Genomic DNA, 56405 nt, shown 5'->3' on the forward strand with positions numbered 1-56405 from the left:
GCATCCCGATCATCAAGGCGCTGCGCGAAGGCCTGACCGCGAACCGCATCCAGTACATCGCGGGCATCATCAACGGCACGACGAACTACATCCTGTCGGAAATGCGCGACCGCGGCCTCGACTTCGCGACCGCGCTGAAGGCCGCGCAGGAGCTCGGCTACGCGGAAGCCGACCCGACCTTCGACATCGAAGGCGTCGACGCCGCGCACAAGGCGACGATCATGAGCGCGATCGCGTTCGGCGTGCCGGTCCAGTTCGACCGCGCGTACGTCGAAGGCATCAGCAAGCTCGACGCGACCGACATCCGCTACGCGGAAGAGCTCGGCTACCGGATCAAGCTACTCGGCATCGCGCGCCGCGCCGAACACGGCATCGAGCTGCGCGTGCACCCGACGCTGATCCCCGAGAAGCGCCTGCTCGCGAACGTCGAGGGCGCGATGAACGCGGTCGTCGTGCACGGCGACGCGGTCGGCACGACGCTGTACTACGGCAAGGGCGCGGGCGCGGAACCGACCGCATCGGCGGTCGTCGCGGATCTCGTCGACGTCACGCGCCTGCACACGGCCGACCCCGAGCATCGCGTGCCGCACCTCGCGTTCCAGCCGGACAGCCTGTCGAACACGCCGATCCTGCCGATCGACGAAGTGACGAGCGGCTACTACCTGCGCCTGCGCGTGGCGGACCAGACGGGCGTGCTCGCCGATATCACGCGCATCCTCGCGGCGGCGGGCATCTCGATCGACGCGCTGCTGCAGAAGGAATCGGAACAGGTCGACGACGCCAACGGCGAAACCGACATCATCCTGATCACGCACGAAACGATCGAGAAGCACGTCAATGCGGCGATCGCGCAGATCGAAAGCCTCGCGACGGTCGTCTCGAAGGTGACGAAGCTGCGCATGGAAGCGCTGAACTGAGGACCAGGAACGACATGAACTACATCTCCACGCGCGGCGCCGGCATCGGCGAGCGCCATACGTTCTCCGACATCCTGCTCGGCGGTCTCGCGAAGGACGGCGGGCTCTACCTGCCGTCCGAGTACCCGCAGGTTTCCGCCGACGAGCTCGCGCGCTGGCGCGCGCTGTCGTACGCGGATCTCGCGTTCGAGATCCTGTCGAAGTTCTGCGACGACGTGCCGGCCGACGACCTGCGTGCGATCACGCGCCGCACGTACACGGCGGCCGTGTACAGCAACACGCGCCATGGCGAGAATGCGTCCGACATCACGCCGCTGAAGACGCTCGGCACCGAGCACGGCGCGACGCTGTCGCTGCTCGAACTGTCGAACGGCCCGACGCTCGCGTTCAAGGACATGGCGATGCAGCTGCTCGGCAACCTGTTCGAGTACACGCTCGCGAAGCACGGCGAAGCGCTGAACATTCTCGGCGCGACGTCGGGCGACACGGGCAGCGCGGCCGAGTACGCGATGCGCGGCAAGGCCGGCGTGCGCGTGTTCATGCTGTCGCCGCACAAGAAGATGAGCGCCTTCCAGACGGCCCAGATGTTCAGCCTGCAGGATCCGAACATCTTCAACCTCGCGGTCGAAGGCGTGTTCGACGACTGCCAGGACATCGTGAAGGCGGTGTCGAACGATCACGCGTTCAAGGCGCAGCAGAAGATCGGCACGGTCAACTCGATCAACTGGGCGCGCGTCGTCGCGCAGGTCGTGTACTACTTCAAGGGCTATTTCGCGGCGACGCAGTCCAACGACGAGCGCGTGTCGTTCACGGTGCCGTCGGGCAACTTCGGCAACGTGTGCGCGGGCCACATCGCGCGGATGATGGGGCTGCCGATCGCGAAGCTCGTGGTCGCGACCAACGAGAACGACGTGCTCGACGAGTTCTTCCGCACCGGTGCGTATCGCGTGCGCAGTGCCGAGAACACGTATCACACGAGCAGCCCGAGCATGGACATCTCGAAGGCGTCGAACTTCGAGCGCTTCGTGTTCGACCTGCTCGGCCGCGATCCGGCACGCGTGATGCAGCTGTTCCGCGACGTCGAGGAGAAGGGCGGCTTCGATCTGGCCGCGAGCGGCGATTTCTCGCGCGTGGCCGAATTCGGTTTCGTGTCGGGCCGCAGCAGCCATACGGACCGCATCGCGACGATCCGCGACGTGTTCTCGCGCTACGACACGATGATCGATACGCACACCGCCGACGGCGTGAAGGTCGCGCGCGAGCATCTCGACGCGGGCGTGCCGATGGTCGTGCTCGAGACGGCGCAGCCGATCAAGTTCGGCGAGACGATCCGCGAAGCGCTCGATCGCGAAGCCGAGCGGCCGGCCGCATTCGACGGGCTCGAGGCGCTGCCGCAGCGTTTCGAGGTCGTGAAGGCCGACGCGCAGCAGGTGAAGGACTTCATCGTCGCCCATACGGGCGCATGAGGTGCCGCCGGGCGCGAGCCCGGCGTGCAGGCAGGACGGCCGGAATGCCGATTCGTCGAACGGATCGGGGTTCCGGCCGTTTTGCTTGGTGGCGCGGCGGCCGCCCGGCGCGCCATGAAACAAGGATCAGCGCCGCACATTCGCGCCGATCACAGTTTTCGCATGTCGGCCATATTGCGCGTGCGCGCGACGGCGTCGCTACAATGACGTATTGACTCCAACGATCCCCGATTCCATCGATGTCAAACCCGAATTCCGTGGCGCCCCGCGCGCCGATGCTGTCGACCGCCGAAGCGCTCGCCGCACTGCTCGATGCCGCGAAACCGCTGCCCGGCGCCGAAACCGTCGCGACGCTCGACGCGCTCGGCCGCGTGCTGGCGGCAGACGTGAGCTCGCCGCTCGACGTGCCGCCGATGCATACGAGCGCGATGGACGGCTACGCGGTGCGCGTCGCCGATCTGTTGCACGGCGACCGGCGTCTGCCGGTGTCGCAGCGGATTCCGGCCGGCCATCCGGCCGCGCCGCTCGACGCGGGCACGGCCGCGCGGATCTTCACCGGCGCGACGGTGCCGCCGGGCGCCGACGCCGTCGTGATGCAGGAGCAGACATCGGCCGACGGCGACGCGGTCGAGATCCTGCACACGCCGAAAGCCGGTGAATGGATCACCGCGCAAGGCGCGGACATCCGCCTGGGTTCGGTGATCCTGCCGGCCGGCACGCGCCTCACGCCGCAGGCGCTCGGCCTGGCCGCATCGGTCGGCTGCGCGCAGCTGTCGGTCGCGCGGCGGATCCGCGTCGCGGTGTTCTTCACCGGCGACGAACTGACGATGCCCGGCGAGCCGCTGAAGCCCGGTGCGATCTACAACTCGAACCGCTTCACGCTGCGCGGGCTGCTGGAGCGGCTCGGCTGCTACGTGACCGACTACGGGATCGTGCCCGATTCGCTCGCGGCGACGCGCGACACGCTGCGCGAGGCCGCGCGCGATCACGACGTGATCCTGACGAGCGGCGGCGTGTCGGTCGGCGACGAGGATCACGTGAAGCCGGCCGTCGAGGCCGAAGGGCGGCTCGCGCTGTGGCAGATCGCGATGAAGCCCGGCAAGCCGCTCGCGTTCGGCGCGGTGCGCCGCGGCGACGAGCGGCCCGATGCGCACTTCGTCGGGCTGCCCGGCAATCCGGTGTCGAGCTTCGTCACGTTCCTGCTGTTCGTGCGGCCGTTCCTGCTGCGCCTGTCCGGCGTGCGCGACGTCGCGCCGCGCGCGCTGTCGCTGCGCGCGGACTTCTCGCAGAGCAAGGGCGACCGGCGCAACGAATTCCTGCGCGCGCGCGTCAATGCGGCCGGCGGCCTCGATCTGTTCCCGAACCAGAGCTCGGCGGTGTTGACGTCGACGGTCTGGGGCGACGGCCTGATCGACAATCCGCCGCAGCACGCGATCAGCGCCGGCGAGACCGTGCGTTTCATTCCGTTTTCCGAACTGCTGTCGTAACGCGACGGCCTCCCGATCCATGAAGATTCAACTGAAATTCTTTGCAAGCGTGCGCGAGGCGCTGGGCGTGTCCGACGAACAGGCCGACGTGCCGGACGGCGTGACGACCGTCGGCGACGTGCGCGCATGGCTGCGCCTGCGCGGCGGCGCTTGGGCCGAGACGCTCGCCGAAGGGCGCGCGTTGCGCATGGCGTGCAACCACGAGATGACCGACCCCGACACGCGCCTCACCGACGGCTGCGAGGTCGCGTTCTTTCCGCCGGTGACGGGCGGCTGAGGGGCTTGCGATGGCTACGGTACGAGTCCAGACCGACGATTTCGACCTGAACGCCGAAGTGGCGGCGCTGCGGGCGCGCAACCCGAAGATCGGCGCGGTCGCATGCTTCGTCGGCACGGTGCGCGACCTGAACGAAGGCGACTCGGTCGCCGCGATGGAGCTCGAGCACTATCCGGGGATGACCGAGAAGGCACTCGAGAAGATCGCCGCCGAGGCTGGCCGGCGCTGGCCCGGCATCGACGTCGCGATCGTGCACCGGGTTGGCCGGCTGTTGCCGCTCGACCAGATCGTGATGGTCGCGACGGTCGCGTCGCATCGCGGCGATGCGTTCGCGTCGTGCGAGTTCGTGATGGACTATCTGAAGACCGAGGCGCCGTTCTGGAAGAAGGAAACGACGCCGGATGGCGAGCGCTGGGTCGATGCCCGCACGACCGACGACGCCGCGCTGGCGCGCTGGGGCGTCGAATCGGGCAACACGCCGCCGCGTTGAGCGCGCGGCGCCCTCGTTGCGGCGATGTGCCGCAGGCGCCGGATGGCTGCGTTACGCGTCCGGATCGGTGCTGCGCCCGATGATCTTCGTCGGAAACGGCTCGCCGCGGGCGCGTGACGGCAGAGCATGCGCGTCGTCGTCGCCGTCGCGGCGGCGCGGCGCGATCGCATCGAGCAGCGCCTGCTGCTCGGGCGGAATCTGATAGTCCCAGCCGAAGCGGCTCAACTGCAGGCTTTGCGCGATCCTCAGCGCGGGTTCCATGAAGCGGATCGCCGCAGGCGGCGTGTAGCGCGCCTCGACGGTCTTCAGGAACAGCGACAGCCAGCGGCTGAAGTGCGCGGGCTCGATCCCGTCGAGCGGCTGGTGCGCCTGCTGCACGTTGCCGCGATAGCCCTTGGTGCCGAGCACGAGGCTCGACCAGAAGCTGACCATCTTCGGCAGATGATCGTCCCAGCGGCCGTTCAGCTTCGCGTCGAATACGGGCCCGAGCAGCGGGTCGACGCGGACGCGGTCGTAGAACGCGTAGACGAGGTCGTGGATGTTGTCTTCGGTCGGTTCCGCGTCGCGGGGGCGGGCCGGTGCGGTATCGGGCGAGGCGGGCAGGGCAGTCATGACAGGAAAGGCCGGGAATATCGGGGTATTGGCGGGCCTGGGTGGGCATCGGCGACGCGTCGGCATGACGCAGGTGCGGCCGATGCGCAGGACGCCGACAGGATTTTGACGCAAAATAGCGTCCACCAAGGCCTGAAAAATGTGCATATTCCATACATCTTATTGCGCGCGGGCCATCCGGGCAACCCGGGCTCGTCAGGTGGCCGTCAAAAGCCCACCCGGCGCACGTTCCCGGTGACCCGGGCCGCATAATCGGGGCACGATCGACAATTTTCCGTATTCGCTCATGAGACTCACCGACTACACCGACTATTCGCTGCGCGTGATGCTGTACCTTGCCGTGCGCGACGAGGGGCTCGCGACGATCCAGGAGATCTCGGACGCCTACGGCATCTCGAAGAACCATCTGATGAAAGTCGTGCAGCAGCTCGGCGAGCTCGGCTGGGTCGACACGGTTCGCGGCCGCAACGGCGGGCTGCGGCTCTTCCCCGAATCGCTGGCGCTGACGGTCGGCCAGGTCGTGCGTGCGACCGAGAGCGATTTCGCGCTGGTCGGCTGCTTTTCTGCCGACGAGGGCGAGTCGCGCGGCTGCGTGATCGAACCGCAGTGCCGGCTGAAGGGCGTGCTGGCGGCCGCGCGCGATGCGTTCTTCGCCGAACTCGACCGTCATACGCTCGGCGAGCTGTCGGCACCCGCGTCGCCGCTCGCCGCGTTGCTCGGTATTCGGCCGATCGCGCTCGTGCGTGCCGAGTCATCGGAATCCGACGCGCCTGCGTCCGCCGGGTCGCCGTCGAAAGCAGGCTGACGCGCGCGCTGCGCACCATCATCCGGCCGGCAGGCTGCTGCACCTCCGCCCTTCGTTTTTTGCGCTGAATCAACCCGAATTTCGCTTGAAACCCGCATAACCATCCTCATCTTGGTGTTAATCGAAAATTGGAGGTCTCGACCAAATGAGAATCGACAAGCTCACCACCAAGTTCCAGGAAGCACTCGCGGACGCGCAAAGCCTTGCGGCAGGCCGCGACAATCAATACATCGAACCCGTTCACGTGCTGGCGGCACTCGTCGCGCAGCAGGACGGCTCGGCCCGCTCGCTGATGTCGCGCGCGGGTGTTCACGTGCAGGCGCTGCAAGGCGCGCTGAACGAGGCGATTTCGCGCCTGCCGCAAGTCACGGGCACGGGCGGTGACATCCAGATCGGCCGTGAGTTGGCCGGACTGCTGAACCAGGCCGACAAGGAAGCGCAGAAGCTCAACGACACGTTCATCGCGAGCGAGATGTTCCTGCTCGCCGCGTCCGACGACAAGGGCGAAGCCGGCAAGCTGGCGCGCCAGCACGGCCTCACGCGCAAGGCGCTCGAAGCCGCGATCGCCGCGGTGCGCGGCGGCTCGCAGGTGCACAGCCAGGATGCGGAAAGCCAGCGTGAAGCGCTGAAGAAGTACACGGTCGACCTGACCGAGCGCGCCCGTGCGGGCAAGCTCGATCCGGTGATCGGCCGCGACGACGAAATCCGTCGCTCGATCCAGATCCTGCAGCGCCGCACCAAGAACAACCCGGTGCTGATCGGCGAGCCGGGCGTCGGCAAGACCGCGATCGTCGAAGGGCTCGCGCAGCGGATCGTCAACGGCGAAGTGCCCGAGACGCTGAAGGGCAAGCGCGTGCTGTCGCTCGACATGGCCGCGCTGCTCGCGGGCGCGAAGTATCGCGGCGAGTTCGAGGAGCGCCTGAAGGCGGTGCTCAACGACATCGCGAAGGACGAAGGCCGGACGATCGTGTTCATCGACGAGATCCACACGATGGTCGGCGCCGGCAAGGCCGAAGGTGCGATGGATGCGGGCAACATGCTCAAGCCTGCGCTGTCGCGCGGCGAGCTGCATTGCATCGGCGCGACCACGCTCGACGAATACCGCAAGTACATCGAGAAGGACGCCGCGCTCGAGCGCCGCTTCCAGAAGGTGCTCGTCGACGAGCCGAGCGTCGAGGCGACGATCGCGATCCTGCGCGGGTTGCAGGAGAAGTACGAACTGCACCACGGCGTCGACATCACCGACCCGGCGATCGTCGCCGCGGCCGAGCTGTCGCACCGTTACATCACGGACCGCTTCCTGCCCGACAAGGCGATCGACCTGATCGACGAGGCTGCATCGAAGATCAAGATGGAAATCGATTCGAAGCCCGAAGAGATGGACAAGCTCGACCGTCGTCTGATCCAGTTGAAGATCGAGCGCGAGGCCGTGAAGAAGGAGCAGGACGAAGCGTCGCAGAAGCGCCTGCAGCTGATCGAGGAAGAGATCGAGCGCCTCGGCCGCGAGTATGCGGACCTCGAGGAGATCTGGACCGCCGAGAAGGCCGCGGTGCAGGGCAGCGCGCAGTTGAAGGAAGAGATCGAGAAGGTGCGCGCCGACATCGCGCGTCTGCAGCGTGACGGCAAGCTGGAGAAGGTCGCCGAGCTGCAGTACGGGAAGCTGCCGCAACTCGAGTCGCAACTGAAGCAGGTCACGCAGGCGGAAGAGCAGGAGCAGCACAACCCGACGCGTCCGCGGCTGCTGCGCACGCAGGTCGGTGCGGAAGAAATCGCGGAAGTCGTGTCGCGCTCAACCGGGATTCCGGTGTCGCGGATGATGCAGGGCGAACGCGAGAAGCTGCTGCATATCGAGGAAAAGCTGCACGAGCGCGTGGTCGGCCAGCATGAGGCGATCAGTGCGGTCGCCGATGCGATCCGTCGTTCGCGCGCGGGTCTCGCCGATCCGAACCGTCCGTACGGCTCGTTCCTGTTCCTCGGCCCGACGGGTGTCGGCAAGACCGAGCTGTGCAAGGCGCTGGCGTCGTTCCTGTTCGATTCGGAAGAGCACCTGATCCGCATCGACATGAGCGAGTTCATGGAGAAGCACAGCGTCGCGCGACTGATCGGCGCGCCGCCGGGCTACGTCGGTTACGAGGAAGGCGGCTACCTGACGGAAGCCGTGCGCCGCAAACCGTACAGCGTGATTCTTCTCGACGAGATCGAGAAGGCGCATCCGGACGTGTTCAACGTGCTGCTGCAGGTGCTCGACGATGGTCGCATGACCGACGGGCAGGGGCGCACGGTCGACTTCAAGAACACGGTGATCGTGATGACGTCGAACCTTGGCTCGCAGGTGATCCAGGCGATGACGGGGGCGCCGCAGGAAGAGATCAAGGACGCCGTGTGGCTCGAAGTGAAGCAGCACTTCCGTCCGGAATTCCTGAACCGGATCGACGATGTCGTGGTGTTCCATGCGCTCGACCGCAGCAACATCGAGTCGATCGCGAAGATCCAGCTCGCCCGCCTGCACGACCGGCTCGCGAAGCTCGACATGGCGCTCGACGTGTCGCCGGCGGCGCTCGAGCAGATCGGCAAGGTCGGCTACGATCCGCTGTTCGGTGCGCGGCCGCTGAAGCGCGCGATCCAGCAGGAGATCGAGAACCCGGTCGCGAAGCTGATCCTCGCGGGCCGCTTCGGTCCGAAGGACGTGATCCCGGTCGACATCAGCGACGGCAAGTTCGTGTTCTACCGCGTCGTGCACTGATCGCCGGTCATCGGCCGCGCGCCCGGTTCGCGCCGGGCGCGCAAAAACAAACACCCCGCTCAGGCGGGGTGTTTGCATATGGAGCGGCCGAAACGGATGAAGCGGCTGCTCCGGACGGCGTGCGCGGTGCGCTCAGCCCTGCTTGTTGCCGCCGAACATGCCGGCGAGCTGCGACAGCGAGCCGAGCACGTTCGACGGGTCGATCTGTGCCTGGCCGTCGGCCGGCACCGTGCCGTCCGGCGTCGCGTGGTTGACGACGTGCGGCAGCACTTGCGCGAGGACGGTCGATGCCATCGACGGATCGACGCCGAACTTGCTCGCCAGCGCGCCGATCGCGTCCGAGCCGAGCACGTTCTGCAGCGCGTCCGGCGCGATCGGCTGGTTCTGGCCGTTGCCGACCCACGAGCCGATCACGTCGCCGGCGCCGCCGGCCTTGAACTTCTCGATCAGCCCGTTCAGGCCGCCCGGCTGGTTGTTGATGAATTCGAGCGCGGTCGTGATGAGCGCGCTTTGCGAGTTGCCGCCGGCCTGGCCGCCGATCAGACCGCCAACGATGTCGAGGAGACCCATGGTTCTTCACCTTCACTGAAAAGGGCGCCGTAACGACGGCGCCCGTTGAACGAATACCGCGCGCACGCCGTCGCGCGCGCGGCGCACATCAGGCGCCCGACGCCGCGGCGGCGGAGGCTGCCTTGTCCTTCTTGCTCTTCTTCTTCGAACCCTTCGTCGCCTTCGTGGACGACGTTGCGGCCGGCGCACTCGCGCCCGCGTCGGCGGATGCCGCCGCGGCTGCGGCCGCCTTTTCCTTCTTCGATGCTCGCTTGCTCTTGGCCGGCTTGGTGGCCGCTTCCGGCGCGCTTGCGGCCGGCGTACCGGCCGTCGCGGTCGTTGACGTCGTCGCAGTGCCTGCCGGCGTCGTGCTGGTGGTAGTGGCCGAGGTCGTCGCGGCTGGCTTCGACAGCTTCACGCCCTTGGGCGGCGTCGCCGAGCCGCCGATCGTCAGGCCGTTTTCCTCGAGATGCCCGACTGACTTCGTGCCGAGGCCCTTCACGCGATTCGCGAGATCGTCCGCGTCCTTGAACGGGCCGTTCTTGGTGCGTTCGTCGATGATCGCCTTCGACTTCACGGGCCCGAGACCCTTCACCGATTCGAGCGCGGCCTGGTCGGCCGTGTTGACTTCGACGGCCGCGGCAAGACCGGCGGCGAGTGACAGCGACAGCGCGACGAACAGCATCAGCAGCTTTTTCAGCATGGCAAAGGCTCCCAGGTTCCGACGGATGAATGGCGGTTGCAGCGGACGGCGGGGCGACACCTGTCCGAGCGTCGCCGTTAAGCATAGGACAAATGCGTGCCCTTTTTAAGACAAGCTGTCCGAATCTTGCTGAAGGCTTGCGTCGCTGTAAAGACGGAACGCGCTGCCGGGCCGCGATTTTGACCATTCTTTACGGTGTCCGACGGTGTCTGGCGGTGCCTGATGCGTTGGCCGCAAAAAATGACGCGCTGGTCGTTCGGCAACGCTTGACTTAGAGTGAACTCTAACTCCTAACCTTGCTCCTGCCATGTCGAAAACCGTATCCACACCTTCCTCTGCCGGCCCGCTGACGATCGGGCAAGTCGCCGAACTGACGGGCGTGTCGACGCACACGTTGCGGTACTACGAGCAGGCCGGGCTGCTGCGCGCGATTTCGCGCACGACGGCCGGACACCGGCTCTATGCGCCGGCCGATCTCGACTGGCTTGCCTTCGTGATGCGTCTGAAAGCAACCGGCATGCCGATCGCGCAGATGCAGCAGTTCGCGGCATTGCGCGCGCAAGGCGAGTCGACGTTCGGCGCGCGCCGACGGTTGCTGGCCGCGCATCGCGATGCGGTGCGCGCGCATATCGAGGAGCTGCAGGCGAGCCTCGACGCGATCGGCGACAAGATCACGTACTACGAGACGCAGGAACGCGAGACGGAACGACGGGCGAACACTTCCCATTCATCATCGGAGCAGGACGGACATCATGGAACGACTCGTTGACGATCGCTATGCGCGCGGCTGGAACAAACTGAAGGAAATCGACGGCGAAGTGGGCGAACGCGTGATCGCGGCGCTCGCGCCGATCGCGCCCGATTTCGGGCGGCTGCTCGTCGAATTCGGTTTCGGCGACATCTACAGCCGGCCGCAGCTCGATCTCAAAGCGCGAGAGATCGCGACGATCGCCGCGCTGGCGGCACTCGGCAATGCGCAGCCGCAACTCAAGGTACACATCGAGGCAGCGCTGAACGTCGGCTGCACACGCGACGAGATCGTCGAGGTGTTCATGCAGATGGCCGTCTACGCGGGTTTCCCGGCCGCGCTGAATGCGCTGTTTGCCGCGCACGAGGTTTTTTCCCGGCGCGATGAAGCGCTCGCCACGGACAACGGCGCGACCGAAGCGGTTGCGCACGCGGCGTGATGCGTCGCGTGCATCAGATGCGGTGCGGCGCGACGATCCGGTGCTTCGCGATGCGCCGGTACAGCGTCGCACGCGAAATGCCGAGCGCCTGGGCCGCTGCATCGGGGCGCCAGCGATGCGTGGTGAGCGCCGCGACGATGCGGCCGCGCTCGTCGTCCGGCAGCGCGCCGGCCGGGCCGCCGCCGAGCTGCGCGGCGAGATCGGCCGGCAGGTCGCGCCGCGTCACGCGTGCGGCGTCGCACACCGCGCACGCATAGCGCAGCACGTTGCGCAGTTGCCGCACGTTGCCGGGCCACGGGTACGCGGCGAGTTGCCCGGCGAGCGCCGGGTCGAGCGTGAGCACGTGGCCGGTCGCCTGCGCTTCTTCCGCGAACACCGTGGCGATCACGTCGCCCACGTCCGTGCGCTCGCGCAGCGGCGGCAGCTCGAACGTCGCGCCGCTCAGCCGGTAATACAGATCTTCGCGGAACGTGCCGTCGGCGACCATCTGTCCGAGATCGCGGTGCGTTGCGCAGATCACGTCCAGATCGACGCGCACGGGCGTGTCGCTGCCGAGCGGCACGACTTCGCCGTCGGCGAGCACGCGCAACAGGCGCGTCTGCAGCGCGAGCGGCATGTCGCCGATTTCATCGAGAAACAGCGTGCCGCCGTCGGCGAGCGCGATCTTGCCGCGTGCGCCGTGCTTGCGCGCACCGGTAAATGCGCCGGCCGCATAGCCGAACAGTTCGCTTTCGATCAGCGCCTCGGGCAGCGCACCGCAGTTGACCGCGACGAACGGCCGTGCGCGTCGCGCACCGGCGTCGTGGATCGCGCGGGCGAACACTTCCTTGCCCGCACCGGTTTCGCCAAGCACGAGAATCGGCAGCCGCTTGCTCGCGACGCGCAGCGCGAGTTCGGCCTGCTGCGCGATGCGTGCGTCGCTGCTGTGCAGGAACGGCGTGAGCGCACCGACGTGGCGCTGCGCGGTGCCGGGGCGGCGCGATGCCGGGGCGGCCCGTGCCGTGCCGGTTTCGCGGCCGGCACGCCGTAGCGGCGCGCGCAGCCGTGCATAGAGCGGGGCGCCGGTTGCGCGCAGCCGCAGCGCGATGATCGTGTCGAGCCGCGCGGCATCGCGCAGCGGCATCTCGGTCGCGTCGAAGATCTCGTCGATGTGGCGCGGCTCGCGCAGCGCCGGCAACGCGTCGCGTGCCTGGCGGTTCGCGGCGACGATGTTGCCGCATTCGTCGAACGCGATCAGCCATTCGGGCTGCGCCTCGACGTAGTGACGATTCGGATGCCCGAACAATATCCAGTGCTGCGCGGTGCTGTGCACGAAATAGCCGTCCTCGATCAGCCCGGCACTTTGCCGCACGAGCTGGTACACGAGGCGCTGGCTGTCGCGGTTGTCCGGCGACTGGACGGCCGATGCATCGAGCACGCCGATCAGTTCGCCGCCCGGCGAGAAGATCGGGGCCGCGCTGCAGGTGAGCGTGGTGAACGCCGCGCGAAAGTGGTCGGTCTTGTGCACGGTGATCGGCGCGAGATCGGTCAGCACGCTTGCGACGCCGCACGTGCCTTCCTCGCTCTCCGACCAGCACGAGCCGATGTGCAGGCCCGCATGACGGAAGTCGTTGCGGCGTTCGCGGTCGATCCGGTAGTCGATCGTCACGCCGTGCGCGTCGGTCAGCATCACGCAATAGTCGGCCACGCGAATCATGTCGTGCAGGCGCGTCAGGCACTGGCCCGACGCGCGCAGGAACGCATCCTCCTTGTCGCGCACCTCGCGCAGCTCGGCCGCGGTCAGCACGCGCGGGCCGATCGACGACGCAGGGTCGAGCGCATAGCGCTCGAGCGAGCGCTGCCACGACGACACGAGGCGCGAGGAGTCGGCCGGTGCGGGCAGGCGCCCGGCGAGCGCGCCGAGCACACGGTCGGCGTGCTGGGCCTGGGGGACGGCGTAGGGCATGGTCGGCTCCGGTTCCGTACGGCGGGGGATTCGCTGTTCTTGTAGCACATCCGCTTCGGCGGATCACATTGCATCGCAGCATGCGCGGCGCCTGAGACGTTCGTCTCAGCGGCATCTCAACGGGTCGCGCGGGGCTGAGACGCATCGGCGAGCCGCGTGTGATTGCCGCCCGGATCCCGGTGGCGCGCGCCGTGCCTCGATCCGCGCGGCTTGCCGGGTAGATCGGGGCGCGCGCCACGCAGCCGAAACATGCGCGCCGCGAGATCGACGCCGTGAGACGCACGCGCCGTTTCGCGACGCGTACGCCCGTCATGGCGGCCCATGTCGAGCCTGCGCACCGCCGCCGAGCCAGTCCGCACGCGGGTTTCACGGTCGTTGTGCACACGGTGGCACGCCGCTTGCAGATATCACCGGCAAGCCCGGCGCAATCGCGTCGGCGACGACGATCCGCTGTTCTCGATGACGGCGGACGACACATGCAGGACCGGCGCGCGAGCCAATGTGCGCGCGCCGGCCCACTGGATGGAGACAAGCCCGTGACGACGCCCGTGACTGTCGGCGTGATCGCGAACCCCGCATCGGGGCGCGACATTCGCCGTCTGACGACGCATGCATCCGTGTTCCCGACGGCGGAAAAGGCCAACATGGTCGTGCGCCTGCTCGCCGGCCTCGGCGCGATGGGCGTCGAGCGCGTCCTGACGTTGCGCGACAAGACGGGCATCGCGACGCTGCTGATGCGTGCGCTCGATACGCATCGCGCGGTCGCACCCCACGAGCGCTGGCCCGAAGTCGAATTCATCGACCTGCCGATCTCCGATACGGTCGCCGATACGCAAGCCGGCGCCGCCTACATGCGCCGGATGGAAGTCGCGCTGATCGCCGTGCTCGGCGGCGACGGCACGCATCGCGCGGTCGCCGCGCATTGCGGCGCGACGCCGCTCGTCGCGTTGTCCACCGGCACCAACAACGCGTTTCCCGAACATCGCGAGGCGACGGTCGCAGGCGTTGCGGCCGGGCTTGTCGCGACCGGCGCCGTGCCGGCCGACGTCGCGTTCACGCGCAACAAGCGGCTCGTCGTGCGCTGTACGGCCGGTTCGAACGCGGGACGCGAGGAGATCGCGCTGGTCGACGTGTGCGCGGCGCGCCAGCGCTTCATCGGCGCACGGGCGATCTCGGGCCCGGACGACATCGACACGCTCTACCTGACGTTCGCGGAACCGGACGGCATCGGCCTGTCCGCGCTCGGCGGCGCGTGGGCACCGCTCGAGCGCAGCGCGACGCACGGGCTCGCGATGCGTTTTGCCACCGACGGCAAGACGGCCGGCACACCGCTCGTCGCACCGATCGCCCCGGGCCGCGTCGATCGCGTCGTGATGCGTAGTTGCGAGCGGCTCGAACCGGGTGCGTGGCAGACCATCCCGTTCGAGCACGGCACGCTCGCGTTCGACGGCGAACGCGAGATCGAGGTCGCGCGCGGCGATCGCTACGAGATCGCGCTCGACTGGCGGGGGCCGCTGACGGTCGACGTCGGCCGCACGCTGCGTTACGCGTCGTCGCGGCAGTTGCTGCGCGATGCCGGCGCGTGGCGCACCTGACCCCCCGTTTTTTCGACGACGCATCGCTTCCATTCCAGTCAATCGACAAGGAGACATCGCCATGACAGCCGTTCTCGAAGGACAGGTCGCCATCGTCACCGGCGCCGCGCGCGGCATCGGCCGCGGCATTGCGCTGACGCTCGCAGGCGCGGGCGCCGACATCCTGCTCGCGGATCTGCTCGACGACGCGCTCGACGCGACCGCCCGCGAGGTGCGCGCGCTCGGCCGGCGCGCGGCGGTCGCGAAGGTCGACGTCACGCAGGCCGCCCAGGTCGACACGATGGTCGCGCAGGCGCTCGCCGAGCTGGGCCGGCTCGACATCCTCGTGAATTGCGCGGGCGTGATCAGCATTCATCCGGTCGACGCGTTGACCGAACGCGACTGGGATTTCGTGATGGACGTGAATGCGAAGGGCACGTTCCTCGGTTGCCGCGCGGCGCTCCCGCATCTGAAGGCGCAGCGCAGCGGCCGGATCATCAACGTCGCGTCGATCGCCGGCAAGGAAGGGTTTCCGAATCTCGCCCACTACAGCGCATCGAAATTCGCGGTGGTCGGCTTCACGAACGCGCTGGCGAAGGAACTCGCGCGCGACGGCGTGACGGTCAACGCGATCTGCCCCGGCATCGTGCGTACCGACATGTGGGACCGGCTGTCCGACGCATGGAAGACCGACGGCGAATCGGTCGAGGCGTCGTGGCAGCGGCACCAGCTCACGCTGATTCCGCAGGGTCGCGCGCAGACCCCGGAGGACATGGGCCGGCTCGCGCTGTTCTTCGCGACGATGGACAACGTGACCGGCCAGGCCGTGAACGTCGACGGCGGCTTTACGTTCCACTGACGGCCGCAGGCCGTGCAATCCGTCGCCGGGGCGTTGCCGCGGCGGCATTCGCAGTCAGACCTACCCAGGAGACACACATGACCGTTTCGACACAGCTCAGCAGGGACAAGCTGCTGGACGCCTATCGGCTGATGCGCACGATCCGCGAATTCGAGGAGCGCCTGCACGTCGAGTTCGCAACCGGAGAAATCCCCGGCTTCGTTCACCTGTACGCGGGCGAAGAGGCATCCGCGGTCGGCACGATGCTGCACCTCGGCCTCGAGGACTACGTCGCCACCACGCACCGCGGCCACGGCCATTGCATCGCGAAAGGCGTCGACGTGCACGGGATGATGGCCGAGATCTACGGCAAGAAGACGGGCGTCTGCCACGGCAAGGGCGGCTCGATGCACATCGCCGACCTGGCGATGGGGATGCTCGGCGCGAACGGGATCGTCGGCGCGGGCGGCCCGCTCGTGTGCGGCGCGGCGCTCGCGGCCAAGCACAAGAAGACGGGCGGCGTCGGCGTGTGCTTCTTCGGCGACGGCGCGTCGAACCAGGGCGTGATCTTCGAATCGATGAACCTCGCGTCGGTGTGGCGGTTGCCGGCGATTTTCGTGGCCGAAAACAACGGCTATGCGGAAGCGACGTCGTCGAGCTGGTCGGTCGCGACCGACAACATCGCCGATCGCGCGAACGGCTTCGGGATGCCCGGCGTGATCGTCGACGGCTTCGACTTCTTCGCGGTGCACGAGGCGCTTGGCGAAGCGGTCGCACGCGCGCGCAACGGCGGCGGCCCGACGCTCGTCGAAGTCAAGTTCACGCGCTATTTCGGCCACTTCGAAGGCGATGCGCAGACCTATCGTGCGCCGGGCGAAGTGCAGAAGCTGCGCGACGAGAAGGACTGCCTGAAGCATTTCGAGACGCGCGTCGTGCGCGCCGAAGCGCTGACGACCGACGAGCTGCGCGCGGTCGACGCGCAGGTGAAGGCGCTGATCGACGACGCGGTCGCGCAGGCGAAGGCCGCGCCGCTGCCCGATGCGGCTGACCTGCTGGCCGACGTGTACGTGTCGTACCCGTGAGCGCGATCTGACCCAGCCGCCGGTACGGCAAACCGAACATTCCAGGAGACAGACATGGCAAGGAAGATCACTTATTCGCAGGCGATCAACGAGGCGCTCGCGCAGGAAATGGCGCGCGACGACAGCGTGATCGTGATGGGCGAGGACAACGCGGGCGGCGCGGGTGCGCCGGGCGAGGACGACGCGTGGGGCGGCGTACTCGGCGTGACGAAGGGGCTGTTCCACAAGTTTCCGGGCCGCGTGCTCGATACGCCGCTGTCAGAAGGCGGCTACATCGGCGCGGCGGTCGGCGCGGCTGCGTGCGGGATGCGGCCCGTCGCGGAACTGATGTTCATCGACTTCATGGGCGTGTGCTTCGACCAGATCTTCAACCAGGCCGCGAAATTCCGCTACATGTTCGGCGGCAAGGCGGTGACGCCGGTCGTGATCCGCGCGATGTACGGCGCCGGCCTGCGCGCGGCCGCGCAGCACTCGCAGATGCTCACGTCGTTGTTTACGCACATCCCGGGGCTGAAGGTCGTGTGCCCGGCGACGCCGTATGACGCGAAGGGGCTGCTGATCCAGTCGATCCGCGACAACGATCCCGTGATTTTCCTCGAACACAAGCTGCTCTATACGCGTGAAGGCGACGTGCCTGAGGAATCCTATGCGATTCCGTTCGGCGAGGCGAACATCGTGCGCGACGGCGACGACGCGACCATTGTCACCTACGGCCGGATGGTGCATCTCGCGACCGACGCGGCCGCCAAGCTCGCGAAGGACGGCATCCAGGTCGACGTGATCGACTTGCGCACGACGTCGCCGCTCGACGAGGAAACGATCCTCGAAAGCGCGGAGCGTACCGGGCGCGTGGTGGTCGTCGACGAAGCGAACCCGCGCTGCTCGATCGCGACCGACATCGCCGCGCTCGTCGCGCAGCGCGCATTCCATTCGCTCAAGGCGCCGATCGAACTCGTGACCGCGCCGCACACGCCCACGCCGTTCGCCGGCGTGCTGGAAGACCTGTACATCCCGTCCGCCGATGCGATCGCGCAGGCGGTACTGAAGACGAGGAGCTAACACGATGTCGATTCACATGATCACGATGCCCAAGTGGGGGCTGTCGATGGAGCAGGGCCAGGTCAACGGCTGGCTGAAGGCGCTCGGCGAGCGCGTGACGAAGGGCGACGAAGTGCTCGACGTCGAGACCGACAAGATCTCGTCGGGCGTCGAGTGCGCGTTCGACGGCACGCTGCGCCGGCAGGTCGCGCAGGAAGGCGAGACGCTGCCGGTCGGTGCGCTGCTCGGCGTGGTCGCCGCGGCCGAGGCGAGCGATGCCGACATCGATGCGGCGATCGCCGAGTTCCAGCGCGATTTCGTGCCGAGTGCGGCGTCCGACGAAGCGGCCGGCCCGCAGCCCGAGAAGGCGCAGATCGGCGGGCGCACGGTGCGGTTCCTGAAGCTGGGCGACGGCGCGGGCACGCCCGCCGTGCTGATTCATGGCTTCGGCGGTGACCTGAACAACTGGCTGTTCAACCATGCGGAGCTCGCCGCGCACCGGCCCGTATGGGCGCTCGACTTGCCCGGCCACGGCGAATCGGGCAAGGCGGTCGACACCGGCAGCCTCGACGAACTGGCCGACGCGGTGCTCGCACTGCTCGACGCGCAACACATCGAGCGCGCGCACCTGATCGGCCACTCGATGGGCGGCGCGATCGCGATGGCGGCGGCCGAGCGTGCGCCGCAGCGCGTCGCGTCGCTGACGCTGATCGCGAGCGCCGGGCTCGGCGCCGAGATCAACCGCGGCTACATCGACGGTTTCGTCGCCGGCAACAGCCGCAACACGCTGAAGCCGCATCTCGGCGCGCTGTTCGCGGACAACGCGCTCGTCACGCGGCAACTGGTCGAGGATCTCGTCAAGTACAAGCGGCTCGAAGGTGTGCAGGCTGCGCTCGAGAAGATCGCGAACGCCGCGTTCGACGGCGCCGCGCAGCGCCGCGTGTTCCGCGACCGCGTCGCGTCGCTCGCGCCGCGCACGCTCGTGATCTGGGGCGAACGCGACCAGGTGATTCCCGCGCAGCACGCGCAGGGCTTGCCGGACGGCGTGCGTGTCGAGGTGATCGCCGGCAGCGGTCACATGGTGCAGATGGAGGCGGCTGCCGACGTGAACCGCCTGATCGTCGCCTTCCTCGGAGACTGACGATGGCCGCCGCGCTCGAACGACCCAGCTTCACCGCGCTCGGCCAGCCGGGCGCGAGGAGCCGCGACAAGCTCGCACGCATTCCCGTGCGCGTCGAGCCTGCGGCCGGCGCGGCGTTGCCGAAGCCGCCGTGGCTGCGGGCGCGGCCGATGATGAGCGGGGCGGTCGCCGACATGGCGGCCGTGCTGCGCGATCACCGGCTGCATTCCGTCTGCGAGGAGGCGATGTGCCCGAACATCGGCGAATGCTTCGCGCAGCGCACGGCGACCTTCATGATCATGGGCGGGCTGTGTACGCGGCGCTGCCCGTTCTGCGACGTCGCGCACGGCCGTCCCGAGGTGCTCGACCCGGACGAGCCCGCGCGGCTCGCCGACGCGGTCGCGGCGCTCGGGCTGCGCTATGTCGTGATCACGTCGGTCGACCGCGACGACCTGCGCGACGGCGGTGCCGCGCATTTCGCCGCCTGCATCGCGGCGGTGCGCGCGAGCGTGCCGGGTATCGGCGTCGAGGTGCTGACGCCCGATTTCCGCGGCCGCGTCGCGCGTGCGCTCGACGCGTTGTCGGTGGCGTGGCCGGACGTGTTCAATCACAACATCGAGACGGTGCCGTCGTTGTATCGGGCGGCGCGGCCGGGCGCCGACTACCGCGGCTCGCTCGAGCTGCTCGCGCAGGCGAAGGGCGCGCGGCCGACGCTCGTGACGAAATCGGGATTGATGCTCGGGCTCGGCGAGCGCGACGACGAGGTGCGGGACACGCTGCGCGACCTGCGCGCGCACGAGGTCGACGTGCTGACGCTCGGCCAGTACCTCGCGCCGTCCGCGCACCATCTGCCGGTGCGGCGCTACGTGAGCCCGAACGAATTCGCCGCGTGGCGCGACGAGGGGCTGGCGCTCGGTTTCAGGGAGGTGGTTGCCGGCCCGCTCGTGCGCTCGTCGTATCACGCGGCCGACGTGCTGGAGGGGGCGTAGGCTCGGCGGCGCGTCAGGCGCGCGCGGGCACCGGCAGGTGGGCGCGGCTCACGCGCCGCAGGTACAGCGCGAGCCCCGCGCCCGCCAGCATCAGGCTGATCGTATTGGCGAACCAGAAGCCGCGCGCGCCCGTCAGCCACGCGGGTGCGATGCCGCCGACGTCGAAGCCCACCACGTAGCCGCCGCCGAGCCCGACGCCCCACAGCGCGATCGCGTAGATCACCGTCGGCACGACCGCGACCTTGTACGCGCGCAGCACGAAGGCGGACGTGATCTGCAGTGCGTCGAAGAAGTGATAGCAGGTGACGATCGCGACGAGCGGCAGCGCCGCGGCTGCGACGGCCGGATTCGGCGTGTAGCCGCTGACGATCAGCGGACGCAGCGTGAACACGAGCACGCCGTATGCGGCGGCGATCCCGCACGCGAGCATCACGCTGTGGCGTCCGAGCAGCCGTGCCTCGTCGAGGTGGCCGGCGCCGAGCGCGCGCGCGACGAGCGTCGACGCCGCCACGCCGATCGACAGCGGTGTCATGTACAGCACCGCGCCGATGTTGCCGGCGATCTGGTGGCCGGCGAGCGTCGTCGTGCCGAACTGTGCGATGAAGAGCGCCATGCACGTGTACGACGTGACTTCGATCAGGTACGACAGGCCCATCGGCACGCCGAGCTTCAGGATCGCCTTCTGGCGTGTCCACACGGGCCAGCAAAAGCGCGAGAAGATCGACAGCGGCGCAAATACGTCGAGCTTCGCGAGCAGCGTGAAGCCGATCAGCGCGAGCGCCCAGTTGATCAGCGTGCTCGCGAGCCCGCAGCCGGGGCCGCCGAGCGCCGGCACGCCGTAGCCGCCGAAGATGAACCACACGTTGAGCGGAAACTTGAGCAGCAGCGCGCCGATCTGCAGGATCATCGCGAGCCGCGGCTTGCCGGCCGCGTTGGTCAGCGCGTTGTAGATCCGGAATGCGAGGCTCGCCGGCAGGCCGTACGATAGGATGCGCAGGTAATCGACGGTGCGGTCGTGCAGCGCGGGCGGCGCGTGCGCGATATGCAGCAGCGGTTCGGGAAAATGCAGCAGGAGGAAGCCGGGGACCGCGAGCATCAGCGCTAGCCACAGCGCCTGGCGCACTTCCTCGCCGATCTCCGCATAGCGTCGCGCGCCGTACAGTTGCCCGGTGATCGGCTGCAGCGCGGACAGGATGCCCGTCATGCCGATGTAGACGGAGACGTAGATCGACGAACCGAGCCCGAGCGCGGCCAGGTCGATGGCCGAGTAGCGGCCGACCATGGCCGTGTCGATCACGCCGAACGCGATGATCGCGAGCTGGCCGACGAGCACCGGCCATGCGAGGCCGACGATCCGGCGGATGTCGGCGAACAGGGTCAATCGACCACCCGGTGGCGCGGGCCGCGCCGCTTGATCGGCGTCTTCGGCCGTTCGATGCGCTCGTACAGGCGGAAGCGCTCGTCGCGGTCGGCGACGCGGCGGCCTTCCCACACGAGACGCCAGACGTATTCCGACATCGCGCTCGGTTCGCCGAAGTCCGCGCGGTCCTGGCGCAGGATCACGTCGCAGTCGCCCGAGAATTCGAAATGCATGTCGCCGAAGTACGCGAAGGTCGCGATCTGCGCATCGCCGAGCCGCACCGGCGAGATGCACTCGTAGTCCTTCGGCAGATGCGACGCGATCTGTTGCGCGACGTCGCTGTAGGTCCGGCCGTAGTTGACGATCGGCAGCCACAGTGTCATCAGCAGTACCCACATCAGCGTGGTGCCCGCACCCGACAGCACGACGCTGCGCCACAGCACCTTCGGCTGGCGCGAGATGCGCCAGCGCACCAGCATGAACCAGCAGACGGTGACGATCACCGCGCAGACGAACGACAGGATCTTGAAATGCGGTTCGTAGCCGGGCACGAGACGCGCGAGGTTACGCGCGAGCGGATGCGGGAAACCGGTGAGCGACGCGAGCCATACGAGCCACACGAACGAGCCGAGAATCGTGAAGCTGAGCACCGCGAACCAGTCGATCGCATTGATCGCGCCGCGCTTGAGGGTCGGCAGCGCGAAGGTCGCGAGCACCGCCAGCGGCGGCAGCAGCAGCATGTACATGCGGTTCGACTGCTGGCTCTGCAGGATCACGAGTGCGACGAGCGGCACCACGACCGACAGCGGGATCGCGATGTGCGCGCGGCGGCGCATGCCGGTCCAGCTCCACCACGCCCAGATCGCGAGCGGCCACGCGGGCCACGTGAAGAGCGGCAGGTTCTTCGCCGCATAACCGAGCACTTCGGTCGGCGGGCCCGAGAAGCGCATCAGGCTGCCGTGGATCCACTGGTTAAAGAACCAGGCGGCGTCGTCGGGCGCCGCGTTGAGCGCGGCGAGCGGCCACAGCGCGAAGATCGCGGCCGCGAGCGGCACGCCGACCAGCGGCAGGCGCAGGTTGCGCATCTCCGGCGTGACGAGCCACAGCGCGGCCGTGCCGGCGAGCAGCGCGACGACCAGCACGGGGTTGCCGGACAGCGCGACGAGGCCGATCGCGACACCCCACCACAGCGCGCCCTGCATCGGCTTGTCGATGCCGCGCACGATGCCGTACACGAGCATCGCGATCCATGCGAACTGCGCGAGCTGCGGCGTCGTTTCGTGGCCGCGTTCCGCGAGTCCGAAACAGGCGACGAGAATCAGCAGCGCGCCGTCGGCGAGTGTGCGGCCGTAGTCGCGCGGCTCGGGCTCGCCGCCGAAGGCGTACTTGAACGGCTGGACTTCAGCACGGCGGCCGAGCAGATAGGCGGCGTACCAGACGAACGCGCACGCGATGCAGAACAGCACCCCCGTGTCGACGCGCGAGGCGTTGCTTGCGTCGACCCACGGCGCCAGCGCGCGGATCGACAGCGCGCCGAGCCAGTAGCCGAGCGGGCCGTCCGTCGTGATGAACTTGCCGACGAGGTTCGGCAGCAGCCAGTCGTGCCACTGGCCGGTGGCCATCGTCCACATCACGCCGAAGCCCGCCGCGTCCTCGTTCTTCCACGGGTCGCGGCCGAACAGGCCGAACGCCGCATAGACGAGGCACAGCGTGAGCAGCAGCCAGCGCGGCAGCGCGCGCGTGGCGGAGGCGGTCAGACGAACGACAGGCTTCATGCAGATGAGCGATTTGTTATGAGCGGGCGGCCGGTGCGGTCATGCACTGACGGCGCCGGATTCGAGCATCCGGCATTGTAGACGCGCCGGCCATTGCGCGTCGGACGATTGCCTGGCGCCGGCCGGCGGTGGTCCGGCGAGCGGAGACAAAAAAGGGCAGCCTGAGCTGCCCTTTCGTGCGGTACCGGTGCGTTGCAACCACCGGATCGGTGCAAAGCTTACTTTGCAACAGCCTTGCCGTTGGCGCGCGCGCCAAACTTGTTCTTGAACTTCTCGACACGGCCTGCCGTGTCCATGATCTTTTGCTGACCCGTGTAGAACGAGTGCGATTCCGACGACACTTCGATCTTGGCGAGCGGGTAGGTCTTGCCTTCGTGGTCGATGGTTTCACGCGTCTGGATCGTCGAGCGCGTGATGAACTTGAAGCCGTTCGACATGTCTTGGAAGACGACTTCGCGGTAATTCGGGTGGATGCCTTCTTTCATGGTCTTTCCTTGGTGAGAGCGGTAGCCAACCCGCCGCTTGCCGTGCCGGATCGCGCGATGTGCGCGAATCAGCCGACGTCAAGCTCGGCGCGAGCCACTTGCCTAAGGTCGAAAAACGGCGATTATGCCAGAAAATCAGACGGTTGACGAATATTTTCAACGTGCATCGAGCGCGCCGGTGCCGGCCGGATCCTGCCGGTAATAGCGGGCGAGCAGCCGGTAGAGTTCCGGAAATTCGGACTCGAACGCGCGCGGTCGCACGAACAGCGCTTCGCTGCACACCGCGAAGAATTCCGACGGGTGATCGGCTGCATAGGGATCGATCAGCGAGTCGCGCTCGAAGCGCGCCCACGCCCGGTCCGGCACCGCGTCGACCCGTGCGCAGAACTGGTCGTATGCGTGTTCGAACACGTCGGCCCATGCCTGCGCATCGAGGTGCGGCGCATGCCAGCGGCGAAAAAGAGGGGGATATCCGTCGGCCGCGCCGTTCACCATGTCGATCTTGTGCGCGAACTCGTGGATCACGACGTTGTACGCGTCGCGGCCGTCGGTCATCTGCGCGTCTTCCCACGACAGGATCACCGGGCCGCCTTCCCATGCTTCGCCGCTCGCGTCCTGCTCGACTTCGTGCACGACGCCGTCCTCGTCCTGCACGGTCTTGCGGATCACGAACTCGCCCGGATACACGACGACGCCGACCCAGCCGTCGTACAGCGACAGGTCGAGGTTCAGCACGGGCAGGCACGCCTGCGTGGCGATCGCGACGACCATCGCATCGGTCAGCTCGAGCCCGTGCGCGGTCGAAAACGACTTCTTCGCGATGAACAGGCTCGTCAGCTCGCGCAGCCGGCCGATGTCGCCCGGCGGCAGCGCGGCGAGGAACGGCAGCCGCTCGACGGTTTGCTGCCACAGCACATCGGGAATCGGATGGCTGCGCAGCGCGCGGTCGCGGCGGCGATCATCGAACCAGCGGGTCAGTTTCGAAAGCATGGAGACGGCGAACGGAAATCCAAAGCCTGTCTTTTAACTCAATCGATCTCTTTTTGCCATGCCGCAAAGAGGCCGCCGATGAGCGCGATGCCCGCGAGGAAATAGAAGCCGTCGAGCGATGCGAGGAACGACGCCTGTTGCGTGACCATTCGCGCGATCGCGGCGATCGCGAGGCTGTGCGCTTCGTTCAGCGCGTGGCCGGCCGCCGCATAGCTGCGCGTGAGGGCGTCGACGGTTTGCTGGAACACCGGATCGAACACGTTCGCGCGCTCGACGAGCCGCGTCTGGTGCACGGCCAGGCGGTGCTGTTCGACGATGATCACCGACGACGTCGCGAACGAAATCGTCAGCTGCCGCACGATGTTCTTCAGCCGGTAGCCGTGCGTGTATTCGTCGATCGCGAAGATGCGGAACGTCAGGTTCGCGACGGGCAGCACGATGAACAGCAGCAGCAGCCCGCGCAGCAGCAGCGGGCCGATCAGCGCGGCTTCGCCGACCTGCGGCGTCATCCGCGTCATCCACAGCGCGGCGGCGATCGCGATCGCGAACCCCGGCACGACGAACCATTTCTTGTGCGTGACGAGCTTCGCGTAGCGCAGGTACGCGAACAGCGCGGTGGCCGAGATCAGCGACATCGAGCCGACCAGGCGCCCGGCGTTCTCGACCGGATAGCCGAGGCCGCCTTCGAGCATCCGGGAAGTCAGGTAACTGAAAGCCGTCGACTCGTAGTAATAGAACATGTACAGCAGCAGCCCGACCTGGAACGTGCGCTCGCGCAATGCGTGCAGCCGCACGAGCGGCGTCGGATGGTTCCACTGGTGATACGCGAACCACGCGAGCGCGCCGAGGCCTGCGATCGTCAGCAGGATCAGCATCGGCGAGCCGCTGTAGAGCTGGTAGTGCACCTGCTGCAGCACGATCTGCAGCGCGCCTTGCGCGAGCGCGAACACGACGTACGGCCAGAAGTGCCCGGAGCCGCGTTCGTCGTCGGGCGTCCTGCCCGAATCGGGCAGCGTGAGCAGCGCGAGGATCGCGAACGCGATGCCGGCGGGCGCCGTCCATGCGAACAGCGCGCGCCACGTCGAATGCGCGACGAGCAGCCCGCCGACGATCGGCGCAAGCGCGCTGCCGAGCAGGATCATGATCAGGAATGCGCGCGTGGCGGGTGGCCGTTCCTGCGGCTTGAAGCTGATCTGGATCAGGATCCGGCATGCGCCCATCATCGGCCCGATGAAATAGCCCTGAAAGCCGCGCGCGAACGCGAGTTCGAGCGACGTGTCGGCGAGCGCGGCCGCGATCGCGCCCAGCGAGAACATCAGCATGCAGCCGGCGACGTAGCGGCGATGCCCGAGCCGGTCGACCCACCACTGCTGCTGCAGGATGCCGAGCACGGCCATGACCGCATACGCGCTCGATGACCACACGAGCTCGTCGGGCGACGCGTTGATGCCGCCGGCAATGTAGCTCGCGAAGAACGAGAAGGCCGCGTTGTCGAAATAGTCGATGCCGGTGACGAGCGCGAGCGCCCACGGGAACAGGTCCGCACGCAGGTTCGCGCGGCTCCACAGCGGCGAGCGGCCGGGCGCGAGGTTCATGCCCGGGCCTTGCGCGTGCGGCGCGTGCCGGCTTCGGCCTGCCGCTGCGCGATCAGCGCATCGGGGTTTTCGCCAGCGAGACGCCGTTCGATGTAGTCGATATCGTGTTGCAGTTCCTTGCGCAGCGCGACGGCTTCCTTCAGCTCGCGCTGGACCGCCGCGATCCGCTCGTCGAGCGTGTCGATCTGTTCGGTGAGGCTGGTGCGGATTTCGCGCAGCGACGTGTCCGAGTAACGGCGCCGGCCGTCGCCCGTTTCTTCGAGCGGGCGCTTGAGCATCTCGGTGATGCCGTGCAGTGAGAAGCCGAGCGAGCGCAGTCGCAGGATGCGGGCAAAGCGTTCGAGATCGGCCTCGTCGTACAGCCGGTAGCGGCCCCCGCTGCGTGACGGCGTGACGAGCCCGCGCTCTTCGTAGTACTTCAGCGTGCGCGGCGTGACGCCGAGCCGCGACGCGGCGTCGCTTACGGTCAGCAGCGAAGGGGAGGCGTCGTTCGGCATCGGGGGGAATTCGATCAGCAGGATGACGCGATTATAGATCAACCTGTACGTTCACGTTCAGGTTGGAGCAAAAAAACGGCCGCCGGGCGCAACGCGTGGGCGGCCGTTCTTGCGGGCGAGGGCGATCAGCCGCCGCGGCGCATCAGGTCGAAGAACTCGGAGTTGCTCTTCGTCTGGCGGATCTTGTCGAGCAGGAATTCCATTGCCTCGACTTCGTCCATGTCGTGGATGAACTTGCGCAGCACCCAGATCTTCTGAAGGATCTCGGGCTTGATCAGCATTTCTTCGCGACGCGTGCCCGACTTGTTCAGGTTGATCGACGGATACACGCGCTTTTCCGCGAGACGGCGCTCGAGGTGCACTTCCATGTTGCCGGTGCCCTTGAACTCTTCGTAGATCACGTCGTCCATGCGGCTGCCGGTTTCGATCAGCGCGGTGCCGATGATCGTCAGCGAGCCGCCTTCCTCGATGTTGCGCGCCGCACCGAAGAAGCGCTTCGGACGCTGCAGTGCGTTCGCGTCGACACCGCCCGTCAGCACCTTGCCCGATGCCGGGATCACGGTGTTGTACGCACGTGCGAGACGCGTGATCGAGTCGAGCAGAATCACGACGTCGTGCTTCATTTCGACGAGGCGCTTGGCCTTCTCGATCACCATTTCGGCGACCTGCACGTGACGCGTGGCCGGTTCGTCGAACGTCGACGCGATCACTTCGCCGGCGACCGAACGCTGCATTTCGGTCACTTCTTCAGGGCGCTCGTCGATCAGCAGCACGAACAGGATCACGTCCGGGTGGTTCTGCTTGATCGCGTGTGCGATGTGCTGGAGCATCACGGTCTTGCCCGACTTCGGCGACGCGACCAGCAGGCCGCGCTGGCCCTTGCCGATCGGCGCGATCATGTCGATGATGCGGCCCGTGACGTTCTCTTCGCCGCGCATTTCGCGCTCGAGCGACAGCGGCTTGTTCGGGTGCAGCGGCGTGAGGTTCTCGAACATGATCTTGTGTTTCGAGGCCTCGGGCGGCTGCCCGTTGACTTTGTCGACCTTCACCAGCGCGAAGTAGCGCTCGCCGTCCTTCGGCGTGCGGACTTCGCCTTCGATCGTGTCGCCGGTGTGCAGGTTGAAGCGGCGAATTTGCGACGGGCTGATATAGATGTCGTCGGTGCTCGCGAGGTACGACATTTCCGGCGAGCGCAGGAAGCCGAAACCGTCCGGCAGCACTTCGAGCGTGCCGTCGCCGAAGATCGTCTCTCCCGTCTTGGCGCGCTTTTTGAGAATGGCAAACATCAACTCCTGCTTGCGCAGGCGGTTCGCGTTTTCGATCTCCAGGCCATTGGCCATTTCGATCAGTTCGGAGACGTGCAGAGACTTGAGCTCGGATAAATGCATACGGAGAACCCGCCAGGGAGGAGAAGCGACGAAAAGAAATAAAGGGAGGAGGGCGAGCGGAGGCGCTCTGAGACTTAATGCGTCTTGTAGACGTTTTTTGATTCTAGCATATGCCGATTCGTGCCTGAGCGGCCGATCGGTGGCTTGACGGCAGACGTGTTGTCGGTTGACAACACGTCTGCGGAACGGCCGGTATTACAGGTGGCTGTCCAGGAATGCGGTGAGCTGCGACTTCGACAGCGCGCCGACCTTCTGTGCGGCGGCCGCGCCGTTCTTGAACAGGATCAGCGTCGGGATGCCGCGCACGCCGAACTTCGCCGGCGTTGCCTGGTTGTCGTCGACGTTGATCTTCGCGATCTGCAGCTTGTCGCCGTAGTCCTTCGCGACTTCGTCGAGAATCGGGGCGATCATCTTGCACGGGCCGCACCATTCGGCCCAGAAGTCGACGAGCACGGGCTTGTCGGATTTGACGACGTCCTGTTCGAACGATGCGTCGCTGATGTGTTTGATCTGTTCGCTCATTGGGTCAATACCTCTTACGGTTCGGGGACTGCCTGCTTGGCGCGTTGCGGCGCTCCGGCTGCCTATTGGCTGCCGGCCGCTGCGGCAGGTAGCTCCGCTCTCCGGAAGGAGGGGCGTAAGCGCTGCGTGGCGCGGCTCGCGGGTCGTTCGGGCGTCATATTAGCCTAAATTGCTATCTGCTGCGGGCGGCGATAGTAGCCGCTTCACGAGTAGGGGTACGACACGCCGTTCGACCGTTGCGTTTCGAAGGTGGAGGCCTGCGTGTGAAATACAAGGGCCTCTGTCGATGACCATCATATATGTGTGTGCTTGCGCAGGCTTTGCGATCGCGCCGCGCGCGCCGGTTTGCGCAATCCTTCGCATTGTTGCGAACAAACGGTCGCATTCGGCCGGAAGCGGTGATAGAATATGCCGTGACGGGCCTCCTCGCATGGTGGGGCGGTGAACCTGGTCAGGTCGGGAACGAAGCAGCCACAATCGTTTTCTGCCAGTGCCGAGGGTTGGGCTCGTCACCTTTCCTCTCGCCCCATTCGCCGGGCGATTTTTATTTCTGCGTCATTCTCTGTTTTCCCCGCGCTTTGCCCGTCTTCCGCACCGTTTCGCGTGTCGGCGCGACGCAGCGTTACTGATACAATTTCCCGATGACCTATCAAGTTCTCGCACGCAAGTGGCGTCCGAAGGATTTCGCTTCGCTCGTCGGCCAGGAGCACGTCGTCAGGGCGCTCACGCACGCGCTCGACGGCGGGCGTCTCCATCACGCCTATCTGTTTACCGGAACCCGCGGCGTCGGCAAGACGACGCTGTCGCGGATCTTCGCCAAAGCGCTCAACTGTGAAACCGGCGTCACGTCGCAGCCGTGCGGCGTGTGCCGCGCGTGCCGCGAGATCGACGAAGGCCGCTTTGTCGACTACGTCGAGATGGACGCGGCGAGCAATCGCGGCGTCGACGAGATGGCCGCGCTGCTCGAGCGTGCCGTGTACGCGCCCGTCGATGCGCGCTTCAAGGTCTACATGATCGACGAAGTGCACATGCTGACGAACCACGCGTTCAACGCGATGCTGAAGACGCTCGAGGAGCCGCCGCCGCACGTCAAGTTCATCCTCGCGACGACCGATCCGCAGAAGATTCCCGTGACCGTGCTGTCGCGCTGCCTGCAGTTCAACCTGAAGCAGATGCCGGCCGGGCACATCGTGTCGCACCTCGAGCGCATCCTCGGCGAAGAGCAGATCTCGTTCGAGCAGCAGGCGCTGCGCCTGCTCGCGCGTGCCGCGCAGGGCAGCATGCGCGATGCGCTGTCGCTGACCGACCAGGCGATCGCCTATTCGGCGAACGAAGTGACCGAAGCGGCCGTGTCGGGCATGCTCGGCGCGCTCGACCAGACCTACATGGTGCGCCTGCTCGATGCGCTCGCCGCCGGCAACGGCCCGGAGATCCTCACGATCGCCGACGAGATGTCGCTGCGCAGCCTGTCCTTTTCCACCGCGCTGCAGGATCTCGCGAGCCTGCTGCACCGGATCGCCTGGGCGCAGTTCGCGCCGGGTTCGGTGCTGGACGAATGGCCGGAAGCGGCCGACCTGCGGCGCTTCGCGGAAACGCTGAGCCCCGAGCAGGTTCAGCTGTTCTATCAGATCTCGACGGTCGGGCGCGCGGAACTCGGCCTTGCGCCGGACGAGTACGCCGGCTTCACGATGACGCTGCTGCGGATGCTCGCGTTCGAGCCGGCCGTCGGTGCCGGCAGTGCGCCCGGCGGCCAGCCGGTCGCACCGCGTGCCGTGCCCGCGCCGCGGGCGGAAGCGGCTGCTGCGCCGGCGGCTGTGGCCAGGAAGCCGGCAGCGCCTGCGCAGGCAGCACGGCCGCAAACTGCTGCTGCTCCGGCTGCTCCGGCTGCTCCGGCTGCTCCGGCTGCTCCGGCTGCTCCGGCTGCTCCGGCTGCTCCGGCTGCTCCGGCTGCGCGTCCGTCGCCTGCGCCATCCGGCGATACGGCAAACCCCGCTGTCGTGAAGCCTGCGGCCGCACCGGTTGCGGTCGATGCGCCGGTTGCGCCGGCACCGCAGCCGGAGGCCGACGCGGTACCGGCCGACGCGGTACCGCAAGCGGCAGCAACGAACGATGCGCCGCCCGCTGTCCGCAAGGAACCGGAGCCGCCTGTCGCGATCGAGCGTAACGACGAACCCGCATCGTCGGCCGAACCGGCGCCGCGTGCTGCGCCGGCCGAGCCGGCTGCGCGTGCCTCGGCGCGCGGTGGCGCAGCGGCCGCACTCGACGTGCTGCGCAATGCCGGCATGCGCGTGTCGTCCGAGCGCTCGCGGGCCGGCGCTGCGCCGAAGCCGGCAGCCGCTCAGCCGGCCGCCGAGAAACCGGCTGCGTCGCGTCCCGCCGTGCAGGTGCCGACGCCGCGCGCGGCGGCCCGCGCACCGCAGGCCGCCGACACGCGTCAGGCGCCGCCGCCGTGGGAAGACATTCCGCCGGACGAATACGTGCCGCTCAGCGCGGACGAGATGTTCGGCGGCGCGGCCGATGACGGCTTCGTGCCCGTGTTCGACAGCGGTCCCGACGACGTGCGCATTGCGCCGAAGCCGGCCGAGGCCCGTTCGTCCGCACCGGTCGACACGCGCCCGCTGCCGCCCGCGATCGCGCTCGATCCGGTCGGTTTCGACGGCGATTGGCCGGCACTGGCCGCACGGCTGCCGCTCAAGGGCGTCGCGTATCAGCTGGCGTTCAACAGCGAGCTGACGGCCGTCGATGCGACGACGCTGAAACTTTCCGTGCCGGTGCCGCAGTACGCGGACGCTGCACAGGTCGCGAAACTGAAGGCTGTGCTGGCCGATGCGCTCGGCAAGCCGGTCGAGGTCGCGGTCGAGGTCGGGCCCGCCCGACGCACCGCAGCGGCGCTCGACGCGGCCGCCCGCGCGGCGCGCCAGCGCGAGGCCGAGCAGGACATCCACGGTGATCCGTTCGTCCAGCAACTGGTGCGCGACTTCGGTGCACGCATCGTCGAAGGCTCGGTGCGGCCGCTCGCCGATTCGGCGCCGGACGCGACGCCGCCGACGCTGCATTGAACGAATCGCCCCGCAACAGGCACAATCACGCCCGCACACATTGACCGGTACGCACCGCGTGCCGGTTTTCACACGATCAAGAAGGAGTATTCCCATGTTGAAAGGCAACCTCGCCGGACTGATGAAGCAAGCGCAGCAAATGCAGGAAAACATGAAGAAGATGCAGGAGCAGCTTGCGCTGATCGAAGTCGAAGGGCAGTCGGGTGCCGGCCTCGTCAAGGTGACGATGACCTGCCGCAACGAAGTGCGCCGCGTGGCGATCGACCCGAGCCTGCTCGCGGACGACAAGGACATGCTCGAGGATCTCGTCGCCGCTGCGTTCAACGACGCCGTGCGCAAGGCGGAAGCGACGTCGCAGGAAAAGATGAGCGGCATGACGTCGGGCCTGCCGCTGCCCCCGGGCTTCAAGCTGCCGTTCTGAGCGTAGCGTCCATTTCGCTCGTTCAGCTTTCAGCCGCCGTATGAAACAGCCGTCCGCCCTGTCCGCGCTCGTCGAAGCGCTGCGCGTCTTGCCCGGTGTCGGGCCGAAATCCGCGCAGCGCATGGCATACCACCTGATGCAGCACGATCGGGAGGGCGCGGAGCGGCTCGGCCGGTCGCTGCTGTTCGCGACCGAGAACCTGCAGCATTGCGAGAAGTGCAACACGTTCACCGAAGCGCAGATCTGCGAGGTCTGCAGCGACGACGAGCGTGATCCGACGCTGCTGTGCGTCGTCGAGACGCCTGCCGACCAGATCATGCTCGAGCAGACGATGACGTACCGCGGGCTGTACTTCGTGCTGATGGGCCGCCTGAGCCCGCTCGACGGCATCGGCCCGAAGGAAATCCATTTCGACCGCCTCGTGCGGCGCGCGTCCGACGGCATCGTCAAGGAAGTCGTGCTTGCGACCAACTTCACGAACGAGGGCGAAGCCACCGCGCACTACCTCGGCCAGACGCTGAAGGCCCGCGGGCTCGCGGTCACGCGCCTCGCGCGCGGCGTGCCGGTGGGCGGCGAGCTCGAATACGTCGACGCGGGCACCATCGCCCGCGCGATGCTCGACCGCCGCACGATGTAAGTCTGGCGCCGCCGGCCGGCGGCGCCGTTCTCATGTCAGGGAGACACATGAGCACCAGCCAGGGCCCGCTCGCGGGCGTCAAAGTGCTCGAATTCGGGACGCTGATCGCGGGGCCGTTCGCGTCGCGCCTCTTTGCCGAATTCGGCGCGGAAGTGATCAAGATCGAGGATCCGAACGGCGGCGACCCGCTGCGCAAGTGGCGCAAGCTGCATCCGGAGCAGGGCGGCACGTCGCTGTGGTGGTCGGTTCAGGCGCGCAACAAGAAGTCCGTCACGCTCAACCTGAAATCCGACGCCGGCAAGGCGATCGCGCGGCAACTCGCGACCGAGGCCGACATCGTGATCGAGAACTTCCGCCCGGGCCTGCTCGAGAAGCTCGGCCTCGGCTACGACGTGCTGTCGGCCGACAACCCCGGCCTGGTGATGGTGCGCCTGTCCGGCTACGGGCAGACGGGCCCGTATCGCGACCGACCCGGCTTCGGCGCGATTGCCGAATCGATGGGTGGATTGCGTCACATCACCGGCTATCCCGAGCTGCCGCCGCCACGCATCGGTATCTCGATCGGCGACTCGATCGCCGCGTTGCATGGCGTGATCGGCGCGATGATGGCGCTCCATCACCGCAACATGAACGGCGGCGCGGGGCAGGTGGTCGACGTTGCGCTGTATGAAGCCGTATTCAACATGATGGAAAGCGTCGTGCCCGAGTACGGCGTGTACGGGATGGTGCGCGAGCGTACCGGTGCGTCGCTGCCGGGCATCGTGCCGTCGAACACCTACGCGTGCCGCGACGGCAGCATCGTGATCGGCGGCAACAGCGACCCGATCTTCAAGCGGCTGATGAAGGCGATCGAGCGCGACGACCTCGCCGACGATCCCGCACTCGCGCGCAACGACGGGCGCGTGCCGCGCACGCAGGAAATCGACGACGCGATCGCCGCCTGGCTCGCGCCGCGCACGATCGACGAGGCGCTCGTCGTGCTCAATGCGGCCGACGTGCCGGCCGGGCGCATCTACAGCGCCGCCGACATGTTCACCGATCCGCAGTTCATCGCGCGGCAGATGATCCAGCGTTTCAAGCTGGCCGACGGCACCGACATTCCGCTGCCGAACATCACGCCGAAACTGTCCGATACGCCGGGCGAAACGCGCTGGCTCGGGCCCGAGCTCGGCGAGCATACGGACGAGGTGCTGCGCGGCCTTGGCTACGAGGCGCCGGCGATTGCCGCGCTGCGCGACGCCGGCGCAATTTGAACGTCGCGCACCGCAGCGCCTGGCGCCGGGCCTGCCGACGGAGCGCCCCTTCGACGGGGTGTCCTTCGGCGCGGAAAACCCGGCGCGGCACGGCGTTTCCCTGAGCGTGCGGAACGCCGCCGCGCAATGCGGCGGCGCGCCGTGCGCGACCGTGCAGGCCAGCGGGTCCGCCGCCGCCGGACTGTCGCTCTCGCGCCATCTTTCCTCGGTTACAATCGCCGGATGCGAATCCTACTCAGCAACGACGACGGCTATCTCGCCCCCGGTCTCGCCGCGCTCAGCGAAGCGCTGCAGCCGCTGGCCGACCTCACGGTGATCGCGCCCGAGCAGAACTGCAGCGGCGCATCGAATTCCCTCACGCTGTCGCGTCCGCTGTCGGTGCAGCGCGCGGCGAATACGGGTTTCTTCTACGTGAACGGCACGCCGACCGATTCGGTGCACGTCGCGTTGACGGGCATGGCCGACGCGAAGCCGGACCTCGTCGTTTCGGGCATCAACAACGGCCAGAACATGGGCGAAGACACGCTCTATTCAGGGACAGTTGCAGCCGCCACCGAAGGCATCATGTTCGGCGTGCCGGCCATCGCGTTCTCGCTGGTCGACAAGGGCTGGACCCATCTGGCGGACGCCGCGCGCGTCGCCGCGGAAATCGTCGAGCACTATCTCGCGCATCCGCTGCCGGGCCAGCCGCTGCTGAACGTCAACATTCCGAATCTGCCGTACGACGAACTGAAAGGCTGGAAGGTCACGCGCCTCGGCAAGCGTCATCCGTCGCAGCCGGTGATTCGCCAGACCGACCCGCGTGGCGAGCCGATCTACTGGATCGGGGCCGCGGGCGCGGCGCTGGACGCGAGCGAGGGCACCGATTTTCACGCCGTGGCAAACGGTTTCGTGTCGATCACGCCGCTGCAGCTCGATCTCACGCATACGCAAATGCTGCCTGCAACGCGCGAGTGGGCGCGCGCAGGCGGGCGGGTTTCATGAGCGGCGAGCGCGCGAAGCGGTTCCCGCTCGCGCTCGAAGATCTCAAGCGAGCGCCACGCAAATCGGACGGCCGGGCCGGCGAACGCCATGCGGCGATCGCGATGCCGAAGGCCGCCGACAAGCCTGCGGCCGTGCCGAAGCCGGTCGTGGTGAATCCGGGCGCGGCCCGCGCGACGCTGCACGGTGCGGCGTCGGCGAAGCCGGCGAGCGCACCGAAACCGACCGTGCTGAAGCCCGCGATGCCGAAGCCGGCCGCGCCGAGCGTCGCGCCGGCCGGTGCGTTTGCATTGACGTCGGAACGTGTTCGCGAGCGCATGGTCGAACGCCTGCGCGCGAACGGCGTGACCGACGCGCGCGTGCTGGATGCGATGGCTGCGGTGCCGCGTCACATGTTCGTGGATCCGGGGCTCGCGACGCAGGCCTACGAGGACGCCGCGTTGCCGATCGGCCACCAGCAGACGATTTCCAAGCCGTCGGTCGTTGCGCGCATGATCGAGCTCGCAATGGCCGGCCGCACGCTCGAGAGCGTCCTCGAGATCGGCACGGGTTGCGGCTATCAGGCCGCCGTGCTGAGCCATGTGGCGCGCGACGTGTATTCGATTGAACGCATCAAGCCGCTCTACGAGCGCGCGAAGCTGAACCTGCGGCCGCTGCGCGTGCCGAACATCCGTCTGCATTACGGCGACGGGCGTGTCGGCCTGCCGTCCGCAGCCCCGTTCGACGCGATCGTGATCGCGGCGGCGGGGCTCGACGTGCCGCAGGCGCTGCTCGAGCAGCTCGCGATCGGCGGGCGGCTCGTCGCGCCGGTGGGCGCGCAAAGCGGGCAGCACCAGGTGCTCACGCTCGTCGAGCGCGTCGCGCACGCGCAATGGCGGGAGTCACGGCTTGATCGCGTTTTCTTTGTACCTTTAAAATCCGGAGTGATTTGAAACCGATGAGTATGTTGCGCGCGATGCAAAACAACCGATCCAGGGAACCGCTCACGTTCGCGCAGCGCGCGATCTGTGTTGCTGCGTTCTCCACGCTTCTGGCCGCCTGTGCGACGCGGCTCGACAACGCGCCTGTCGTCGACCGCTCCGGTACGCTCGGCACGACCGCTGCCGCACAGCCGGCGGTGCCGCTCGGCCCGCCGCCGCCTGGCTTTTACCGTGTGAAGCCGGGTGACACGCTGTACCGGATCGCGCTCGAGAACGGGCAGAACTATCGCGACATCGCCACGTGGAACAATCTGGCGAACCCGAACCAGATCGAAGTCGACCAGCTGCTGCGCGTCGCGCCGCCGGGTGGCACTGCGGTTGCGGGTGCGCCGGTTGCCGCGCCGATCGGCGGCGCAGCCGTGGCGACCGCGCCGCTGAGCAGCGGCCCTGCGACGCCGGCTGCCGGCACGTCGTCCGCGATCACGCCGCCGCCTGCCGCCGCATCGAGCGACATGGCAGCCGCGCCGAGCGGCCCCGTCACGTTCTCGTGGCCGGTGCGCGGCCCGGTGCTGAACAGTTTCGACGACGCGAAGAACAAGGGCATCAATATCGGCGGCTCGGCCGGCGAGGCCGTGAAGGCGGCGGCCGACGGCCGCGTTGTCTACTCGGGCAACGGCCTGCGTGGCTACGGCAACCTCATTATCATCAAACACGATGCAACTTACCTCACGGCGTATGCACACAATCGCGCTTTGATGGTAAAAGAGGGGGACGCGGTAACGAAGGGGCAGAAGATCGCCGAGATGGGGAACAGCGATTCCGACCGCGTGATGCTGCATTTCGAGGTTCGCCGGCAGGGTAAGCCTGTCGATCCGCTGAAGTATTTGCCGCCTCAATAACCGAGACGACCATGCCGAAATCGAAGCGCCACGAGCCGCAAGCCGAGTCTGAGAAGATCAGTCGTGCCACGCAAGCATCGGTGGGGCGAGCTGGCGCTTCGACGGACGACGAAGACGACGTCGCGGAAAACGAGCGTGATGTCGAGGCACGCGACGCCGATGCGGACGGTGGCGAAGAGCGCGAGGAGCGCGCGGAGCCGGCACCCGACGTCGACGATTTCCGCGCATTGCTGCAGGCCGAGCTCACGGCCGACACGATCCAGCATTACCTGAACCGCATCAGCGTGAAGCCGCTCCTGACCGTCGAGGAGGAGCAGCGCTATTCCCGTCTCGCGAAGGCCGGCGAATTCGAGGCGCGGCAGGTGATGATCGAGCGCAACCTGCGGCTGGTCGTCAGCATCGCGAAGGGCTACCTGAACCGTGGCGTGCCGCTGCTCGACCTGATCGAGGAAGGCAACCTCGGCCTGATGCATGCGATCGAGAAATTCGACCCGACACGCGGCTTTCGCTTCTCCACCTATGCGACGTGGTGGATTCGGCAGAGCATCGAGCGGGCGATCATGAACCAGGCCCGGACCGTGCGACTGCCCGTGCACGTGATCCGCGAACTGAACCAGGTGCTGCGCGCGAAGCGCCACCTCGAAAAGAATTCGATGTCGACGGGCGAGGCGGCTGAACGCCGCGAAGCCAGCATCGACGACATCGCCTACCTCACCGGCAAGACCGCCGAGGAAGTCACCGACATCCTCGCGCTCAACGAGCACACCGCATCGCTCGACGCGCCGCTCGATCTCGATCCCGCGAGCAGCCTGCTCGACCTGCTGCCCGACGACCAGAGCCAGTCGCCCGACGCCGAAGTGCAGCACCGCGAGCTCGAGACGCTTACGCGCGCGTGGCTGTCGCGGCTGTCCGACAAGCACCGGCACGTGATCGAGCGCCGCTTCGGCCTGAATCACATCGAACCGGCCACGCTCGAGGAGCTGGCCGACGAGATGGGGCTCACGCGCGAGCGCGTGCGGCAGATCCAGCAGGAAGCGCTGGTGCGCCTCAAGCGGTTCTTCGCCTCCAATGGCGTACGCAAGGACGCCGTTCTGTAACTGATGACTCCGATTCTCGTTTTTGACATCGAGACCATTCCCGATGTCGACGGCATTCGCCGTCTGGAAAACCTGCCCGCGACGCTCGACGATGCCGCGGTGGCCGAACATGCATTCGCCGCGCGTCGCGAGAAGACCGGCGGCGATTTTCTGCCGCACTACCTGCAGCGCATCGCGGCGATCTCGTGCGTGTTCCGCGACAACAACGGCTTTCGCGTGCGCTCGCTCGGCACGCCTCAGGACAACGAGGCGGCGCTGGTCCAGTCGTTCTACCGCGTGATCGAGAAATACACGCCGCAACTCGTGTCGTGGAACGGCGGCGGCTTCGATCTGCCGGTGCTCCATTACCGTGCGCTCGTGCACGGGATTCCCGCGACCCGCTACTGGGATCTCGGCGAGGACGACCGTGAATTCAAGTGGAACAACTACATCTCGCGCTATCACTCGCGTCATACCGATCTGATGGATGTGCTCGCGATGTATCAGGCGCGCGCCAATGCGCCGCTCGACGCGCTCGCGAAACTGTGCGGCTTTCCGGGCAAGCTCGGGATGGACGGCAGCCAGGTGTGGACGGCGTTCCAGGACGGACGGATCGAGGAGATCCGCAGCTACTGCGAAACCGATGTCGTCAATACGTATCTGCTGTATTGCCGCTTCCAGCTGATGCGCGGCGGCCTGACCCAGAGCGAGTACGCGGACGAAATCCTGCTCGTGAAGAATTCGCTCGCGCAGGAGCCGGCGGCACACTGGGCCGAATACCTGGGCGCGTTCGACGCATGACGCGAGCGGGCCGCGTCGTCGCCCGCGATCAATCGAGTTCTAGCACCACCGGCTGGTGATCTGACGCGCGCGTGTCGCCGTCGATCTCGCAGCGCGTGACGCGCGGCAGCAACGTATCGGTGACGAACACGAAGTCGCAGGCGAGCGGCCCGTCCGACCACTGCACCGTGTCGTAGACGCCGGCGGTCGGCGGCGGCGTACCGCCGGGATGGCGTGCAATCCAGGCGTCGACGAATGGTGGCGCGCCGGCGATCGGCTCGAGAAGGCGCCGGTATGCGTCGCTGTCGAATGCACTGTTGAAATCGCCGCAGACGATCGCATCGCGCGGCTGGCGGGTCGACGTGAACGGTCCCGTCGCGTTTTCCGCCGGCGCCGGCTGGTCGACATGTGCGCATGCTTCGCGGTGGCGGGCGCGCAATGCGTCGACCTGCGCAAGCCGCTGCCGCGCCGAATAGTATTCCAGGTGCGTCGTGACGACCCGCAGCGGCCCCGACCGCGTTTCGATCTCGACGTCGAGCGCGACGCGCGGCATTGACGGTGCGCGGGCGTCGGCCGGCCACGGCAGCAACTGGCGCAGTACGCGCCCGACCGGCAGCCGGGTCGCGATTGCATTGCCGAACTGACGGCGCGGTGCGCCGGGTTCGAGCGCCGGCAGGTCGGCACCGATCGCTTCGACGATCGTATGGCCGGGCAGCAACGCCGCCAGCTCGGCGAACTGGTCGGGCCCGGGCTGGCCGGGCAGGGCGCCGAAACCGCGCGTGACCTCCTGCAGGCACAGCACGTCGAAGTCGCCGAGCCGCCGGGCGGCGGCGATGGTGCGCGGGAGGTCGACGACGCCGTCCGCGTCCCGGCCCCATTGAATGTTCCAGTCGATCAGTCGCATGGTCGAGTCTCCTGCGAGCAGAATCTATCCCGTCGGTTTGCGGTACCGGGCGTCGGACGAGCCGGCAGCGGGCAAGGTGCGGGTGCTTGCCGGCAGGCCCGACTGGGCGCCGGCCGGTCGGTAGGCGCGTCTGTATCGACGCTTGCGCGACGAAAGCAGGCGATGCGGGCCTTCGTCGTCTACAATCTCGCCTTCTTCAACGTTTTGTCAGGAAAAGCTGGTGTCCGAAGCCGTCCCCACTTCTGCGCGCAAATCGAAAAATGCGCCCGTCGCGCCCGGGCCCGCCCCGGTTCTCGAGATCGAATCGCTCGACATGGAAGCGCGCGGTGTCGGCCGCACGACGACCGAGGACGGGACGCCGGGCAAGGTCATCTTCGTCGAAGGCGCGTTGCCCGGCGAGCGCGTGACCTATTCGAGCTACCGCCGCAAGCCGAGCTACGAGCAGGCGACCGTCGTGGACATTCTGCGCCCGAGCGTGCTGCGCACGCAGCCGAAATGCAAATTCTTCGGCACCTGCGGTGGCTGCTCGATGCAGCATCTCGAGATGCGCGCGCAGGTCGCGATCAAGCAGCGCGTGCTCGAGGACAACCTGTGGCACCTGTCGAAGCTGCGCGCCGAGACGATGTTCGCGCCGATCCACGGCCCGTCGTGGGGCTACCGCTACCGTGCGCGCCTGACCGTGCGCAACGTCGCGAAGAAGGGCGGCGTGCTGGTCGGCTTCCATGAGAAGAAGAGCAGCTACGTCGCCGACATGACGAGCTGCGAAGTGCTGCCGCCGCACGTGTCGGCAATGCTCGTGCCGCTGCGCCGGCTCGTCGAGGGGCTGTCGATCCGCGACCGGATGCCGCAGATCGAACTCGCGGTCGGTTCGGAAGTCACGGCGCTCGTGCTGCGCGTGCTGGAGCCGATCAATGCGGACGACGAAGCACTGCTGCGCGCGTTCGCGGACGAGCACAAGGTGCAGTTCTGGTTGCAGCCGAAGGGCCCGGACACGGTGACGCCGTTCTATCCGCTCGACGTGCCGCTCGACTACACGCTGCCGGAGTTCGGCATCCGCATGCCGTTCAAGCCGACCGACTTCACGCAGGTCAATCATCAGATCAACCGCGTGCTGGTGGGCCGCGCGCTGCGCCTGCTCGCGCCGTCGCGCGACGATCGCGTGCTCGACCTGTTCTGCGGGATCGGCAACTTCACGCTGCCGCTCGCGCGCCTGTCGCGCGAGGTGATGGGCATCGAAGGCAGCGAAACGCTGACGACGCGCGCGCTCGCGAATGCACGCGAGAACGGTGTGGACGGGCATACGACGTTCGCATGCCGGAACCTGTTCGAAGTGACGGGCGACGACATCCGCGCGCTCGGCGCATTCGACAAGTTCCTGATCGATCCGCCGCGCGAAGGTGCGCTTGCGGTGTCGAAGGCGCTGGCCGAAATCGCGCAGAGCGGCGAAGGCCCGCTGCCGAAGCGCATCGTCTACGTGTCGTGCAATCCGTCGACGCTTGCGCGCGATGCAGGCCTGCTCGTGCACGAGGCCGGCTACCGGCTGAAGGGCGCCGGGGTCGTGAACATGTTCCCGAATACGTCGCACGTCGAATCGATCGCGCTGTTCGAGCGCGACTGAGCGGGCGGACGGCTGATGTAAAAAAACCGGCCCGCGGGCCGGTTTTTTCATGATGCGCAGCGAACGTCAGTTGCGGTTGCCGCCGAAGATGCCGAGCAGCGCGAGCAGGTTCGTGAACACGTTGTACAGGTCGAGGTAGATCGCGAGCGTGGCCGAGATGTAGTTCGTCTCGCCGCCGTTCACGACGCGCTGGACGTCGAACAGCATGTAGGCCGAGAAGATCGCGATCGCGAGCACCGACACGGTGAGCATCAGCGCCGGCAGGTGCAGGAACATGTTCGCGACCGATGCGAGCAGGATCACGATCACGCCCATGAACAGCCACTTGCCGAGGCCCGAGAAATCGCGCTTGCTGACCGTGGCGATCGTCGCCATCGTGGCGAAGATGATGCCGGTGCCGCCGAACGCGAGCATGATCAGCGACGGGCCGTTCGAGAAGCCGAGGATGAAGCTCAGCAGGCGCGACAGCATCAGGCCCATGAAGAACGTGAAGCCGAGCAGCACGAACACGCCGGCCGCGCTGTTTTTGGTCCGCTCGATCGCGAACATGAAGCCGAACGCGATCGCGAAGAACGCGAGCAGGCTCATCATCGGGCTCGTGGCCGCGAACAGCGAGAAGCCCGTCGCGACGCCGACCCATGCGCCCAGCACCGTCGGAATCATCGACAGCGCGAGCAGCCAGTACGTGTTTCGCAGCACGCGGTTGCGAACCTCCGCGGTGCTGACGGAGCCGCCGCGGCCGAAATTGTACGGATAGTCGTTCATGGTTTCTCCTAACATTGAACGCATGGGCGTCCGGGGCCGGTTCGGCGCACGCGGTGTGCGGCGCAGCAAACCGGAGCAGCTATGGCTAAGATACGTTCCGCGCCGCTTGGTTTCAATGGCCAGGCAGCGCAAAAACATATGGATTCGGAACCTTTCACGCGTGTAAGGGTTCAATCGCAATGATACACGGGATCGTGCTACAATAGCGGATTCATTTGAACCTGTAACTTCTTAATTTCTTGGAGTTTTTATGGCAATCGAGCGCACCCTGTCGATCATCAAGCCGGATGCGGTGGCAAAGAACGTGATCGGCCAGATCTACAGCCGTTTCGAAGGCGCCGGCCTGAAGATCATCGCATCGCGCATGGCGCACCTGTCGCGCGCAGACGCCGAGAAGTTCTACGCAGTGCACGCAGCACGTCCGTTCTTCAAGGACCTCGTCGATTTCATGATCTCGGGCCCGGTGATGATCCAGGTTCTGGAAGGTGAAGGCGCGATCCTGAAGAACCGCGACCTGATGGGCGCGACGGATCCGAAGAAGGCGGAAAAGGGCACGATCCGCGCCGACTTCGCCGACAGCATCGACGCGAATGCAGTGCACGGCTCGGACGCTGCAGAAACGGCAGCGGTCGAAGTTGCATTCTTCTTCCCGGAAATGAACGTCTACTCGCGCTAAGCTCCGGCTGGCAACAAGTAGGCTGGATTCAGCGCACGCGGCAAGGCAGCACATCATGACGAGCGAAACTTCCGTCAATCTTCTCGACTTCGATGCCGAGGGTCTTGTCGCGTACTGCGGCAGTCTCGGCGAGAAGCCGTTCCGCGCCAAGCAGTTGCAGCGCTGGATCCACCAGTACAACGCCGGCGATTTCGACGGCATGACCGATCTCGCGAAGTCCTTGAGAGAAAAGCTCAAGGGCCGCGCGTCGATCGTGATGCCGGATATCGTCAGCGACAACGTTTCCACCGACGGCACACGCAAGTGGCTGATCGACGTCGGAAACGGCAATGCGGTCGAAACCGTGTTCATCCCGGAAGAGACGCGCGGCACGCTGTGCGTGTCGTCGCAGGCCGGGTGTGCGGTCAACTGCCGCTTCTGCTCGACGGGCAAGCAGGGCTTCTCCCGCAACCTGTCGACAGCCGAAATCATCGGCCAGCTCCGGATGGCCGAATTTGCACTGCGAGCGTCGCTCGGTCGCGCGCCCGGTCCGAACGGCAAGGCCGAGCGGGTCGTCACCAACGTGGTGATGATGGGCATGGGCGAGCCGCTGCTGAATTACAGCGCGGTCGTCCCCGCGATGCGGCTGATGCTCGACGACAACGCGTACGGCCTGTCGCGCCGCCGCGTCACGCTGTCGACGTCCGGCGTGGTGCCGATGATGGACCGCCTCGGCGCCGAACTGCCGGTCGCGCTCGCCGTATCGCTGCACGCGCCGAACGATGCGCTGCGCGACGAGCTGGTGCCGCTCAACAAGAAGCATCCGCTGCGCGAGCTCATGGCCGCGTGCCAGCGCTATCTGAAAGTCGCGCCGCGTGACTTCATTACTTTCGAATACTGCATGCTCGACGGCGTCAACGACACCGAAGCGCATGCGCGCGAACTGCTGGCCGTCACGCGCGACGTGCCCTGCAAGTTCAATCTGATCCCGTTCAACCCGTTTCCGGAGTCGGGCCTCATCCGCTCGAAGCCGGAGCAGATCAAGCGCTTTGCACAGGTCCTCATCGACGCGGGTGTCGTCACGACCGTGCGCAAGACGCGCGGCGACGACATCGACGCCGCGTGCGGCCAGCTGGCCGGCGCCGTGAAGGACCGCACGCGTCTGGCGGAGCGAACGGGTGGCGCAGCAAAGATCATCGAAGTTCGGGCGGTTTGACGGGGCGCCGCGTTGGCGCGCCTGACCGGGGATGCCCGAATCTTTTGGCGGTATAACACGCGAATAGCGATCGGTCGCGGCGCCTTGGCGCCGCGCATGGTGTGACAAGTTGCGGGTGCCGGCTGGCAAGAGCCGGCGGCGTCCGCCAGTGAAGAAGAATCGACGCGAGGACAAGGATGAGTGAGCCGCAGCCGTCAAACGGCGCAGAGACGAATGCCGCGCAGCCGGCGCCGGCGGGACTGGAAACGCTGGTGGCAGTCGGTGGCCGGCTGGCGCAGCTCCGGGAGGCGAAGGGCTGGACGGTCGACGACGTGTCGGCGCGGCTCAAGGTCGCTCCGCCGAAGCTGCGTGCGCTCGAGGCCGGTGACATCAGTCATTTGCCCGGCGTGACGTTCGCGATCGGCGTCGTGCGCAGCTACGCGAAGATGCTCGGCGTCGATCCGGAACCGTTCGCGCAGGCCCTGCGCCGCGAGCGCGGCGCGCCGGAAGTCGATCTGTCGATGCCCGCGTCGTCGGGGACGGATCTGCCGCGCGGCCGCGTGTCGATTCCGCTCGGCGGCTCGTCGCGTCACCACCCGTGGTTGTGGGGCACCGCGATCGTCGTCGTCGCGGTGGTCGCGGTACTGATGTGGCACACTGGCGGCGACTCGTCGAGCTGGCTCGCGCGCTTCAAGGGCGGCGATGCCGAGCATGCGTCGGCTGCCAGCGTCGCGGCGGGCTCGTCCGTCGACGAGACGGCTGCGAGCGGTGCGTCGGCGGCGGCTGGCAATGAGGCGCCGGCCGTGGCAGCAGCGTCCGGCGTAGTGCCGCAAGCGGTGGCGTCGGCTGCCCCGGCGGTGCCGGTAGCAGCCGCATCGCAACCGGCGCAACCCGTCGTCGCGACGACCGCCGCGGCAAGCGCTGCCGCGCCGGCTCAGCCCGCGAGCGTCGTGGTGGCGGCAGGTCAGTCGATGATCGAACTGAAGGTCAAGCAGGACAGCTGGTTCAGCGTGCGCGACAAGAGCGGCAAGGAGCTGTTCTCGGGGCTGGTGCGGGCCGGTGAAGCGAAGCAGGTCGCCGGCGACGGGCCGTTCAAGGTCACGATCGGTAACAAGGCGGGCCTCGATTCGGTCGCGTTCGACGGAAAACCCGTCGATCCGGCAAAATATTCGGCAGCGCGGGGTAACGTGGCGCGGTTCATGTTGCCCTGACGTCAAGCGCCGTGACGAAGGCCTGTCGCCGACAGGCCACGAGGGCACGGCGCTTTTTCAATTCATGTGCCGCATCGCGGCGCATTCCGCGTAAATGGATCTATCGATGCAATCCGAAGCTCAATCCCCACGCAGCAGTCAGATTTGTTCAACCGAGCCGGTGTTCGGCGGGCATCAGCCGCGTCGCGTGTCGCATGCGGTGGATGTTCGTTGGGGCGGGCAGCTCGTGACGATCGGCGGCGATGCGCCGGTGCGCGTGCAGTCGATGACGAACACCGACACGGCCGATGCGATCGGCACGGCGATCCAGATCAAGGATCTCGCGAACGCAGGCTCCGAACTGGTGCGGATCACCGTCAACACGCCGGAAGCGGCGGCGGCCGTGCCGGCGATCCGTGAGCAGCTCGACCGGATGGGCGTGACCGTCCCGCTCGTCGGCGACTTCCACTACAACGGCCACCTGCTGCTGCGCGACTACCCGGGCTGCGCGGAGTCGCTGTCGAAGTACCGGATCAACCCGGGCAACGTCGGCCAGGGCGCAAAGCGCGACACGCAGTTCGCGCAGATGATCGAAGCCGCGGCGAAGTACGACAAGGCGGTGCGGATCGGCGTGAACTGGGGCAGTCTCGACCAGGACCTGCTCGCGCGCATGATGGACGAGAACGGTGCGCGTGCGCAGCCGTGGGATGCGCAGAGCGTGATGTACGAGGCGCTGATCCAGTCGGCGATCGGCTCGGCCGAGCGCGCGGTCGAACTCGGCCTCGGCCGCGATCGCATCGTGCTGTCGTGCAAGGTCAGCGGCGTGCAGGACCTGATCGCCGTGTATCGCGAACTCGGCCGCCGTTGCGGTTTCGCGCTGCACCTCGGTCTGACCGAAGCGGGCATGGGCTCGAAGGGCATCGTCGCGTCGACGGCCGCGCTCGGCGTGCTGCTGCAGGAAGGGATCGGCGACACGATCCGCATCTCGCTGACGCCGGAACCGGGTGCGTCGCGCACCGGTGAGGTGATCGTCGGCCAGGAAATCCTGCAGACGATGGGCCTGCGCTCGTTCGCGCCGATGGTGATCGCCTGCCCGGGCTGCGGCCGCACGACGAGCACGCTGTTCCAGGAACTCGCGATGCAGATCCAGACGTATCTGCGCGAGCAGATGCCGGAGTGGCGCAAGGAATATCCGGGCGTCGAGAAGATGAACGTCGCAGTGATGGGCTGTATCGTCAACGGCCCGGGCGAGTCGAAGCACGCGAACATCGGCATCAGCCTGCCGGGCTCGGGCGAGAACCCGGCCGCTCCCGTCTTCATCGACGGCGAGAAGGTCAAGACGCTGCGCGGCGAGCGGATCGCCGAGGAATTCCAGCAGATCGTCAGCGACTACGTCGCACGCAATTACGGCCGCGCTGCGGCCCTGAACTAATCCGTCCACACACACGATGACTGAACAGAAACGCAAGATCGAGAAGCTCACCGGCGTCAAGGGCATGAACGACATCCTCCCGCAGGATGCAGGCCTGTGGGAGTTCTTCGAAGCTACGGTGAAATCGCTGCTGCGCGCATACGGCTACCAGAACATCCGCACGCCGATCGTCGAGCATACGCAGCTCTTCACGCGCGGCATCGGCGAAGTCACCGACATCGTCGAGAAGGAGATGTACAGCTTCACCGACGCGCTGAACGGCGAGAACCTGACGATGCGTCCGGAGAACACCGCGGCCGTCGTGCGTGCGTCGATCGAGCACAACATGCTGTACGACGGCCCGAAGCGCCTGTGGTACATCGGCCCGATGTTCCGTCACGAGCGTCCGCAGCGCGGCCGCTACCGCCAGTTCCACCAGGTCGGCGTCGAGGCGCTTGGCTTCGCGGGCCCGGACGCGGATGCGGAAATCATCATGATGTGCCAGCGGCTGTGGGACGACCTCGGGCTGACGGGCATCAAGCTCGAGATCAACTCGCTCGGCCTCGCCGAAGAGCGCGCCGCGCACCGTGTCGAACTGATCAAGTACCTCGAGCAGTTCGCGGACGTGCTCGACGAGGATGCGAAGCGCCGCCTGTATACGAACCCGCTGCGCGTGCTCGACACGAAGAACCCCGCGCTGCAGGAGATCGCGCAGAACGCACCGAAGCTGATCGACTTCCTCGGCGACGAGTCGCGCGCGCACTTCGAAGGACTGCAGCGCCTGCTGCTCGCGAACAACATCCCGTTCAAGATCAACCCGCGTCTCGTGCGTGGTCTCGATTACTACAATCTGACCGTGTTCGAGTGGGTGACCGACAAGCTCGGTGCGCAGGGGACGGTCGCGGCCGGCGGCCGCTACGATCCGCTGATCGAGCAGCTCGGCGGCAAGCCGACCGCCGCATGCGGCTGGGCGATGGGCATCGAGCGCATTCTCGAACTGCTGAAGGAAGATGATCTCGCGCCCGAGCAGGAAGGCGTCGACGTCTACGTCGTGCACCAGGGCGAGACCGCCCGCGAGCAGGCGTTCATCGCGGCCGAGCGTCTGCGCGACACGGGCCTCGACGTGATTTTCCACTGCAGCGCCGACGGCGCGCCGGCCAGCTTCAAGTCGCAGATGAAGCGGGCCGATGCAAGCGGCGCCGCGTTTGCGGTGATCTTCGGCGAAGAAGAGATCGCGAACGGCACGGTGGGCGTGAAAGCGCTGCGCGGTGCGGGCCAGGAAGGGGAAAAGAACGTTCAGCAGACCGTACCGGTCGAAAGCTTGACCGAATTCCTAATCAATGCGATGGTTGCATCCGCCGAAGACGGCGACGACTGATCGCGCTGGCATTCGCTGACAAGAAAAGCCTGAACAGGAAGGAATCGCTCGCCGATGAGTTATCACGACGAACAAGAATCGATTGAAAGTCTGAAAGCGTGGTGGGCCCGCTGGGGCAACCTCACCACGTGGATCGTGCTCGCGGCGCTGGTCGTCGCGGCCGGTTTCAATGGCTGGAACTACTGGCAGCGCCGTCAGGCCGCCGAGGCTTCCGGGTTGTACGAGCAGGTCCAGAAGGCCGCCGCCGCGAACGACAAGGCGACGATGGCCCGCGCGGCTGCCGACATGGAAGACAAGTACGGCAGCACGCCGTATGCGGAGATGAGCGCGCTCGCTGCCGCGAAGACGCTGTATACGGCCGGCGACGCCGCAGGCGCGAAGGCGCAGCTGCAATGGGCCGCCGATCACGCCAAGGATGACGAGTACAAGCAGATCGCGAAGCTGCGTCTTGCGTCGCTGCTGCTCGACGAGAAGGCGTACGACGCAGGCCTCGCGCTGCTGTCCGGCACGCCGGTCGATGCATTCAAGGGCCTCGTGGCGGATCGCCGCGGCGACCTGCTTGCCGCGCAAGGCAAGACCGACGATGCGCGCGCCGCTTACAAGCTCGCGCTCGACGGCCTGTCGAAGGACGACCAGTCCGCGCGCCAGCTCGTGCAGTTCAAGCTCGACGCGCTCGGCGGCTGATCACGGCCCCCTCAACCTCTTAACTCTGCTTCGCTAACCGATGAATTTGCTGAAACGTTACGCTGTGCCCGTCGCCTGCGCGGCGGCTGTCCTGGCATTGGCGGCCTGCTCGTCGTCGAAGGACGCGCGCCGCGTGCCGACGCCGCTCACCGAGTTCAAGCCCGTGATGGACGTGCAACAGGTCTGGAAGGCGAGCGTCGGCAAGGGCGGTCGCTACCTGTTCTCGCCGGTGGCCGTGGGCGACGCTGTCTATGCAGCGGGCGAAAACGGTTCGGTCGAGAAGATCGACGCGAAGACGGGCCAGACGCTGTGGCGCGCGAAGGTCGGTTCGGACCTGTCGGCTGGTGTCGGCAGCGACGGCAACCTGACTGCGGTCGGCGCGCTGAAGGGCGGCGTGTTCGTGCTCGGCCCCGACGGCAAGCAGCTGTGGAAGACCTCCGTGCAGGGCGAGATTTTCTCGCCGCCGCTCGTGGGCAACGGCCTCGTGATCGTTCGCACGATCGACGGCCAGGTGATCGCGTTCGATGCGCAGACGGGCGAGCAGAAGTGGAACTACCGCAACCGTGCGGTGCCGCTGAACCTGCGCGTGTCGGCCGGCATGACGTTCGCGGGCGACGCGGCCGTGCTGGCGGGTTTCCCCGGCGGCGGTCTGGTCGCGATCAACCTGCAGACGGGCGATCCGTTCTGGCAGACGCCCGTGTCGTTCCCGAAGGGCGTGACCGAAGTCGAGCGCATCAACGACGTCAGCGGTCCGCCGACGCTCGTGGGCGCCGAAGCTTGCGCGGTCACGTTCCAGGGTCAGCTCGGCTGCTTCGATGCGAACTCGGGCCGTCCGCTGTGGGAAAAGGCGTTCTCGAGCCGCAGCGGCCTGGCGCAGGACGATTCGGTGGTCGCCGGCGGCGACGACTGGTCGATCGTGACGGCGTACGACGCGACCACCGGCAACCAGCTCTGGCGCAACGACCAACTGAAGAGCCGCGACGTCGGCGTGCCGTACCTGCTCGGTCATGCAGTCGTGATGGGCGACTACAAGGGCTTCGTGCACTTCCTGTCGCGCGAGGACGGCAGCTTCATCGCACGGATGAAGACTGACGGCAGCGCGATCACGGCGGCGCCGGTCCTGGCGGGCAACACGCTGGTCGTGCAGACGAAGGACGGCGGCCTGTACGGGTTCCGTCCGCGCTGACGCGCGCGAAACATGCGCGGCCGCGGCGCGGCGGGCTTGTCCCGCGCACCGCGGGCCGTGCGACATGAAGGCGGCCGGTGTCCCCGGCCGCTCGGTATTTGAAAGGCAGTTCGCAACGAAAGACGACGGCGCGCAACGCGCGCCCGGCGCGCGCATCCGGCGCGGCGCGAATTCGTGATATTTTCATTCAGCGCAGCCGCCCGCAGCAGCGGGCCTCCCGCTGCTGCGCATCACCGTAGAAAACACAGATGAAACCGGTCATTGCCCTCGTTGGGCGCCCCAATGTGGGGAAATCCACGCTGTTCAACCGGCTCACGCGCTCGCGCGATGCGCTGGTCGCCGACTTGCCGGGCCTCACGCGCGATCGCCATTACGGCGAAGGGCGCGTCGGCGCACGGCCTTATCTGGTCGTCGACACCGGCGGCTTCGAGCCTGTCGCGAAGGACGGCATCCTGCACGAGATGGCGCGCCAGACGCGCCAGGCCGTCGAGGAAGCCGACGTCGTCGTGTTCATCGTCGACGGCCGTAACGGCCTCGCGCCGCACGACAAGTCGATCGCCGATTACCTGCGCAAGACGGGCAGGCCGATCTTCCTGGTCGTCAACAAGGCCGAGGGGATGAAGTACACGGCGGTCGCGACGGACTTCTACGAGCTCGGGCTCGGCGATCCGCGCGCGATCTCGGCCGCGCACGGCGACGGCGTGACCGACATGATCAACGAGGCGCTGGAAGTCGCGTACGCGGGCCAGCCGGAGGAGGCGGACGAGGACGATCCGTCGCGCGGCATCAAGATCGCGATCGTCGGCCGCCCGAACGTCGGCAAGTCGACGCTCGTGAACGCGCTGATCGGCGAGGACCGCGTGATCGCGTTCGACATGCCGGGCACGACGCGCGACTCGATCTACGTCGACTTCGAACGTAACGGCAAGAAATATACGCTGATCGACACCGCGGGCCTGCGGCGCCGCGGCAAGGTGTTCGAGGCGATCGAGAAGTTCTCGGTCGTGAAGACGCTGCAGTCGATCTCGGATGCGAACGTCGTCATTCTTCTGCTGGATGCGCAGCAGGACATTTCCGACCAGGACGCGCACATCGCCGGCTTCGTCGTCGAGCAGGGCCGCGCGCTTGTGATCGGCGTCAACAAGTGGGACGGTCTTGACGATCACGCACGCGATCGCGCGAAAGCGGATTTGACCCGCAAGCTGAAATTCCTCGACTTCGCGAAGTCGCACTACATTTCGGCCGCGAAGAAGACGGGGATCGGCGCGCTGATGCGCTCGGTCGACGACGCATACGCGGCGGCCATGGCGAAGCTGCCGACGCCGAAGCTTACGCGCGCGCTGATCGAGGCCGTCGAATTCCAGCAGCCGCGCCGTCGCGGCCCGGTGCGTCCGAAGCTGCGCTACGCGCACCAGGGCGGCCAGAATCCGCCGTTGATCGTCATCCACGGTAACGCGCTCGATGCCGTGACGGAAACGTACAAGCGTTACCTGGAAAACCGATTCCGCGAAACTTTCTCACTGACAGGGACTCCATTGCGCATAGAGTTCCGTTCGTCGAACAACCCGTACGCGGACAAGGGCTGAAGCACGCCCCGCAAGGGCCAGGCCGCATGGCCTACGCCCGGGCGGGGCAGGCAAAATCAGCTATAGTGTAGCGATTGGCGACGGATCTCTTTTTCTTCGCCGCCAGTCCAGATCAACCTGCAAAAAAAGATGGAGTACGCCATGAGCAACAAAGGGCAATTGTTACAAGACCCGTTTTTGAACGCACTGCGCAAAGAGCACGTTCCCGTTTCGATCTATCTCGTCAACGGCATCAAGCTTCAAGGGAACATCGAATCGTTCGACCAGTACGTCGTGTTGCTCCGTAATACGGTGACCCAGATGGTTTACAAGCACGCCATCTCGACGGTCGTGCCGGCGCGCCCGGTGAATTTCCACCCGGACGCGGAAGCCTCGTCCTAACCTATCGCAGCGGCCGGCATCCGGTCGCCGCGAGCGACCGATGCCAGCCGCCTTATCTTGACACCCGATAATTTGATCAACGCAGCGCTCGTCGGCATCGATTTCGGCAAGACCGATTTCGAAGCCAGTCTCGAAGAACTCAGTCTTCTCGCCTCCAGTGCAGGCGCCCGTCCCGCCGTCACCCTCACGGGTCGTCGCTCCAGTCCTGATGCCAAGATGTTCATCGGCAGCGGCAAAGCCGAAGAACTGCGGCTTGCCTGCGACGCGCACAACGTCGAAATCGTCATCTTCAACCACGCCCTCGCACCGGCCCAGCAACGCAATCTGGAGCAGGCGCTTAACAGGCGTGTGGTCGATCGCACGAGTCTCATCCTCGATATCTTTGCGCAGCGCGCCCGCAGCCACGAAGGCAAGCTGCAGGTCGAGCTCGCGCAGTTGCAATACCTGTCGACCCGACTGATTCGCGCGTGGACCCACCTGGAACGGCAAAAGGGCGGTATCGGCCTGCGCGGCCCGGGTGAAACGCAGCTCGAAACCGACCGCCGGCTGATCGGCGAGCGCATCAAGATGCTGAAGTCGCGGCTCGACCGGCTGCGCCGGCAGCACAGCACGCAGCGTCGCCAGCGGGCCCGCAGCGGCACGATGTCGGTGTCGCTCGTCGGCTATACCAACGCGGGCAAGTCGACGCTGTTCAATGCGCTGACGAAAGCGCAGGCCTATGCGGCCGACCAGCTGTTCGCAACGCTCGATACGACGTCGCGGCGCGTGTACCTGGGCGACGAAGTCGGCCAGATCGTCGTGTCCGATACGGTCGGGTTCATCCGTGAGTTGCCTCACCAGCTGGTTGCCGCGTTTCGCGCGACCCTCGAGGAAACGATCCATGCGGATCTGCTGCTGCACGTGGTCGATGCATCGAGCGCGGTGCGGCTCGAACAGATCGAGCAGGTCAACGGCGTGCTGCACGAGATCGGCGCGGACACGATCCGACAGGTGCTGGTGTTCAACAAGATCGACGCCGTGCCCGAGCTGGCGGCCCGCGGCGACGCGGTCGAGCGGGACGAATATGGTAATATTTCGCGCGTCTTTTTGAGCGCGCGCACCGGTCAGGGTCTTGATGCGTTGCGTGCCGCCATCGCCGAAATCGCCTCCGGGGAGCAGCTTTCCTACGCGACGTTATCCGACGACGCGCTCGACGGCGCACCCGCTGAACCACACGAAGACCGCACGATTTCCGAACACGGGCGCTAACCGGCCCCGGCCGGTTAGCCGGCGTCCAATCTGGTGAACAAACTCTGGTGAACGAATACAACGAGCGGAGTACCTTGCGGCGGATGCGCGCCTTGCTGTCGATCAACGATCCCCGCTGGGGACGTAGCGAAGGCAAGGGCAATGACGGATCCCGTCCGCGTACGAACGAATCGAAGCGTCCGCCCGGCGGCGACGGTGACGGTCCGCCCGATCTCGACGAGATGTGGCGCAACTTCAACCGGCGTCTGAGCGGCCTGTTCGGCGGCAAGGGTGGCAACGGTTTCCGGCCCGACAACGGCCGGGCTGCGCGGGTCGGTGTCGGCATCGTGATCGGCGTGCTGGTCGCGGTCTACGCGGGCAGCGGGCTGTTCGTCGTGCAGGACGGCCAGACGGGTGTCGTGCTGCAACTCGGCAAGCTGTCGGGCACGGTCGGCCAGGGCGTGCACTGGCGTGCGCCGTATCCGTTCGCGTCGCATGAGATCGTCGATACGTCGCAGGTCCGTTCGATCGAGATCGGCCGCAACAACGTCGTGCGTCTCGCGAACGTGAAGGAAGCGGCGATGCTCACGCGCGATGCCGACATCGTCGACGTGCGTTTCGTCGTCCAGTACCGGATTCGTTCCGCAACCGATTACCTGTTCCGCAGCGTCGATCCCGAGCGCAGCGTGTCGCAGGCCGCGCAGGCTGCGGTGCGCGCGATCGTCGGCACGCGTAGCGCCGCCGACATGCTGAACCAGGACCGCGACGCACTGCGCGAGCAGCTGTCGACCGCGATCCAGCGTGATCTCGACCGCTACCAGACCGGGCTCGAAGTCACGGGCGTCACGATGCAAAGCGTCGCCGCGCCCGAGCAGACGCAGGCCGCGTATGCGGAAGTCGCGAAGGCGCGCGACGAGCGCGAAGCCGCGAAGCGGGCCGCGCAGGCTTACGCGAGCGACCTGCTGCCGAAGGCGCAGGGCGATGCCGCGAAGCTCGTCGACGAAGCGAAGGCATATGCCGATCGCGTGGTGACGGAAGCCGAAGGCGACGCCGACCGGTTCAAGCAGGTCTATGCACAGTATTCGAAGGCGCCCGCGGTGATTCGCGAGCGGATGTACCTCGAGACGATGCAGGAAATCTATTCGAACACGACGAAGGTGTTCGTCGGCAACAAGGGCGGCAACAGCGTCGTGTATCTGCCGCTCGACAAGATCGTCGAGCAGGGGCGACAAAACGCCGCGGCGTCGGTCGGCGCATCCGCGCCTGACGCGGCCTCGGCGTCGGCACCGGCCGACGGCACGGCGAGTGCGCCGGCCAGCGCGGCTTCGGCCGCCGCCGCGCCGGCAGCGGGCAGCGACGCGCTGCGGTCGCGCGAAGTGTTCCGCAGCCGCTCGCGCGAAGACGATCTGAAGTAACGGGGAGCGCAGAACATGAACCGAATCATTGCGCTTGTCGTCGCAATCGTGATCGTTGCCTTCGCGGCGTCGTCGACGGTCCTGACCGTCGATCCGCGTCATACGGCCGTGCTGTCGGGCCGTGACGGCGCGCAGCCCGAACTCGCGGGCCCCGGCATCCACTTCAAGCTGCCGCCGCCGTTGCAGACGGCGACGCTGATCGACACGCGCCTGCAGTCGCTCGAATCGTCGGATCCGCTGCAGCTTGCGACGCAGGACAAGCACGATCTGCTCGTCGCGTACGCGGTCAAGTATCGGATCAGCGATCCGATGAAGTATTTCATGGCAACGGGCGGCGATCCGGCGGCTGCCAACGAACGTCTGGCCGGTGCGCTGAAGAGCGCGCTGGGCGACGCATTCGGCAAGCGCGGGCTCGACGATGCGCTCGGCGGCCAGCGCGAGATCGCCGATGCGGCGCGCGACGCGGTGCGGGACAAGGCGTCCGGCTTCGGCATCGACGTGGTCGACGTCCAGCTGACGCGTGTCGACCTGCCGGCCGCGCAAACGGACGCCGTCTATCAGCGGATGATTGGCGCGCTGCGCGACCAGGCCGCCCAGGTACGTGCCGAAGGCGCTGCCGACGTCGAACAGATCAAGGCCGATGCGGAACGCGAACAGCAGGCCGTGCTCGCGAATGCGTACAAGTCCGCTCAGACGATCAAGGGCGAGGGCGACGCGAAGGCCGCGACGATCGCCGCCGATGCGTTCGGCCGCGACCCGCAGTTCTACCAGTTCTACGCGAGCCTGCAGGCTTACCGGAATACCTTCAAGCGCAACGACATCATCGTCGTCGATCCCGACAGCGAGTTCTTCCGTTTCATGCGCAGCCCGACGGGCGGTGCCGCACCGGCGGCACCCGCTCCCCGCAAACACTGACCTTGGGGCGCCGCGTCGAGCGGCGCCGTCGCTCGCATGGATCTGGCTGGCTCGTTGTTGCTCGCGGTAGCACTGATGCTGATCATCGAGGGGGCGTTCCCCTTCGTGTTTCCCGTCGCCTGGCGCGACACGTTTCGTAGAATAGCGGAGCGGCCGCCGCATCATATCCGGATCGGCGGGCTTATCGTGATGGCGCTCGGGCTCGTCCTGCTGCTGCTCGCCACCTGACCCGGACGGCGCATCCGCCGTTCGTTCCGCCTGATACCGATTTCCGATTCATTTCGCGGCGCGCGTGTCGCGCCCTGTTTCCCGTCGTAGGACCGTACCGATGTCGACCTGGTTACTTCCCGAGAATATCGCCGACGTACTGCCGTCGGAAGCGCGCAAGATCGAGGAGCTGCGTCGCAGGCTGCTCGACCGCTTCCGTTCGTACGGCTACGAAATGGTGATGCCGCCGCTGCTCGAATATCTCGAGTCGCTGCTGACGAGCGGCGGCGCCGACCTGCGCCTGCGCACCTTCAAGCTGGTCGATCAGCTGTCGGGCCGCACGCTTGGCCTGCGTGCGGACATCACGCCGCAGGTCGCGCGTATCGACGCGCACCTGCTGAATCGCCAGGGCGTGACGCGCCTCTGCTATGCCGGGCACGTGATGCATACGCGTCCGCGCGGCCTGCACGCGACGCGCGAACAGATCCAGATCGGCGCCGAAATCTACGGGCATGCCGGGCTGGAAGCCGACCTCGAAATCCAGCAACTGATGCTCGACGCGCTGCATCTCGCGGGCCTGTCGCGGATCCGCCTGGATCTGGGCCACGCCGGCGTGCTCGCGGCGCTGCTCGCGCGCGACGCGCAGGCCGCCGAACGCGGCGAGGCGCTGTACGACGCGCTGTCGGGCAAGGACGTGCCGCTGCTGAACGAACTCACCGACGATCTCGGCGCCGATACGTGCGCGGCGCTGCGTGCGCTGCCGAACCTGTACGGCGACGCGAGCGTGCTCGACGAGGCGCGCGCGCGGCTGCCGGTGCTGCCCGAGATCACGCGTGCACTCGACGATCTCGCCCAGCTCGCCGCACAGGCGAAGGGTGTCGAGGTGGCGATCGATCTGGCCGACCTGCGCGGCTATGCGTACCACAGCGGCGCGATGTTTTCGGCGTACATCGACGGCGTGCCGAACGCGATCGCGCGCGGCGGTCGTTACGACCACGTGGGCCAGGCATACGGCCGCGCTCGCCCGGCGACGGGCTTCTCGCTCGATTTGCGCGAGCTCGCGCGCATTTCGCCGGTCGAGGCGCGTGGTACCGCCATTCTCGCGCCGTGGGCGCAGGACGACGCACTGCGCGCGGCCGTCGTGGCGCTGCGCGATGCGGGCGAGGTCGTGATCCAGGCATTGCCGGGGCACGATCATGTGCTCGACGAATTCGCGTGCGACCGTTCG

General features: G+C 67.0%; 53 protein-coding genes and 1 other RNA gene (2 of these 54 only partly in view). 40 read left to right on the forward strand and 14 right to left on the reverse strand.

The window, feature by feature from the left end; genetic code table 11:
• From BX604_RS35375 to BX604_RS35395, 5 genes are all read left to right on the forward strand, one after another.
• A protein-coding gene (locus BX604_RS35375; protein ID WP_098556179.1) for a homoserine dehydrogenase crosses the window boundary here: on the forward strand, positions 1 to 917 show its 3' portion. It extends 412 nt beyond the left edge of the window; only the last 917 of its 1329 coding nucleotides appear in the window; its start codon lies beyond the left edge, outside the window; it ends in the stop codon at positions 915 to 917.
• 14 nt (positions 918 to 931) lie between these two features.
• Entirely contained in the window at positions 932 to 2383 is a 1452-nt protein-coding gene (gene thrC, locus BX604_RS35380; RefSeq protein WP_098556181.1) for a threonine synthase, read from the forward strand.
• A gap of 239 nt (positions 2384 to 2622) precedes the next feature.
• A complete protein-coding gene (locus tag BX604_RS35385) occupies positions 2623 to 3870 on the forward strand; it encodes a molybdopterin molybdotransferase MoeA (protein WP_098556184.1) in 1248 nt (415 codons plus the stop codon).
• A gap of 19 nt (positions 3871 to 3889) precedes the next feature.
• A complete protein-coding gene (moaD, locus tag BX604_RS35390) occupies positions 3890 to 4147 on the forward strand; it encodes a molybdopterin converting factor subunit 1 (RefSeq protein ID WP_006758354.1) in 258 nt (85 codons plus the stop codon).
• 10 nt (positions 4148 to 4157) lie between these two features.
• Complete coding sequence (locus BX604_RS35395; RefSeq protein ID WP_098556187.1) at positions 4158 to 4637, forward strand: molybdenum cofactor biosynthesis protein MoaE; 480 nt, start codon at positions 4158 to 4160, stop codon at positions 4635 to 4637.
• 51 nt (positions 4638 to 4688) lie between these two features.
• Here BX604_RS35395 and BX604_RS35400 read toward each other — a convergent pair whose 3' ends face one another.
• Complete coding sequence (locus BX604_RS35400; RefSeq protein ID WP_098556189.1) at positions 4689 to 5249, reverse strand: group III truncated hemoglobin; 561 nt, start codon at positions 5247 to 5249, stop codon at positions 4689 to 4691.
• 286 nt (positions 5250 to 5535) lie between these two features.
• On the opposite strand from BX604_RS35400, the gene BX604_RS35405 reads away from it, so the two are divergent.
• Together BX604_RS35405 and clpB are read left to right on the forward strand one after the other, a co-directional pair.
• A complete protein-coding gene (locus BX604_RS35405) occupies positions 5536 to 6054 on the forward strand; it encodes an Rrf2 family transcriptional regulator (protein ID WP_098556192.1) in 519 nt (172 codons plus the stop codon).
• 145 nt (positions 6055 to 6199) lie between these two features.
• The gene (gene clpB, locus BX604_RS35410) at positions 6200 to 8797 is read left to right on the forward strand and encodes an ATP-dependent chaperone ClpB (RefSeq protein ID WP_098556195.1); all 2598 of its coding nucleotides are present in this window, start codon (positions 6200 to 6202) and stop codon (positions 8795 to 8797) included.
• 132 nt (positions 8798 to 8929) lie between these two features.
• Here the strand turns inward: clpB and BX604_RS35415 are convergent, their stop codons facing one another.
• Together BX604_RS35415 and BX604_RS35420 are read right to left on the reverse strand one after the other, a co-directional pair.
• Positions 8930 to 9367, reverse strand: a complete 438-nt coding sequence (locus tag BX604_RS35415; protein WP_098556198.1) for a YidB family protein — start codon at positions 9365 to 9367, stop codon at positions 8930 to 8932.
• Between the two features lie 88 nt (positions 9368 to 9455).
• Positions 9456 to 10049 (reverse strand): ComEA family DNA-binding protein, encoded by a 594-nt coding sequence (locus BX604_RS35420; protein ID WP_098556200.1) that lies wholly within the window; start codon positions 10047 to 10049, stop codon positions 9456 to 9458.
• Between the two features lie 307 nt (positions 10050 to 10356).
• On the opposite strand from BX604_RS35420, the gene BX604_RS35425 reads away from it, so the two are divergent.
• The gene (locus BX604_RS35425; protein WP_098556202.1) at positions 10357 to 10818 is read left to right on the forward strand and encodes a MerR family transcriptional regulator; all 462 of its coding nucleotides are present in this window, start codon (positions 10357 to 10359) and stop codon (positions 10816 to 10818) included.
• Entirely contained in the window at positions 10802 to 11236 is a 435-nt protein-coding gene (locus BX604_RS35430) for a carboxymuconolactone decarboxylase family protein (RefSeq protein ID WP_179894947.1), read from the forward strand. Before BX604_RS35425 ends, BX604_RS35430 begins: the two co-directional genes overlap by 17 nt.
• A gap of 13 nt (positions 11237 to 11249) precedes the next feature.
• On the opposite strand, the gene BX604_RS35435 is transcribed toward BX604_RS35430, so the two are convergent.
• Positions 11250 to 13181: a sigma-54-dependent Fis family transcriptional regulator gene (locus BX604_RS35435; protein ID WP_098556204.1), complete on the reverse strand. Its 1932-nt coding sequence runs from the start codon at positions 13179 to 13181 to the stop codon at positions 11250 to 11252.
• A gap of 536 nt (positions 13182 to 13717) precedes the next feature.
• Between BX604_RS35435 and BX604_RS35440 the strand changes: the two genes are divergently transcribed.
• From BX604_RS35440 to lipA, 6 genes are all read left to right on the forward strand, one after another.
• Complete coding sequence (locus BX604_RS35440) at positions 13718 to 14776, forward strand: ATP-NAD kinase family protein (RefSeq protein ID WP_098556574.1); 1059 nt, start codon at positions 13718 to 13720, stop codon at positions 14774 to 14776.
• Positions 14777 to 14837: 61 nt separating this feature from the next.
• Entirely contained in the window at positions 14838 to 15614 is a 777-nt protein-coding gene (locus BX604_RS35445; RefSeq protein ID WP_098556209.1) for an SDR family NAD(P)-dependent oxidoreductase, read from the forward strand.
• 77 nt (positions 15615 to 15691) lie between these two features.
• A complete protein-coding gene (locus tag BX604_RS35450; protein WP_098556211.1) occupies positions 15692 to 16675 on the forward strand; it encodes a thiamine pyrophosphate-dependent dehydrogenase E1 component subunit alpha in 984 nt (327 codons plus the stop codon).
• 54 nt (positions 16676 to 16729) lie between these two features.
• Positions 16730 to 17734 carry an alpha-ketoacid dehydrogenase subunit beta gene (locus tag BX604_RS35455; RefSeq protein WP_098556214.1) on the forward strand — a complete coding sequence of 335 codons (1005 nt, stop codon included), beginning with the start codon at positions 16730 to 16732 and terminating at the stop codon, positions 17732 to 17734.
• A gap of 4 nt (positions 17735 to 17738) precedes the next feature.
• Entirely contained in the window at positions 17739 to 18854 is a 1116-nt protein-coding gene (locus tag BX604_RS35460; protein ID WP_098556216.1) for an acetoin dehydrogenase dihydrolipoyllysine-residue acetyltransferase subunit, read from the forward strand.
• Positions 18855 to 18856: 2 nt separating this feature from the next.
• On the forward strand, positions 18857 to 19822 hold the full coding sequence (lipA, locus tag BX604_RS35465; protein WP_098556219.1) for a lipoyl synthase: 966 nt from the start codon (positions 18857 to 18859) through the stop codon (positions 19820 to 19822).
• Positions 19823 to 19835: 13 nt separating this feature from the next.
• Here lipA and BX604_RS35470 read toward each other — a convergent pair whose 3' ends face one another.
• The 8 genes from BX604_RS35470 to trxA form a co-directional block, all read right to left on the reverse strand.
• Positions 19836 to 21197: an MATE family efflux transporter gene (locus BX604_RS35470; protein WP_098556576.1), complete on the reverse strand. Its 1362-nt coding sequence runs from the start codon at positions 21195 to 21197 to the stop codon at positions 19836 to 19838.
• 2 nt (positions 21198 to 21199) lie between these two features.
• Complete coding sequence (locus BX604_RS35475) at positions 21200 to 22957, reverse strand: ArnT family glycosyltransferase (protein WP_098556222.1); 1758 nt, start codon at positions 22955 to 22957, stop codon at positions 21200 to 21202.
• Positions 22958 to 23175: 218 nt separating this feature from the next.
• Positions 23176 to 23442 carry a type B 50S ribosomal protein L31 gene (locus BX604_RS35485; RefSeq protein ID WP_098556228.1) on the reverse strand — a complete coding sequence of 89 codons (267 nt, stop codon included), beginning with the start codon at positions 23440 to 23442 and terminating at the stop codon, positions 23176 to 23178.
• A 156-nt stretch (positions 23443 to 23598) separates the two neighbouring features.
• Positions 23599 to 24432: a zinc-dependent peptidase gene (locus tag BX604_RS35490; RefSeq protein ID WP_098556230.1), complete on the reverse strand. Its 834-nt coding sequence runs from the start codon at positions 24430 to 24432 to the stop codon at positions 23599 to 23601.
• Between the two features lie 38 nt (positions 24433 to 24470).
• Complete coding sequence (locus BX604_RS35495) at positions 24471 to 26027, reverse strand: MFS transporter (RefSeq protein ID WP_098556233.1); 1557 nt, start codon at positions 26025 to 26027, stop codon at positions 24471 to 24473.
• Positions 26024 to 26524: a MerR family transcriptional regulator gene (locus BX604_RS35500; RefSeq protein WP_098556578.1), complete on the reverse strand. Its 501-nt coding sequence runs from the start codon at positions 26522 to 26524 to the stop codon at positions 26024 to 26026. Before BX604_RS35500 ends, BX604_RS35495 begins: the two co-directional genes overlap by 4 nt.
• Positions 26525 to 26649: 125 nt before the next feature.
• Complete coding sequence (gene rho, locus BX604_RS35505; protein ID WP_006478662.1) at positions 26650 to 27912, reverse strand: transcription termination factor Rho; 1263 nt, start codon at positions 27910 to 27912, stop codon at positions 26650 to 26652.
• Between the two features lie 195 nt (positions 27913 to 28107).
• Positions 28108 to 28434 (reverse strand): thioredoxin TrxA, encoded by a 327-nt coding sequence (gene trxA / locus BX604_RS35510; RefSeq protein ID WP_006402348.1) that lies wholly within the window; start codon positions 28432 to 28434, stop codon positions 28108 to 28110.
• Between the two features lie 415 nt (positions 28435 to 28849).
• On the opposite strand from trxA, the gene ffs reads away from it, so the two are divergent.
• The 10 genes from ffs to BX604_RS35560 all read left to right on the forward strand — a co-directional run bounded on the left by ffs (position 28850) and on the right by BX604_RS35560 (position 38481).
• Positions 28850 to 28948, forward strand: an RNA gene (gene ffs, locus BX604_RS35515) — signal recognition particle sRNA small type.
• A 127-nt stretch (positions 28949 to 29075) separates the two neighbouring features.
• Positions 29076 to 31493, forward strand: coding sequence for a DNA polymerase III subunit gamma/tau (locus tag BX604_RS35520; protein ID WP_098556236.1), 2418 nt, complete (start codon positions 29076 to 29078; stop codon positions 31491 to 31493).
• Positions 31494 to 31587: 94 nt separating this feature from the next.
• Complete coding sequence (locus BX604_RS35525) at positions 31588 to 31914, forward strand: YbaB/EbfC family nucleoid-associated protein (protein ID WP_014896896.1); 327 nt, start codon at positions 31588 to 31590, stop codon at positions 31912 to 31914.
• 40 nt (positions 31915 to 31954) lie between these two features.
• Entirely contained in the window at positions 31955 to 32551 is a 597-nt protein-coding gene (recR, locus tag BX604_RS35530; protein WP_098556239.1) for a recombination mediator RecR, read from the forward strand.
• Positions 32552 to 32598: 47 nt separating this feature from the next.
• Positions 32599 to 33804 carry a CaiB/BaiF CoA transferase family protein gene (locus BX604_RS35535; protein ID WP_098556241.1) on the forward strand — a complete coding sequence of 402 codons (1206 nt, stop codon included), beginning with the start codon at positions 32599 to 32601 and terminating at the stop codon, positions 33802 to 33804.
• A gap of 222 nt (positions 33805 to 34026) precedes the next feature.
• Positions 34027 to 34788 carry a 5'/3'-nucleotidase SurE gene (gene surE / locus BX604_RS35540; RefSeq protein ID WP_098556244.1) on the forward strand — a complete coding sequence of 254 codons (762 nt, stop codon included), beginning with the start codon at positions 34027 to 34029 and terminating at the stop codon, positions 34786 to 34788.
• Complete coding sequence (locus tag BX604_RS35545) at positions 34785 to 35717, forward strand: protein-L-isoaspartate(D-aspartate) O-methyltransferase (protein ID WP_098556580.1); 933 nt, start codon at positions 34785 to 34787, stop codon at positions 35715 to 35717. The genes surE and BX604_RS35545 overlap by 4 nt, the downstream gene beginning before the upstream one ends.
• A gap of 5 nt (positions 35718 to 35722) precedes the next feature.
• On the forward strand, positions 35723 to 36604 hold the full coding sequence (locus tag BX604_RS35550) for a peptidoglycan DD-metalloendopeptidase family protein (protein WP_098556247.1): 882 nt from the start codon (positions 35723 to 35725) through the stop codon (positions 36602 to 36604).
• Positions 36605 to 36615: 11 nt separating this feature from the next.
• Positions 36616 to 37701, forward strand: a complete 1086-nt coding sequence (gene rpoS, locus BX604_RS35555) for an RNA polymerase sigma factor RpoS (protein WP_098556249.1) — start codon at positions 36616 to 36618, stop codon at positions 37699 to 37701.
• Between the two features lie 3 nt (positions 37702 to 37704).
• On the forward strand, positions 37705 to 38481 hold the full coding sequence (locus BX604_RS35560; RefSeq protein WP_098556251.1) for a 3'-5' exonuclease: 777 nt from the start codon (positions 37705 to 37707) through the stop codon (positions 38479 to 38481).
• Positions 38482 to 38509: 28 nt separating this feature from the next.
• Here the strand turns inward: BX604_RS35560 and BX604_RS35565 are convergent, their stop codons facing one another.
• Complete coding sequence (locus tag BX604_RS35565; protein ID WP_098556254.1) at positions 38510 to 39364, reverse strand: endonuclease/exonuclease/phosphatase family protein; 855 nt, start codon at positions 39362 to 39364, stop codon at positions 38510 to 38512.
• A 220-nt stretch (positions 39365 to 39584) separates the two neighbouring features.
• Between BX604_RS35565 and rlmD the strand changes: the two genes are divergently transcribed.
• Entirely contained in the window at positions 39585 to 40982 is a 1398-nt protein-coding gene (rlmD, locus tag BX604_RS35570; RefSeq protein WP_098556257.1) for a 23S rRNA (uracil(1939)-C(5))-methyltransferase RlmD, read from the forward strand.
• Positions 40983 to 41048: 66 nt separating this feature from the next.
• Here the strand turns inward: rlmD and BX604_RS35575 are convergent, their stop codons facing one another.
• Positions 41049 to 41747 (reverse strand): Bax inhibitor-1/YccA family protein, encoded by a 699-nt coding sequence (locus tag BX604_RS35575; protein ID WP_098556260.1) that lies wholly within the window; start codon positions 41745 to 41747, stop codon positions 41049 to 41051.
• A gap of 250 nt (positions 41748 to 41997) precedes the next feature.
• Here BX604_RS35575 and ndk point away from each other — a divergent pair, with 250 nt between their 5' ends.
• The 14 genes from ndk to BX604_RS35650 all read left to right on the forward strand — a co-directional run.
• Complete coding sequence (gene ndk, locus BX604_RS35580; RefSeq protein ID WP_017332230.1) at positions 41998 to 42423, forward strand: nucleoside-diphosphate kinase; 426 nt, start codon at positions 41998 to 42000, stop codon at positions 42421 to 42423.
• A 55-nt stretch (positions 42424 to 42478) separates the two neighbouring features.
• The gene (gene rlmN / locus BX604_RS35585) at positions 42479 to 43618 is read left to right on the forward strand and encodes a 23S rRNA (adenine(2503)-C(2))-methyltransferase RlmN (protein WP_098556263.1); all 1140 of its coding nucleotides are present in this window, start codon (positions 42479 to 42481) and stop codon (positions 43616 to 43618) included.
• 176 nt (positions 43619 to 43794) lie between these two features.
• Positions 43795 to 44808, forward strand: coding sequence for a helix-turn-helix domain-containing protein (locus BX604_RS35590; RefSeq protein ID WP_098556266.1), 1014 nt, complete (start codon positions 43795 to 43797; stop codon positions 44806 to 44808).
• 106 nt (positions 44809 to 44914) lie between these two features.
• On the forward strand, positions 44915 to 46219 hold the full coding sequence (ispG, locus tag BX604_RS35595; RefSeq protein ID WP_098556582.1) for a flavodoxin-dependent (E)-4-hydroxy-3-methylbut-2-enyl-diphosphate synthase: 1305 nt from the start codon (positions 44915 to 44917) through the stop codon (positions 46217 to 46219).
• Between the two features lie 16 nt (positions 46220 to 46235).
• On the forward strand, positions 46236 to 47576 hold the full coding sequence (hisS, locus tag BX604_RS35600; protein WP_098556268.1) for a histidine--tRNA ligase: 1341 nt from the start codon (positions 46236 to 46238) through the stop codon (positions 47574 to 47576).
• 54 nt (positions 47577 to 47630) lie between these two features.
• The gene (locus BX604_RS35605; RefSeq protein WP_098556271.1) at positions 47631 to 48260 is read left to right on the forward strand and encodes a tetratricopeptide repeat protein; all 630 of its coding nucleotides are present in this window, start codon (positions 47631 to 47633) and stop codon (positions 48258 to 48260) included.
• 40 nt (positions 48261 to 48300) lie between these two features.
• A complete protein-coding gene (gene bamB / locus BX604_RS35610; RefSeq protein WP_098556273.1) occupies positions 48301 to 49446 on the forward strand; it encodes an outer membrane protein assembly factor BamB in 1146 nt (381 codons plus the stop codon).
• 248 nt (positions 49447 to 49694) lie between these two features.
• The gene (der, locus tag BX604_RS35620) at positions 49695 to 51032 is read left to right on the forward strand and encodes a ribosome biogenesis GTPase Der (RefSeq protein WP_098556276.1); all 1338 of its coding nucleotides are present in this window, start codon (positions 49695 to 49697) and stop codon (positions 51030 to 51032) included.
• Positions 51033 to 51173: 141 nt separating this feature from the next.
• Complete coding sequence (gene hfq, locus BX604_RS35625) at positions 51174 to 51413, forward strand: RNA chaperone Hfq (RefSeq protein WP_006399927.1); 240 nt, start codon at positions 51174 to 51176, stop codon at positions 51411 to 51413.
• A gap of 72 nt (positions 51414 to 51485) precedes the next feature.
• Entirely contained in the window at positions 51486 to 52661 is a 1176-nt protein-coding gene (hflX, locus tag BX604_RS35630) for a GTPase HflX (RefSeq protein ID WP_179894950.1), read from the forward strand.
• A 47-nt stretch (positions 52662 to 52708) separates the two neighbouring features.
• Positions 52709 to 54055: an FtsH protease activity modulator HflK gene (gene hflK, locus BX604_RS35635; protein ID WP_098556282.1), complete on the forward strand. Its 1347-nt coding sequence runs from the start codon at positions 52709 to 52711 to the stop codon at positions 54053 to 54055.
• A 15-nt stretch (positions 54056 to 54070) separates the two neighbouring features.
• Positions 54071 to 54970 carry a protease modulator HflC gene (gene hflC, locus BX604_RS35640; RefSeq protein ID WP_098556285.1) on the forward strand — a complete coding sequence of 300 codons (900 nt, stop codon included), beginning with the start codon at positions 54071 to 54073 and terminating at the stop codon, positions 54968 to 54970.
• Positions 54971 to 55006: 36 nt separating this feature from the next.
• Positions 55007 to 55198, forward strand: a complete 192-nt coding sequence (locus tag BX604_RS35645; protein ID WP_009687995.1) for a DUF2065 domain-containing protein — start codon at positions 55007 to 55009, stop codon at positions 55196 to 55198.
• A 100-nt stretch (positions 55199 to 55298) separates the two neighbouring features.
• Positions 55299 to 56405 carry the 5' portion of an ATP phosphoribosyltransferase regulatory subunit gene (locus BX604_RS35650; protein WP_098556287.1) on the forward strand. It continues 42 nt past the right edge of the window, so only the first 1107 of its 1149 coding nucleotides appear in the window; it begins with the start codon at positions 55299 to 55301; its stop codon lies beyond the right edge, outside the window.

The organism is Burkholderia sp. JKS000303 (genome assembly GCF_002563755.1).
Lineage (GTDB): Bacteria > Pseudomonadota > Gammaproteobacteria > Burkholderiales > Burkholderiaceae > Burkholderia > Burkholderia anthina_B.

Excerpts from the sequence above, each read along its gene's own strand:
- thrC (WP_098556181.1), top strand. The coding sequence starts at position 932 with ATGAACTACATCTCCACGCGCGGCGCCGGCATCGGCGAGCGCCATACG.
- BX604_RS35385 (WP_098556184.1), top strand. The coding sequence starts at position 2,623 with ATGTCAAACCCGAATTCCGTGGCGCCCCGCGCGCCGATGCTGTCGACC.
- moaD (WP_006758354.1), top strand. The coding sequence starts at position 3,890 with ATGAAGATTCAACTGAAATTCTTTGCAAGCGTGCGCGAGGCGCTGGGC.
- BX604_RS35395 (WP_098556187.1), top strand. The coding sequence starts at position 4,158 with ATGGCTACGGTACGAGTCCAGACCGACGATTTCGACCTGAACGCCGAA.
- BX604_RS35400 (WP_098556189.1), bottom strand. The coding sequence starts at position 5,249 with ATGACTGCCCTGCCCGCCTCGCCCGATACCGCACCGGCCCGCCCCCGC.
- BX604_RS35405 (WP_098556192.1), top strand. The coding sequence starts at position 5,536 with ATGAGACTCACCGACTACACCGACTATTCGCTGCGCGTGATGCTGTAC.
- clpB (WP_098556195.1), top strand. The coding sequence starts at position 6,200 with ATGAGAATCGACAAGCTCACCACCAAGTTCCAGGAAGCACTCGCGGAC.
- BX604_RS35415 (WP_098556198.1), bottom strand. The coding sequence starts at position 9,367 with ATGGGTCTCCTCGACATCGTTGGCGGTCTGATCGGCGGCCAGGCCGGC.
- BX604_RS35420 (WP_098556200.1), bottom strand. The coding sequence starts at position 10,049 with ATGCTGAAAAAGCTGCTGATGCTGTTCGTCGCGCTGTCGCTGTCACTC.
- BX604_RS35425 (WP_098556202.1), top strand. The coding sequence starts at position 10,357 with ATGTCGAAAACCGTATCCACACCTTCCTCTGCCGGCCCGCTGACGATC.
- BX604_RS35430 (WP_179894947.1), top strand. The coding sequence starts at position 10,802 with ATGGAACGACTCGTTGACGATCGCTATGCGCGCGGCTGGAACAAACTG.
- BX604_RS35435 (WP_098556204.1), bottom strand. The coding sequence starts at position 13,181 with ATGCCCTACGCCGTCCCCCAGGCCCAGCACGCCGACCGTGTGCTCGGC.
- BX604_RS35445 (WP_098556209.1), top strand. The coding sequence starts at position 14,838 with ATGACAGCCGTTCTCGAAGGACAGGTCGCCATCGTCACCGGCGCCGCG.
- BX604_RS35450 (WP_098556211.1), top strand. The coding sequence starts at position 15,692 with ATGACCGTTTCGACACAGCTCAGCAGGGACAAGCTGCTGGACGCCTAT.
- BX604_RS35455 (WP_098556214.1), top strand. The coding sequence starts at position 16,730 with ATGGCAAGGAAGATCACTTATTCGCAGGCGATCAACGAGGCGCTCGCG.
- BX604_RS35460 (WP_098556216.1), top strand. The coding sequence starts at position 17,739 with ATGTCGATTCACATGATCACGATGCCCAAGTGGGGGCTGTCGATGGAG.
- lipA (WP_098556219.1), top strand. The coding sequence starts at position 18,857 with ATGGCCGCCGCGCTCGAACGACCCAGCTTCACCGCGCTCGGCCAGCCG.
- BX604_RS35475 (WP_098556222.1), bottom strand. The coding sequence starts at position 22,957 with ATGAAGCCTGTCGTTCGTCTGACCGCCTCCGCCACGCGCGCGCTGCCG.
- BX604_RS35485 (WP_098556228.1), bottom strand. The coding sequence starts at position 23,442 with ATGAAAGAAGGCATCCACCCGAATTACCGCGAAGTCGTCTTCCAAGAC.
- BX604_RS35490 (WP_098556230.1), bottom strand. The coding sequence starts at position 24,432 with ATGCTTTCGAAACTGACCCGCTGGTTCGATGATCGCCGCCGCGACCGC.
- BX604_RS35495 (WP_098556233.1), bottom strand. The coding sequence starts at position 26,027 with ATGAACCTCGCGCCCGGCCGCTCGCCGCTGTGGAGCCGCGCGAACCTG.
- BX604_RS35500 (WP_098556578.1), bottom strand. The coding sequence starts at position 26,524 with ATGCCGAACGACGCCTCCCCTTCGCTGCTGACCGTAAGCGACGCCGCG.
- rho (WP_006478662.1), bottom strand. The coding sequence starts at position 27,912 with ATGCATTTATCCGAGCTCAAGTCTCTGCACGTCTCCGAACTGATCGAA.
- trxA (WP_006402348.1), bottom strand. The coding sequence starts at position 28,434 with ATGAGCGAACAGATCAAACACATCAGCGACGCATCGTTCGAACAGGAC.
- BX604_RS35520 (WP_098556236.1), top strand. The coding sequence starts at position 29,076 with ATGACCTATCAAGTTCTCGCACGCAAGTGGCGTCCGAAGGATTTCGCT.
- BX604_RS35525 (WP_014896896.1), top strand. The coding sequence starts at position 31,588 with ATGTTGAAAGGCAACCTCGCCGGACTGATGAAGCAAGCGCAGCAAATG.
- recR (WP_098556239.1), top strand. The coding sequence starts at position 31,955 with ATGAAACAGCCGTCCGCCCTGTCCGCGCTCGTCGAAGCGCTGCGCGTC.
- BX604_RS35535 (WP_098556241.1), top strand. The coding sequence starts at position 32,599 with ATGAGCACCAGCCAGGGCCCGCTCGCGGGCGTCAAAGTGCTCGAATTC.
- surE (WP_098556244.1), top strand. The coding sequence starts at position 34,027 with ATGCGAATCCTACTCAGCAACGACGACGGCTATCTCGCCCCCGGTCTC.
- BX604_RS35545 (WP_098556580.1), top strand. The coding sequence starts at position 34,785 with ATGAGCGGCGAGCGCGCGAAGCGGTTCCCGCTCGCGCTCGAAGATCTC.
- BX604_RS35550 (WP_098556247.1), top strand. The coding sequence starts at position 35,723 with ATGAGTATGTTGCGCGCGATGCAAAACAACCGATCCAGGGAACCGCTC.
- rpoS (WP_098556249.1), top strand. The coding sequence starts at position 36,616 with ATGCCGAAATCGAAGCGCCACGAGCCGCAAGCCGAGTCTGAGAAGATC.
- BX604_RS35560 (WP_098556251.1), top strand. The coding sequence starts at position 37,705 with ATGACTCCGATTCTCGTTTTTGACATCGAGACCATTCCCGATGTCGAC.
- BX604_RS35565 (WP_098556254.1), bottom strand. The coding sequence starts at position 39,364 with ATGCGACTGATCGACTGGAACATTCAATGGGGCCGGGACGCGGACGGC.
- BX604_RS35575 (WP_098556260.1), bottom strand. The coding sequence starts at position 41,747 with ATGAACGACTATCCGTACAATTTCGGCCGCGGCGGCTCCGTCAGCACC.
- ndk (WP_017332230.1), top strand. The coding sequence starts at position 41,998 with ATGGCAATCGAGCGCACCCTGTCGATCATCAAGCCGGATGCGGTGGCA.
- rlmN (WP_098556263.1), top strand. The coding sequence starts at position 42,479 with ATGACGAGCGAAACTTCCGTCAATCTTCTCGACTTCGATGCCGAGGGT.
- BX604_RS35590 (WP_098556266.1), top strand. The coding sequence starts at position 43,795 with ATGAGTGAGCCGCAGCCGTCAAACGGCGCAGAGACGAATGCCGCGCAG.
- ispG (WP_098556582.1), top strand. The coding sequence starts at position 44,915 with ATGCAATCCGAAGCTCAATCCCCACGCAGCAGTCAGATTTGTTCAACC.
- hisS (WP_098556268.1), top strand. The coding sequence starts at position 46,236 with ATGACTGAACAGAAACGCAAGATCGAGAAGCTCACCGGCGTCAAGGGC.
- BX604_RS35605 (WP_098556271.1), top strand. The coding sequence starts at position 47,631 with ATGAGTTATCACGACGAACAAGAATCGATTGAAAGTCTGAAAGCGTGG.
- bamB (WP_098556273.1), top strand. The coding sequence starts at position 48,301 with ATGAATTTGCTGAAACGTTACGCTGTGCCCGTCGCCTGCGCGGCGGCT.
- der (WP_098556276.1), top strand. The coding sequence starts at position 49,695 with ATGAAACCGGTCATTGCCCTCGTTGGGCGCCCCAATGTGGGGAAATCC.
- hfq (WP_006399927.1), top strand. The coding sequence starts at position 51,174 with ATGAGCAACAAAGGGCAATTGTTACAAGACCCGTTTTTGAACGCACTG.
- hflC (WP_098556285.1), top strand. The coding sequence starts at position 54,071 with ATGAACCGAATCATTGCGCTTGTCGTCGCAATCGTGATCGTTGCCTTC.
- BX604_RS35645 (WP_009687995.1), top strand. The coding sequence starts at position 55,007 with ATGGATCTGGCTGGCTCGTTGTTGCTCGCGGTAGCACTGATGCTGATC.